This is a genomic window from Mucilaginibacter sp. (assembly GCF_039921305.1).
Lineage (GTDB): Bacteria > Bacteroidota > Bacteroidia > Sphingobacteriales > Sphingobacteriaceae > Mucilaginibacter.
Genome location: NZ_JBDSCA010000025.1, coordinates 57,672 through 115,342, shown reverse-complemented (window position 1 = coordinate 115,342; position 57,671 = coordinate 57,672). Strand labels below are relative to the sequence as shown.

The 57,671-nt window shown below is 41.9% G+C and carries 48 protein-coding genes (2 of these 48 cut by a window edge); 22 read left to right on the top strand and 26 right to left on the bottom strand.

What is annotated here, in order from left to right; all coding sequences use genetic code 11:
• The 8 genes from ABIN91_RS07450 to ABIN91_RS07415 form a co-directional block, all read left to right on the top strand.
• Positions 1–1,222: the 3' portion of an ABC transporter ATP-binding protein gene (locus ABIN91_RS07450; protein WP_348050071.1), read on the top strand. It extends 503 nt beyond the left edge of the window; the window shows 1,222 of its 1,725 coding nt (coding positions 504–1,725); its start codon lies beyond the left edge, outside the window; the stop codon is at positions 1,220–1,222.
• Positions 1,203–2,963, top strand: a complete 1,761-nt coding sequence (locus tag ABIN91_RS07445) for an ABC transporter ATP-binding protein (protein ID WP_348050069.1) — start codon at positions 1,203–1,205, stop codon at positions 2,961–2,963. The genes ABIN91_RS07450 and ABIN91_RS07445 overlap by 20 nt, the downstream gene beginning before the upstream one ends.
• A 112-nt stretch (positions 2,964–3,075) precedes the next feature.
• Positions 3,076–3,753, top strand: a complete 678-nt coding sequence (locus tag ABIN91_RS07440; RefSeq protein ID WP_348050067.1) for a response regulator transcription factor — start codon at positions 3,076–3,078, stop codon at positions 3,751–3,753.
• Positions 3,750–5,006: a HAMP domain-containing sensor histidine kinase gene (locus ABIN91_RS07435; protein WP_348050065.1), complete on the top strand. Its 1,257-nt coding sequence runs from the start codon at positions 3,750–3,752 to the stop codon at positions 5,004–5,006. Before ABIN91_RS07440 ends, ABIN91_RS07435 begins: the two co-directional genes overlap by 4 nt.
• A gap of 9 nt (positions 5,007–5,015) precedes the next feature.
• Positions 5,016–6,017 (top strand): hypothetical protein, encoded by a 1,002-nt coding sequence (locus tag ABIN91_RS07430; protein ID WP_348050063.1) that lies wholly within the window; start codon positions 5,016–5,018, stop codon positions 6,015–6,017.
• A 174-nt stretch (positions 6,018–6,191) separates the two neighbouring features.
• Complete coding sequence (pyrR, locus tag ABIN91_RS07425; RefSeq protein ID WP_348050061.1) at positions 6,192–6,737, top strand: bifunctional pyr operon transcriptional regulator/uracil phosphoribosyltransferase PyrR; 546 nt, start codon at positions 6,192–6,194, stop codon at positions 6,735–6,737.
• A 73-nt stretch (positions 6,738–6,810) separates the two neighbouring features.
• Positions 6,811–7,737, top strand: coding sequence for an aspartate carbamoyltransferase catalytic subunit (locus tag ABIN91_RS07420; RefSeq protein ID WP_348050059.1), 927 nt, complete (start codon positions 6,811–6,813; stop codon positions 7,735–7,737).
• 365 nt (positions 7,738–8,102) lie between these two features.
• Complete coding sequence (locus tag ABIN91_RS07415; RefSeq protein ID WP_348050057.1) at positions 8,103–8,933, top strand: hypothetical protein; 831 nt, start codon at positions 8,103–8,105, stop codon at positions 8,931–8,933.
• Here ABIN91_RS07415 and ABIN91_RS07410 read toward each other — a convergent pair.
• The 7 genes from ABIN91_RS07410 to ABIN91_RS07380 form a co-directional block, all read right to left on the bottom strand.
• Positions 8,875–10,194: a folylpolyglutamate synthase/dihydrofolate synthase family protein gene (locus tag ABIN91_RS07410; protein WP_348050055.1), complete on the bottom strand. Its 1,320-nt coding sequence runs from the start codon at positions 10,192–10,194 to the stop codon at positions 8,875–8,877. The two genes, ABIN91_RS07415 and ABIN91_RS07410, sit on opposite strands and share 59 nt — an antisense overlap.
• 82 nt (positions 10,195–10,276) lie before the next feature.
• Positions 10,277–11,080, bottom strand: coding sequence for an energy transducer TonB (locus ABIN91_RS07405; protein ID WP_348050053.1), 804 nt, complete (start codon positions 11,078–11,080; stop codon positions 10,277–10,279).
• 1 nt (position 11,081) lies between these two features.
• Positions 11,082–11,480, bottom strand: coding sequence for a biopolymer transporter ExbD (locus tag ABIN91_RS07400; protein WP_348050051.1), 399 nt, complete (start codon positions 11,478–11,480; stop codon positions 11,082–11,084).
• On the bottom strand, positions 11,477–12,184 hold the full coding sequence (locus tag ABIN91_RS07395; protein WP_348050049.1) for a MotA/TolQ/ExbB proton channel family protein: 708 nt from the start codon (positions 12,182–12,184) through the stop codon (positions 11,477–11,479). Before ABIN91_RS07395 ends, ABIN91_RS07400 begins: the two co-directional genes overlap by 4 nt.
• Positions 12,185–13,291, bottom strand: coding sequence for a hypothetical protein (locus ABIN91_RS07390; protein ID WP_348050047.1), 1,107 nt, complete (start codon positions 13,289–13,291; stop codon positions 12,185–12,187).
• A gap of 42 nt (positions 13,292–13,333) precedes the next feature.
• On the bottom strand, positions 13,334–15,133 hold the full coding sequence (locus ABIN91_RS07385) for a hypothetical protein (protein WP_348050045.1): 1,800 nt from the start codon (positions 15,131–15,133) through the stop codon (positions 13,334–13,336).
• A complete protein-coding gene (locus ABIN91_RS07380) occupies positions 15,130–18,186 on the bottom strand; it encodes a tetratricopeptide repeat protein (RefSeq protein ID WP_348050043.1) in 3,057 nt (1,018 codons plus the stop codon). The genes ABIN91_RS07385 and ABIN91_RS07380 overlap by 4 nt, the downstream gene beginning before the upstream one ends.
• 178 nt (positions 18,187–18,364) lie before the next feature.
• Between ABIN91_RS07380 and ABIN91_RS07375 the strand changes: the two genes are divergently transcribed.
• Positions 18,365–18,574, top strand: coding sequence for a DUF2683 family protein (locus tag ABIN91_RS07375; RefSeq protein ID WP_348050041.1), 210 nt, complete (start codon positions 18,365–18,367; stop codon positions 18,572–18,574).
• A 454-nt stretch (positions 18,575–19,028) separates the two neighbouring features.
• Here the strand turns inward: ABIN91_RS07375 and dacB are convergent, their stop codons facing one another.
• The gene (gene dacB, locus ABIN91_RS07370; RefSeq protein WP_348050039.1) at positions 19,029–20,459 is read right to left on the bottom strand and encodes a D-alanyl-D-alanine carboxypeptidase/D-alanyl-D-alanine-endopeptidase; all 1,431 of its coding nucleotides are present in this window, start codon (positions 20,457–20,459) and stop codon (positions 19,029–19,031) included.
• Complete coding sequence (locus tag ABIN91_RS07365) at positions 20,416–21,879, bottom strand: amino acid permease (protein WP_348050037.1); 1,464 nt, start codon at positions 21,877–21,879, stop codon at positions 20,416–20,418. Before ABIN91_RS07365 ends, dacB begins: the two co-directional genes overlap by 44 nt.
• A 249-nt stretch (positions 21,880–22,128) precedes the next feature.
• Here ABIN91_RS07365 and ABIN91_RS07360 point away from each other — a divergent pair, with 249 nt between their 5' ends.
• Both ABIN91_RS07360 and ABIN91_RS07355 read left to right on the top strand, forming a co-directional pair.
• Positions 22,129–24,381: a sodium-translocating pyrophosphatase gene (locus tag ABIN91_RS07360; protein ID WP_348050035.1), complete on the top strand. Its 2,253-nt coding sequence runs from the start codon at positions 22,129–22,131 to the stop codon at positions 24,379–24,381.
• A gap of 109 nt (positions 24,382–24,490) precedes the next feature.
• Positions 24,491–26,047 (top strand): amino acid permease, encoded by a 1,557-nt coding sequence (locus tag ABIN91_RS07355; protein WP_348050033.1) that lies wholly within the window; start codon positions 24,491–24,493, stop codon positions 26,045–26,047.
• Positions 26,048–26,089: 42 nt separating this feature from the next.
• On the opposite strand, the gene ABIN91_RS07350 is transcribed toward ABIN91_RS07355, so the two are convergent.
• Positions 26,090–26,560, bottom strand: coding sequence for a DUF6265 family protein (locus tag ABIN91_RS07350; protein WP_348050031.1), 471 nt, complete (start codon positions 26,558–26,560; stop codon positions 26,090–26,092).
• A gap of 132 nt (positions 26,561–26,692) precedes the next feature.
• Between ABIN91_RS07350 and ABIN91_RS07345 the strand changes: the two genes are divergently transcribed.
• Together ABIN91_RS07345 and ABIN91_RS07340 are read left to right on the top strand one after the other, a co-directional pair.
• Positions 26,693–27,280: a MarC family protein gene (locus ABIN91_RS07345; protein WP_348050029.1), complete on the top strand. Its 588-nt coding sequence runs from the start codon at positions 26,693–26,695 to the stop codon at positions 27,278–27,280.
• Between the two features lie 2 nt (positions 27,281–27,282).
• Positions 27,283–27,576: a hypothetical protein gene (locus ABIN91_RS07340; protein WP_348050027.1), complete on the top strand. Its 294-nt coding sequence runs from the start codon at positions 27,283–27,285 to the stop codon at positions 27,574–27,576.
• A gap of 4 nt (positions 27,577–27,580) precedes the next feature.
• On the opposite strand, the gene ABIN91_RS07335 is transcribed toward ABIN91_RS07340, so the two are convergent.
• The 4 genes from ABIN91_RS07335 to ABIN91_RS07320 form a co-directional block, all read right to left on the bottom strand.
• Positions 27,581–28,777 (bottom strand): RsmB/NOP family class I SAM-dependent RNA methyltransferase, encoded by a 1,197-nt coding sequence (locus ABIN91_RS07335; RefSeq protein ID WP_348050025.1) that lies wholly within the window; start codon positions 28,775–28,777, stop codon positions 27,581–27,583.
• Positions 28,774–30,030, bottom strand: coding sequence for an ABC transporter substrate-binding protein (locus tag ABIN91_RS07330; protein WP_348050023.1), 1,257 nt, complete (start codon positions 30,028–30,030; stop codon positions 28,774–28,776). Before ABIN91_RS07330 ends, ABIN91_RS07335 begins: the two co-directional genes overlap by 4 nt.
• Complete coding sequence (gene guaA, locus ABIN91_RS07325) at positions 29,987–31,516, bottom strand: glutamine-hydrolyzing GMP synthase (protein WP_348050021.1); 1,530 nt, start codon at positions 31,514–31,516, stop codon at positions 29,987–29,989. The genes ABIN91_RS07330 and guaA overlap by 44 nt, the downstream gene beginning before the upstream one ends.
• 76 nt (positions 31,517–31,592) lie before the next feature.
• On the bottom strand, positions 31,593–33,155 hold the full coding sequence (locus ABIN91_RS07320; protein ID WP_348050019.1) for a glycoside hydrolase 43 family protein: 1,563 nt from the start codon (positions 33,153–33,155) through the stop codon (positions 31,593–31,595).
• A gap of 148 nt (positions 33,156–33,303) precedes the next feature.
• On the opposite strand from ABIN91_RS07320, the gene ABIN91_RS07315 reads away from it, so the two are divergent.
• From ABIN91_RS07315 to ABIN91_RS07305, 3 genes are all read left to right on the top strand, one after another.
• Positions 33,304–33,924: a hypothetical protein gene (locus tag ABIN91_RS07315; protein ID WP_348050017.1), complete on the top strand. Its 621-nt coding sequence runs from the start codon at positions 33,304–33,306 to the stop codon at positions 33,922–33,924.
• An 88-nt stretch (positions 33,925–34,012) separates the two neighbouring features.
• A complete protein-coding gene (locus tag ABIN91_RS07310) occupies positions 34,013–35,254 on the top strand; it encodes a multidrug effflux MFS transporter (protein WP_348050015.1) in 1,242 nt (413 codons plus the stop codon).
• 1 nt (position 35,255) lies between these two features.
• Positions 35,256–35,567 (top strand): hypothetical protein, encoded by a 312-nt coding sequence (locus ABIN91_RS07305; protein WP_348050013.1) that lies wholly within the window; start codon positions 35,256–35,258, stop codon positions 35,565–35,567.
• Positions 35,568–35,569: 2 nt separating this feature from the next.
• Here ABIN91_RS07305 and ABIN91_RS07300 read toward each other — a convergent pair whose 3' ends face one another.
• From ABIN91_RS07300 to mgrA, 6 genes are all read right to left on the bottom strand, one after another.
• The gene (locus tag ABIN91_RS07300) at positions 35,570–37,129 is read right to left on the bottom strand and encodes a glycoside hydrolase family 28 protein (protein ID WP_348050011.1); all 1,560 of its coding nucleotides are present in this window, start codon (positions 37,127–37,129) and stop codon (positions 35,570–35,572) included.
• A 228-nt stretch (positions 37,130–37,357) separates the two neighbouring features.
• Positions 37,358–39,316, bottom strand: a complete 1,959-nt coding sequence (locus tag ABIN91_RS07295) for an SPFH domain-containing protein (RefSeq protein ID WP_348050009.1) — start codon at positions 39,314–39,316, stop codon at positions 37,358–37,360.
• A gap of 393 nt (positions 39,317–39,709) precedes the next feature.
• Complete coding sequence (locus ABIN91_RS07290; protein ID WP_348050007.1) at positions 39,710–40,294, bottom strand: hypothetical protein; 585 nt, start codon at positions 40,292–40,294, stop codon at positions 39,710–39,712.
• A gap of 453 nt (positions 40,295–40,747) precedes the next feature.
• Positions 40,748–41,278: a DUF2911 domain-containing protein gene (locus tag ABIN91_RS07285; RefSeq protein WP_348050005.1), complete on the bottom strand. Its 531-nt coding sequence runs from the start codon at positions 41,276–41,278 to the stop codon at positions 40,748–40,750.
• A gap of 132 nt (positions 41,279–41,410) precedes the next feature.
• Positions 41,411–42,433, bottom strand: a complete 1,023-nt coding sequence (locus tag ABIN91_RS07280; protein WP_348050003.1) for a Gfo/Idh/MocA family oxidoreductase — start codon at positions 42,431–42,433, stop codon at positions 41,411–41,413.
• Between the two features lie 4 nt (positions 42,434–42,437).
• Positions 42,438–43,430 (bottom strand): L-glyceraldehyde 3-phosphate reductase, encoded by a 993-nt coding sequence (gene mgrA, locus ABIN91_RS07275; RefSeq protein WP_348050001.1) that lies wholly within the window; start codon positions 43,428–43,430, stop codon positions 42,438–42,440.
• A gap of 248 nt (positions 43,431–43,678) precedes the next feature.
• Here mgrA and ABIN91_RS07270 point away from each other — a divergent pair, with 248 nt between their 5' ends.
• The 5 genes from ABIN91_RS07270 to ABIN91_RS07250 all read left to right on the top strand — a co-directional run bounded on the left by ABIN91_RS07270 (position 43,679) and on the right by ABIN91_RS07250 (position 47,319).
• A complete protein-coding gene (locus tag ABIN91_RS07270) occupies positions 43,679–44,539 on the top strand; it encodes an RNA polymerase sigma factor RpoD/SigA (RefSeq protein WP_348050000.1) in 861 nt (286 codons plus the stop codon).
• Between the two features lie 114 nt (positions 44,540–44,653).
• Positions 44,654–44,974 (top strand): hypothetical protein, encoded by a 321-nt coding sequence (locus ABIN91_RS07265; protein ID WP_348049998.1) that lies wholly within the window; start codon positions 44,654–44,656, stop codon positions 44,972–44,974.
• Positions 44,974–45,633, top strand: a complete 660-nt coding sequence (locus ABIN91_RS07260) for an ATP-binding cassette domain-containing protein (protein ID WP_348049996.1) — start codon at positions 44,974–44,976, stop codon at positions 45,631–45,633. The genes ABIN91_RS07265 and ABIN91_RS07260 overlap by 1 nt, the downstream gene beginning before the upstream one ends.
• A gap of 14 nt (positions 45,634–45,647) precedes the next feature.
• On the top strand, positions 45,648–46,439 hold the full coding sequence (locus ABIN91_RS07255; protein ID WP_348049994.1) for a PhzF family phenazine biosynthesis protein: 792 nt from the start codon (positions 45,648–45,650) through the stop codon (positions 46,437–46,439).
• Between the two features lie 157 nt (positions 46,440–46,596).
• Positions 46,597–47,319, top strand: coding sequence for an SDR family NAD(P)-dependent oxidoreductase (locus ABIN91_RS07250; RefSeq protein WP_348049992.1), 723 nt, complete (start codon positions 46,597–46,599; stop codon positions 47,317–47,319).
• Here ABIN91_RS07250 and ABIN91_RS07245 read toward each other — a convergent pair.
• Positions 47,316–47,954, bottom strand: coding sequence for an NAD(P)-dependent oxidoreductase (locus ABIN91_RS07245; protein ID WP_348049990.1), 639 nt, complete (start codon positions 47,952–47,954; stop codon positions 47,316–47,318). The two genes, ABIN91_RS07250 and ABIN91_RS07245, sit on opposite strands and share 4 nt — an antisense overlap.
• 209 nt (positions 47,955–48,163) lie before the next feature.
• Here ABIN91_RS07245 and smc point away from each other — a divergent pair, with 209 nt between their 5' ends.
• On the top strand, positions 48,164–51,706 hold the full coding sequence (gene smc, locus ABIN91_RS07240; RefSeq protein ID WP_348049988.1) for a chromosome segregation protein SMC: 3,543 nt from the start codon (positions 48,164–48,166) through the stop codon (positions 51,704–51,706).
• Between the two features lie 175 nt (positions 51,707–51,881).
• On the opposite strand, the gene ABIN91_RS07235 is transcribed toward smc, so the two are convergent.
• The 5 genes from ABIN91_RS07235 to ABIN91_RS07215 all read right to left on the bottom strand — a co-directional run.
• A complete protein-coding gene (locus ABIN91_RS07235) occupies positions 51,882–53,381 on the bottom strand; it encodes a S41 family peptidase (RefSeq protein ID WP_348049986.1) in 1,500 nt (499 codons plus the stop codon).
• Positions 53,382–53,508: 127 nt separating this feature from the next.
• Positions 53,509–54,114, bottom strand: a complete 606-nt coding sequence (locus tag ABIN91_RS07230) for an HAD hydrolase-like protein (RefSeq protein WP_348049984.1) — start codon at positions 54,112–54,114, stop codon at positions 53,509–53,511.
• Complete coding sequence (locus ABIN91_RS07225) at positions 54,115–54,591, bottom strand: hypothetical protein (protein ID WP_348049982.1); 477 nt, start codon at positions 54,589–54,591, stop codon at positions 54,115–54,117.
• A 9-nt stretch (positions 54,592–54,600) separates the two neighbouring features.
• Positions 54,601–55,260, bottom strand: coding sequence for an ABC transporter ATP-binding protein (locus tag ABIN91_RS07220; protein ID WP_348049980.1), 660 nt, complete (start codon positions 55,258–55,260; stop codon positions 54,601–54,603).
• A gap of 192 nt (positions 55,261–55,452) precedes the next feature.
• On the bottom strand, positions 55,453–57,671 hold the 3' portion of the coding sequence (locus ABIN91_RS07215) for a M1 family aminopeptidase (protein WP_348049978.1). Its footprint extends 346 nt past the window's final position; only the last 2,219 of its 2,565 coding nucleotides appear in the window; its start codon lies beyond the right edge, outside the window; its stop codon occupies positions 55,453–55,455.

Below are 57,671 nucleotides of genomic sequence, written 5' to 3'. Positions count from 1 at the left end.
TTTCACATTCTACACCGTATTAAAAAAGGTAAGGGCCATTTTTATCCAAAGCCGCGCCGTTATTGATTGGCTGAACAAGGTAATTAACGAAAGCATTTTAGGTTCGGCCATTATCCGGGTGGTTAACTCGCAACAACTGGAATACAATAAATTTTTGGCGGCCAATACCAAAGCCCGCGATTTCGGCTTGCAGATCCTCACACTTTTCGCCGGGCTAATTCCGGTGATTACCTTCTCGGCCAATATGGCGGTGTTGAGTATTTTAGCATTAGGTGGTCATTTTGTGATCACAGGCAGCATGAGTCTGGGCGATTTCGCGGCTTTCAATAGTTATTTATCTATGCTCATCTTCCCCATATTGATTATTGGTTTTATGAGCAATGTGATAGCACAAGCCACGGCATCATACGAGCGTATCCGCATAGTGATTGAAAGCCCGGAACTGGAAGAACCCGGTACCATTACCGATATCGTTCGTGGTGATATTGAATTGAAAGACGTAAACGTTTTGTACGGACAAAAACCCGTATTGAGAGATATCTCCTTTGCCATTAAAGCCGGGACACGTACCGCGGTTATTGGCCCAACCGCGGCAGGTAAAACACAACTACTTTATCTCTTGACGGGATTGATCAAAGCCAATAGCGGTATAGTTGAACTGGACGGCCATAATGTTGATGAGTACAATACCCAGGCTTTCCATAGCCAGGTGGGTTTTGTATTTCAGGATAGCATTATTTTTAATATGAGCATCCGCGAGAACATTGCTTTTAGTGATACTGTTACCGATGAATCACTGCAAAAAGCGATAGATACTGCCGAACTGCGCGAGTTTATTGATGCCCTACCGGAGAAGTTGAGCACCATCGTTTCTGAACGTGGTTCAAGCCTTTCGGGCGGACAAAAACAGCGCATTATGTTAGCGCGTGCCTTAGCCATAAATCCGAAGGTTTTATTACTGGATGATTTTACTGCCCGGGTTGATAACAATACCGAAAAGAAAATATTAGAAAACATTGAGAAAAATTACCCCGGCTTAACGCTGCTATCGGTAACGCAAAAAATTGCAGCCGTTGAGCATTACGATCAGATCATTTTACTGATGCAGGGCGAGATTATCGCCAGCGGTAAGCACGAGCAACTGGTACAAACCAGTCCGGAATATATCCAACTGTTTAATTCACAACAAAGCACCAGCAACTATGAATTACGACCTGAATAAGCTATCAGAACAGCAGAAGAAAAACTCTACCTATGCCGCGCTGAAAAGCTTGTTAAAGCTCATAGCGCACGAGCGGAAGAACCTGCTTATCGCCATGGTGTTTATCCTGGTTAACTCAACAATTAACCTGCTTGGCCCATTTTTAGTGGGGCATACTATTGATAAATACATTCAGCACAAGCAATACCACGGTGTATTGGTATTTTCGGGCATACTGTTAGGCATGTATTTGATAGGCTTATGCACCAGCTACTTCCAAACCAAATTGATGGGAAGCGTGGGCCAGCGCCTGCTATTTACCTTACGTAACTCCATATTTAACAAACTACAACAGTTACCGGTAGCTTTCTTTAACGCCAACAAAGCCGGCGATCTGATATCGCGCGTTAATAACGATACCGATAAGCTTAACACTTTCTTTTCGCAATCGCTGATGCAATTTGTGGGTAGCATTGCTATCATGATTGGCGCAGGTATTTTCTTGCTTTGTATTAACGTGAAACTTGGTGCTGCTGCATTGGTGCCTGGTGTATTGATACTGCTGTTTACACAGATCGTATCCCCATGGGTGAAACGCAAAAACGCCATCAACTTAAAAAGCACAGGCGGCATGAGCGCCGAAATTCAGGAAAGCCTGAATAACTTCCGTGTCATCATCGCATTTAACCGCCGCGATTATTTCCGTAAACGTTTTGACGAGGCCAATCAGCAAAATTATAGCACTGCTATTGGCGCGGGATTAGCCAACAACTTACTGCTGCCGGTTTACAGCATGCTCTCCAGTTTCGGTACGCTCATCGTTTTAACCTATGGTATTTACCTCATCTCAATCGGCGAATTTAGCGTGGGGTTATTAGTGAGTTATTTAGCCTATGTTACCAACTTTTACAACCCTTTAAGGCAGTTAGCTTCGCTATGGACCAGTTTCCAGGTGGCAATGGCTGGCTGGGACCGGATCGCCCAGATATTATCATTAGAAGCTGATCTGCCGATCATCGAACCAAAATATCCCGAAACATCAACCGCGTTGGTAGAATTTAGAAACGTAAAATTCGGCTATCAGGATGGTACCGAAATACTGCATAATGTATCACTTACTTTAGAACGTGGTAAAACCTACGCCTTTGTTGGCCCTACTGGTGGCGGTAAAACTACCACAGCTTCGCTTATTGCGAGGTTATACGACCCAACATCGGGCACAGTATTATTGGATGGAAAAGATATCCGCAGCTACCAGCCCGAAGAACGCTCTAAAAAAGTAGGCTTTATTTTGCAGGAACCTTTTTTGTTCACTGGAACGGTTAAAGAAAACATTTTGTACGGTAACGAGCAATATGCAGACTATAGCAATGAGCAACTCGAAGTTGTAATTAAGGAGGCCAATTTGGAAAGCCTGCTTACTATTTTTGAAACAGGATTAGAAACCAAAGTAACATCCGGAGGCGATGGCATTAGTCTTGGTCAAAAGCAATTGATAGCCTTTATGCGTGCTGTTTTGCGCAATCCGGAAGTATTGATATTAGACGAAGCAACCGCCAACATTGATACGGTAACTGAGCAGCTTTTGGGCGATATTTTAAACAAGCTATCGGCTAATACAACCCGTATTATTATAGCTCACCGTTTAAATACTATTGAGAATGCCGACGAAATATTCTTTGTAAATGCCGGCGAGGTGATACCGGCAGGTTCGTTTAACGACGCGCTGGATAAATTATTGAGTGGTAAACGGGTAAGCTGATCTTAACAAAAATTTCTTTTTATTTTGCTGTTGTGAAATCCTAATTTACTACAAAATTGTTGTCGAACTTTGATGAAGATTTAATTGTAGATCCATTTAAGTTTCAACGGCATTGAAAATATTAATTATTGAAGATGAACCCGGTTTGCTGGAAAGTATTGAAGATTACTTTACCGAAGCAGGGAACGTTTGCGAAACCGCTACAGATTATCATTCGGCTATAGCCAAGGTTAGCTTGTACAGCTATGATTGCATTTTGCTGGATATTACCCTGCCTGATGGTAATGGCTTAAACATTCTGAAATATTTAAAGGAGCATAACAAAACCGATGGCGTATTGATCATATCGGCTAAAAACTCGTTGGATGATAAACTTCAGGGTTTAGATCTGGGTGCCGATGATTACCTGGTTAAACCCTTTCACTTATCCGAATTAAAGGCGCGTGTAACAGCTATTATCCGCCGCAAGGCATTTAGCGGCAGCAATGTTTTGATATTTAACGAAATCAATATTGATTTGCAGGCTAAAGAGGTTAAGGTTAATAACCAGCCCATCAAATTTACACGGAAAGAGTATGCGCTGCTGCTTTACTTTTTTGCCAACAAGGGCAAGGTAGTATCTAAAAACGCCATTGCCGAACACCTTTGGGGCGATGCCGCCGATATGGCTGATAATTTTGATTTTATCTATTCGCACGTAAAAAATGTGCGTAAAAAACTGGAAGAAGCCGGCAGTAAAGATTATATAAAAGCCGCCTATGGCATGGGTTATAAATTAGCAGATATATGAAACTGTTTACCCATTACAACCGTGTAAACCTGCTTACAACCATTATTGTACTGTTTATTACGGGTGCTATTTATTATGGGGCCATCAGTTATATTTTGAACCATCAGGTTGATAAAGATATTAGAACCGAAGAAGCCGAAACCTTAGATTATATTAAGGAACATAATACTTTGCCCGAAGCTATAGATTCCAAGTATTTAACTGTTACCTATTTGCAGGTTAACCAACCGGTAGAGCGTCGTTTTTCGAATGCTGATTTTTACAACAAAAAAGAGGGCGAAAAGGAATCTGGCAGGGCGCTAATAACTTCGGCTGTGGTTAACGGCCGTATATACCAGGTTACCATTTCCGAATCAAAAGTTGAAACTGAAGATCTGATCCGGATAGTTTTTGGTATTACCATAGGGGTTATTTTGTTTTTGCTGCTTGTATTATTTATTACTAACCGCTTTATTTTAAACAGGATATGGAAACCATTTTATGGCACACTACATCAACTACGTGCATTTAGTTTGAACGATGGCAACGATGTATCGGCCCAACCTTCAAAAATTGATGAATTTAACGAGTTGAACCAGGCAGTAGAGCATATGAGTGCCAGGGTAAAACGGGATTATAAAGATCTGAAAGCTTTTACCGAGAATGCATCGCACGAGTTGCTCACGCCGATAGCTGTTATTAATTCTAAAATGGACTCGTTGATTCAAACTGGCGAATATAATGAGCAGCAAAGTAAATTGCTTGATGATGTTTATGATGCCGTATCGCGGTTAACGCGCTTAAACCAATCGCTTTTGTTATTGGTTAAAATAGAGAATAAACTGGTTACCGATAACGAGATTATTCATTTAAAGCCTTTGATTGAGGAAAAGATAAGTGAGTTTAAAGAGCTTTTCCATGATAAACAACTCGTTTTTACATGCGAGATGACCGATAAACAGGTTACCACCAGCAGGTATTTGATCGAAATTTTATTGAACAACCTATTAAGCAATGCCATGCGCCATAATTACCAGAATGGTGAGATCAATGTGTTATTAACCAACACAAAATTAATGATACAAAATACCGGTACCGAAAACGCTTTGCCCCAAAACGAAATATATAAACGGTTTAATAAATCGGCATCATCCGAAGGAACGGGACTGGGTTTAACCATTTGTAAGCAGATATGTGATAACTATGGCTATCAGCTAAATTATAGTTACGATACATTATATCATTCATTCACAATTTTATTTAATCAGCAATAAACAAAAACCATGAAAAAAGTATTTTCGGTCCTTTTAGGATTATTATTGATCACTGCTGCAACAGTTAATGCACAGGATAAGCAGTATGTATTGGATAAAAAGATAAGTTTGCCGGGTGATGGTGGGTATGATTATCTTTCCATAGATAAAGTAAACAACCGCCTGTATGTTTCGCACGGAACGGCGGTTAATGTGGTTGATCTGGCTACCGAAAAAGTTATCGGCACTATTGATGGCATGGTAGGTGTTCATGGTATAGCTATTGATAACAAGGTGAACAAGGGATTTATTAGCGATGGCCGTGGAAACGCCGCTGTAGCTTTTGATTTAAAAACCTTAGCAAAGGTTGCAACTATCCCATTGAGCAACAAAGGTGCCGATGCACTTATGTATGATGCTTTTAGCGATAAAGTATATGTTTTTAATGGCGATAGCAACAACTCGTCGGTAGTTGATCCGAATACTTTAAAGCAGGTGGGCACCATCGCATTAAGCGGCGCGCCTGAGTTTGCGGTAAGTAACGGTAAAGGATTAATTTATAATAATCTTGAAGATAAAAACAGCCTGGATGTGATCGATACCAAAACTCAAAAGGTAATTAAAAACTACCCATTAGCACCTTGTGGCGGCCCAACCGGTTTGGCTTTGGACGAGAAGAACCAGCGCCTGTTCACTGTTTGCCGTGAGAACAAAGGCATGACCGTTATTGATGCTACAAATGGTAAAGTTATCACTACAATAGCGATTGGCGCTGGTGTTGATGCTGTTGCTTATGATGCGGAAACTAAACTGATACTGATATCAAACGGTGATGCCACTACTACCATTATCAAACAAGTATCGGCAAACGAATATAAAGTGGTGCAGACTTTAACTACCCAAATTAGGGCTAAAACCTTAGCTCTGGATACCAAAACGCATAAAATTTATTTGAGCGTTGCCGAATTTGAGAAAGGCACGCGCAAAGCTTTATCCGGTACTTTTACGGTGCTGGTTTATAAGTTGCAGTAAAATATTCTCTTTTGATGTCATTTCGACGAGGTACGAGGAGAAATCTTTTACGTATGATAAGTCTACAGCAGATCAAGCACACGCAAAAGATTTCTCACTATCGTTCGAAATGACATTTTTTATTGGTCGGTTTTCCCAAAAAATTACCTATTTTTGCCCAAATCCACCCAGGTAATGCTAAATCCAATATTACTCGACGGCCAGAAATTCCAGATCACCATTCAACGCCTTTGCAGGCAATTGATAGAAAACCATAACGATTTTTCAAATTCTGTTATCATTGGGATACAGCCGCGCGGCCGGTATCTGGCCAAACGTATTGCCGAAGAGTTACGTAAAATACTTCCGGAAAAAACCATTCAACAGGGCGATCTGGATATTACTTTTTTCCGCGATGATTTTCGCAGGCGCGAATCGCCGTTAGTACCTAACCAAACCAAGATAGATTTTATTGTTGAAGGCAAAAAAGTAATCATGATAGATGATGTACTTTGGACAGGCCGTACCATACGCGCCGCAATGGATGCCATGCTGGCCTTTGGGCGCCCGCAAAAAGTAGAATTATTGGTACTGGTTGACAGACGTTATTCGCGCGACCTGCCTGTAGCGGCTGATTATATTGGTATTGAAGTTGACTCCATCGCATCGCAAAAAGTAGTGGTGAGTTGGAAAGAAACAGACGGAGAAGATAAGATAGTGTTATTATCAGATGTAAAATAAAAGATTCGTCATTGCTTATGTAGAGATTGCTTCGTTCCTCGCAATGACGATTTGGTAAGATATAAAGAAAACAATGCATACATTAAGCACCCGCCATTTATTAGGAATCAAGGATCTGAATAAAAAAGATATTGAACTGATATTTGAAACAGCCGATACTTTTAAAGATGTTTTAAACCGTCCGATAAAAAAAGTACCGTCGTTGCGGGATGTTACTATCGCCAATATATTTTTTGAGAATTCTACCCGTACACGTTTATCGTTTGAGCTAGCTCAAAAACGCCTTTCGGCAGATGTGGTGAATTTCGCGGCATCATCGTCATCGGTAAGCAAGGGCGAAACGCTGATCGACACCGTAAACAACATACTGGCCATGAAGGTTGATATGGTGGTAATGCGCCACCCTTATGCAGGGGCAGGAATATTTTTATCCAAACATGTAAAGGCCCAAATAGTAAACGCTGGTGACGGCGCGCACGAACATCCTACCCAAGCCTTGCTCGATGCTTTCTCCATCCGCGAAAAATATGGTGAGGTTGCGGGCAAAAAAGTGGTTATTGTGGGTGATATTTTACACTCGCGGGTTGCCTTATCCAACATACTTTGCTTAAAACAATTAGGCGCCGAAGTTATGGTTTGCGGCCCCACAACGCTGATCCCTAAATTTATTGGATCGTTAGGTGTTAAGGTTGAACATGACCTGAGAAAAGCTCTGAATTGGTGCGATGTAGCCAATATGCTCCGCATCCAGTTAGAGCGTCAGGACATTAAGTATTTCCCATCGTTACGGGAATACACCATGCTTTATGGTTTGAATAAAACCATATTAGATTCGCTAGATAAAGAGATCACGGTAATGCACCCCGGGCCTATTAACCGTGGGGTTGAGATCACCAGCGATGTTGCAGATAGCAAGCAATCTATTATTCTTGACCAAGTTGAGAATGGGGTTGCTGTGCGAATGGCTGTGTTGTATTTACTGGCCGGGCAAACGCAGTAAATAAGCTTATGAGAATAAAGTATTGTTTGCTATTCTCTGTCTTACTTACAATTTTTTCGTGTAAACAAAAAAACTACGACCAAAAAATTTTAGGCGAATGGAACCTTGCGTCAACCTCTTTTACTGAAAAAGGAAAAGAAACAGTAGACACCTTTAGAATGCAGCATTCCCTTAATGTGAGTGGATATCTGTTTGTCAAAAACAATGTTTGCATTAACAAAGCCGGGTATTTCGACTACAAAACCAAAAATGAAATTTGGAAGCCTAAAACCAAATATGAGTTAATCGGCAACAATCTAAATATATTTGACCCATCGGACCGCAAGTGGGTAAACTGGAAGATAGTTTCGTTAACGGATGACACATTGGTAATTAAAAAGAATGATAACGATACTGACAACCCTGTAAAATATCAATATATAAAACAGCATATTGCTCCCCTTAAAGCTGATTTTGCCGATGAAATAGTTTTATCGGCATACAGTACCTGGGGCATTAATCATGATATCATTATTAAACAAAACGGTGCTGTTTTATACCGTGGTTTTAACAGCAATAACAAGCTCGAATACTTAACTGCCAATATTAGTTTAGACAAGTTTATAAGCATTGAACAAGGTTTTGCCAAGGCGGATTTCCTCCGCTTAAAACATGATTATTCAACCAACGGTGCGGATGGATCAGAAGTAAGTATCAGTTTTGTCAAAGATGGAAAGATCATTAAATCAATTCATGATTATGAACGAAGCGGGCCATTCGAATTAGTTTGGGCTTATTTGCCCTTAGAGTATTTGCATGAACATCTCAAATTTAAACCTGTAGATGGCAAATTTTTAAGCCCAGACGTGCAACTTCCATTTTTTGAAAAAGGTAGCGATAGGGGTTTTATTAACTCGTCTGCAGGCTTTTATCTTTTGAGTTTAATCAGGAGTGGAAAGCTTACAAACAAAAAATTTCACCCAGAATACAGATTGAAATTTTATAAATCTGACAACTTATTAAAAATGGAAACTGATGGACAAATTTATCAAGCCAATTGGGAAGATGGAGGCCAAACCAGTTACGACATCGGATTCAACTTCATCAATAACAATCAGGATAAAATTGGCTTTATAAAAAATCTTGCAACAGGTCAGATTAAATTCCCTCCGCCACTACGAAAGTACTCCCACCCAAAAAAACCAAATCATCAATAGCAGCCGTATTTTTAGCTGATTGAAAAGCTGATTGAACATCCGGGTAAACATCACCATTCAAACCAAAACTTTGCGCTTGCAACTGCAAATTTTCGGCATCCAGCCCACGAGGGATGTTGGGTTTACAGAAATAGTAGGTGGCATCTTGCGGAAGCATACTCAACACTTTGCTGATATCTTTGTCGTTTACCATACCCATTACAAAATGCAGGTGCTTATATGGTGTTGCGGCTATATTTTTGAGTACTTCGGCAATACCTTCGGGGTTGTGCCCGGTATCGGCTATTACTAATGGGGAGTGGCTCAATATATCCCATCGGCCACGTAAGCCTGTGAGCGTTTTAACTTGCCTTAACGCTGTTTGAATATCCGCATCGGCTATGGTATAACCTTGCGATCTTAGCTCCTTTATAGCGCACAAAACCGCTTTTGCATTTTTGGCCTGGTAAGTACCGGACAGGTCGAGACGTATGTCGATATCGGCAGTGGGGAAATTCAGATCGGAGATATCTGAGAAATCAGTTTTGTGTAAGATTAAGTCGAGATAGTTATTTGAAGTTCCCCCATGTGTAATCTCGGCTTCAAACGCTTGTGAGGCGAAAGTGAGTTGGGCATTTTGTTGCTTTGCCTTCGCAATAAAAACTTCGGCGACTTCGGATTGGTATTCGCCTATGATAACCGGGATGTTGGGTTTAATGATACCGGCCTTCTCACCTGCTATTAATGGTAAAGTATCGCCCAATAAATTCATATGATCCCAGCCGATATTGGTGATGATGGAGAACAGCGGGGTAATAATATTGGTGGAATCTAATCTCCCGCCAAGGCCAACTTCGATGATGGCGATATCAACTTTTTCTTTAGCGAATACATCAAAGGCCAGGCCTACCGTCATTTCGAAAAACGAGGGTTGGATATCGTTAAAATCGGGCTGGTACTTTGCTACAAAATCAATAACGGTTTGCTCGGAGATCATCTCGCCGTTAACACGGATCCGCTCCCTGAAATCACATAAGTGAGGCGATGTATACAAACCGGTTTTATAACCCGCTGTTTGCAGCACTGCCGCCAGCATGTGCGATGTGGAACCCTTGCCGTTGGTACCGCCAACATGTATGGTTTTGAACTTGTTTTGAGGGTTATCTAACCGTTTACATAGCTCGATGGTGTTATCCAGATCTGCCTTGTATGCCGATGCCCCTACCCTGGTGAACATAGGGAGTTGTGTGTAAAGGTAGTTGAGGGTTTCGGGGTAGGTCATTTAAGCAGTTCATGGTTCATAGATGATAGTTCATGGTAGAAGAATTTTTCCTTGCTATGAACTATTATCTATGAACTGTTTATCAATTTACTTTAAACACAAAAGTAACAACGCCGGTTTGTGTATCGGGTGCCAGTTCTGATGCATTTAGTTTTGAACCTAATACTGCCTGTACACATTTATTTAACAGGGCGTTATCACCAGCTACGGTGGTACCGCGGCCTACGCTGGCATCAATTACGTTGCCATTTTTATCGGCTTTGATATCTATTTTTACGATGCCGGGGGTACGTTTAGGGTTATCAACCGATGGTTTGGTAATAAAGCTACGTTGCGACATGCTCAAACCGCCGTTACCAGAACCTGTACCATTGTAATTATCGCTCAATGTTGAGCCGTTTGCCTTGCCCTGGTTGCCGGGAGTATTTGTTGTTCCGTCGCCGGCTCCGGTTCCTGTTGTTTTAGGGCCTTTGTATAGCGCGTTTTGATTTAAGGTTGGTTTGCTATCGGCCTTTTTAGCATCTGTAGCAGAGGTATTGTTTGATTTTTTGCTATTATCGGCTATAACCGGGGCATCTTCGCTATTTTGGGTTACCACCTTTTCGCTGGCATCGTTAGTCGCTTTTTCGCTGCTTTGGTTTGGTGTGATTTTATTTGGCGCAGTTTTGTTCGACTTTTCGGCGCGCGATATTTCTTCGGCACTCATATAATCGTTACCCATGCCCTGGTCTGTGGTGCCGTAATTTACCAATATACCACCGGTACCCTCTTCCTGCTTAAGCGGCATCTTAAATGTAAAAAGAAAGCACAAAGCAAGCAAAAAGCTCATCACTATTGCGGTAGCTATAAATGCCTTGGGGTAATTATTTTCTTCCCGGTATTCCATTTTATTTAGGCACTGTAGCCAGTACTAACTTGATGTTTAATTTTTGGGCAATATCCAATATCGAAACCACGTTTTGAATAGCAACCGTTTTTTCGACGTATAAAACGATGGTTAACTGGCTGGCTTCGTTACTGTATTTGCTTAGTGTTGCCTGCAGATCGCTTTCTTTGATCTCTTTCTTCTCAACATAATATTTCAGATCCTGTGTTACAGATACTGTAATTGTTTTTTTGGCAATTGACTTACCCGAAGCCGCCTTGGGTAACGACAGCTTGATAACATTAGGATTTGTAACCGTTGATGCGATGAGGAAGAACAGCAGCAAAAAGAACATAATGTCGTTCATTGCCGAAGTTTGCAATTCCGCTCTGGCGCGTTTTTGTCTTCTGCTTAAATTCATTTTCCTGGTTCTTCTAAAAGGTCGATAAATTCGATGGCATCGGTTTCCAGCTTCAAAATTACTTTATCAACCATAATATTCAAAATATTGTAAAGTACATAGGCTATTAAACCAACAACCAAACCTGCTGCGGAAGTTATCATTTTAACATATAAACCACCTGATATGGTAGAAAGGCTGTAATTATCGGTTGTTGAGATATCAAAGAAGATCTTGATCACACCGATAATGGTTCCGAGGAAACCAAACATGGGTGCTATACCGGCAACGATACCCAATATGGCAATATTTTTTTCGAGTTTAGATACTTCGAGCTTGCCGATGTTTTCGATAGCGCCCTCGATATCTTTTATCGGGCGGCCAATGCGAAGCAAGCCTTTAGCCAACATACGACCCAATGGCGAATTACTGTTCTTACAGATGGCTATGGCAGAATCCAACTTCCCGGTAAGGATACTTGAACGTACCTGCGACATGAGGTTTGATTCGTCTTTAGCGGCCTTGCGGATAGTAAAATAGCGTTCGAAGAAAATAACTAATCCTAAAACGGCCAATATCCCGATAGGGATCATTACCCAACCACCTTTTACCAAAAGATCGCCGATACGGAGTTCTTGTTGCGGTGCAGCTATTGTTTGACCGGTTTTGCTTAATGTATCAACAACCTGGTGCGCGGTGTCTATTGCTTGCAGTAATAACATCATTTATTGTGTTTTGTATGGATATTTTTGAATGAAAACGTCTTGTAGCCTTAACTGCTTTTTAAACTCATCAAGGTGATTTTTTGCAGAATCGGCATTAAAATAGTGCGCCACGGTGAGCTGATAGGGATTAGCCCCACCATCAGGATTGCGGCGTATCTCTACTACTAATCCTTTGGCATATCTATACCTGTCGTATTCTTTTTGAGCACCTTCTATCGCGGCAAATTTAAATATAACTATGCCAAAGGTATCGCGCGGTGCTTCGGGGCCTAATATTTTACTTTTGGTGCTTGAATCGATCACCGGTGTTGCACCTATATCTTTTTGCGCCTGTATGGCCCGTTGGATAGAATCGGATATTTGCCTTTTGCGGGCTTTTTCTGTAGTGATAGTTACCGGAGGGGGGCCACTTTGCCCTATAAATCTATCAAACAATGCCGGCTTCATTTTATAGGCAGCTATGAGGCTTATGCCGCTTATCAAAATGATAAGGGCAATTACTAAAACGCCGGTACTAATACGCGCTGGCTTTTTACCTTCGGCATCCAGTTCTTCTTCTATTATCTCCTTATTATTAACAGTGCTTAAAGGTTTACCGGGCATAGGCTCGCCGCGTAATAAGGCAGCAGTAAAGGCCGATGGCTTTTCGGTATGGGGCATTTGAATTAAGGGTTTGCTCATGTCGCCTTCCTTCATCCGGTTGCGGCGTAACCTTACGGGGGCAAGGCCATAAAACAGCTCGTTATTGTTGTTTAGCTTTTTGGGCATAAAAACCAACTGGCTACGGCGTATGCTAAATGTACCCAGATCGCCCAGAGGGATATTTTCGGTAGCGGCCAATTGTATAATGCCGCTTACAAATTTATCCAGATGGTAACGCGCTGTTGAAACACTTGTAGAGCCTTCGGTAGCCAATACTTGTACTAATTCGTTATCATCTTCCTGTAGTTCCGGATTAAACTGGAGTTGGAGCGATGGCGGATAAAATTGCTGCTGCTCTTTACTGTAATAGCCCTCAAGCCGGCTCCTGTAAAAAGTGCCCAGACCCGGAACAACCAGTTTTTCCTGATGCTCCAGTAACTCACTTATAATACCGGCTATATCCATTTGGCTAAAAATACTCCTAAATTCACTAACATCAAAACCCGGTTAAAATTTATAACCTGCCCCACCAAATATATTAAACCCGTAATTAGGGTAGTACAACCATGTTTGATAGCTGTTACTCAATATGTTATTTACCTGCCCGAAGATGGATATACGTGTGGTTACCTTATACTCAACACCTCCACTCAAATCGGCAAAAGAATTTAAGGTTACTATTTGCGTTGGCGATAACCTGTCTTGCCGGGTTCCACGGAAAACTACTGATCCGGTAACGTTAACTTTATCGTTGATGTGGATGGCTGTACCGGCAGTTAAGGTAAACTTAGGCAGGTTCCAGGGTTGGGCTTCGGTTGCCAGTTGGTAATCTTTTAGTTCTATTCTACCGAAGATATCCAGATCGTCTGACGGTTTGTAATCCAGTTCGCCATTCAAGCCGCTTACGCGGGCAACGCCACCATCGTAAATCACTTTGAAGCGGTTGCTGCCAACGGCGAAGTTAAAGTCGTTAACAAACAATGGCATATTTTTTACGGTATTGCGGAAGAAGGTTGCCTTGAAGCCAAAGCCGGGAGCCAGCATACCTTTTAAACCCGCGCTAATGTCTAATTGATCAACCGAATTCTGGATCTGGATATTCTGACCTAAGAATGGATTGGTTTCTGAGAAATCGCGGATGGAGGCGCGGTTCACATCGCCACGGGCCTCGGCAAACAGGCGCACATATTTAGGTATCACCTGGTACTCCAACCTTGCAGCCGGGAACAATTTAAAACGTGTTGAGGCACCAAACTCGCTGGTTAAAGTTACACCCGCATCAATTTTATAGTTTGTACCCTGGAACTTTAAATAAGGGTTTAAACGGATAATATTGTTATTGAACGAGTATAGGCTATCCTTAACGGTATTAAAATCAACAGTACCACTTAAACCTGCATAAAACTCGTTTACGGTTTGGTTGATGAAACCGGAGATCATCAGGTTATTTTCGTTAGCGTGGAAGGCGTTGCTAAAAGTATAACCACTGAGTTTGGCCGCGTAGATGAATTGCTTGTCTTCATCTTTATAATTCTTGGCTATTTCGGCTTCGCCGGAAAGGGTACTGAAATGCTGTTTATCTACATGCAAAACTGGTGGCGGAGCTAATTCATCATAGCCATAAAAATAGTTGCTGCGATAACCGTAATTGATACGGCCACTCAGGGTTGACTCGACACCTATGCTTTTACCGAAGATACCGGCTTCTTCGCGGGCCATGTTTTGCTTGTTGAAACTGCCGCTCTGCATCAGGTGTTTTAAGTAACCACCGGCTTGCAGGGCTTGGTCTTTACCATTATCAATATACAGTTCGCCAAAGGTAGTTTTGAAGCTACCTACACCCAGCTTGGCGTAACTATTGTATACCTCGGCATCCTTTTCTTTGGGGATAGCCATAGCCGGCAGTTCGTGGATATCCGTATTCTGCTGCAAGGTTTTATCCAAAGCATTGTAATGTAATGGTGCTTTGAATGGTTCTTTATCATCCAGATCGGGGTTACGGCGAATTTTAACGGCATCGGCCAATACGGGTTTGTAAGCTGTAGTTACGATGATCTCTTCGGTAACGCTGTTGGTTTCTACCGGGGGTTTGGGGGCTGTTGTGCCGCCTTTTTTAAGGGTATCGGTTAAACCTTTGGCCAGGCTGGCTACCTTTTTAGCCTGCACTGTAGGTTTGGCTGCTGGTTTGGCAACTGGCTTTACAGTTTTAGCCACCGGCTTTTTGGCGGCGGGTTTCTTTTGTGCACCGGCATTAATAGTGCAAAATAATGCGGCAACAGTAATAAAGGTGATATATGTTAATCTCATTGTTTGTTTCCTCCCTTACTGTCTTTTACTTCCGGACTTAACATATCCAATTTTTGTTTGGCCGATGGCAGAATATCGTCATCAGCTTTGTAGTTTTCAATTATACTTTGCAGTGTTGCCTTGGCCTGGAAGGTATCTTTTTGGGCCGTGTAATTATCGGCTAAAAGCAAATAGGTTTTAGCAACCCAGTAATCATAAGCGGCCATTTTATTGATCAGATCAAAACATGTTTTTTGCGATGTTTTGTAGGCATGTTTGTGATACTGCACGTTGGCAATGTTGTACATGGCTTCGGCGGCGGCTATGGTTTTAGTGTGTTCAACCACATCGTTCAGTTCTTTTAAAGCCACTGTGGTATCGCCTTTTTGCAGGTAGGCTTTACCGGCGTACAGGCTGGTTTTAAACTTGTCCTCCTCGCTCGTGGCGGTATTCTCGCGCACCAGCGTAACATATTTTAAAGCATCCTCGGGCATTTCCATTTCGGAGTAGCAGAGCAACAGGCTGTTTACCGCGAAGTTATAATCAGCTTTATATTCTGAATTGGTTTCTAACCTTTTCAGGAATACTACGGCTTCGTTATACTTTTTCTGGCCGATGTATAGGCGGGCCATGCTGATCAATGATTTTTCGGTGTAGGCGCTTGTCCAGTCGTTCAGGATGTAGTTGTAATCGGCTATGGCCTCATTGCCCCTATTCAAACTCACTAAGCTTTGCGCACGGATAAATTTGGATTGCTTATCATATATCGCTTTCGGGAATTTATCGAAGTAGGCATTAACCGCGTTTACGGTTGCCTGCCAATCGCCTTTTAAGTATTGGTTATTGGCGGCCGTGTACATAATGCTTTCTTGTTGGGCAGTGGTATAATTACCAATTGGTGTAGTGCCTGCATAACTAATAAAAGTAGCTGCATCGCCTTTATCGGTGTAGATCTTTTCGATCTGCTTTAAAGCTTGTTTGGCTTCGTCGGTAGATGGGTAATCATGTACTACCTGTTTGAAAGATGTGATGGCTAATGTATCGCGGCCAGCATTATAATCTATCAAACCAACAGTAACCAGCGCGCGCGGGATGTAACTACTGCGCGGATATTTCTGGATCATGGCCTGCAGATCGGTTTTGGCTTTGTCGCCATTGGTTTTGAGGAAATAGGTGTAAGCTATCTCGAACGATGCATCATCAGCGTAGTTTGAATTAGGGAACTGATTTAGTACAGCAGTCAGGGTGCTGATCTTACTATCCAATGATCCTTGTAAACCCTGGATCATGCCACGTTGGAACAAGGCATAATCTTCACCTTTAATGTGGTTATTGATTATCTTGTCATAATACTCCATTGCCTTGCCGTATTGTTTCAATACAAAGTAGCTATCGGCGGCACGTACGGTGGCATCATTAATGGCATTTTTATCGTTCTCTTCTCCGGCTAAAAAGCGTTCGAAGTAAGTGGCTGCCTTTTTGTACTGCTCGCCGCCAAAGGCCGCATAAGCTAAAGCGTAATTGGCATAGTTGTATACAGGGGTGGCTTTAGCCTCGGGCAGATCCAAAAACTTCTCGAAGTTCTCAACCGATTCACTGTATTTGCGAACCTCGAACATGGCTTCGGCCATCCAATAGGTGGTTAATACCGTTATTTTAGGATCGATAGGGTGATTTAACGATCGCAGGAAAACACCTATGGCATTTTCAAAGGCGCGTTCGTTGTAAAACTCTAAGCCACGATAGTAGGTTACTTTTTGGTAAGCCTCTTTAGCGCTTTGGCTTTTATTAGGAAGCGGCTCCAGTATATCAATCGCTTCTTTGTAATTATGCGAGTTGAGCAACTCTTCGGCCAGCAAGGTTTTAACCTCGTTTAGTTTTGGTGAGTTGGGATACGATTTCAGGTATAAACGAGTAGCATCTAAGGCTTGTCCGTTAAAATCCAATTCGTACGATAGTTTGGAGTATTGGAACAGCGCGTCTTCTTTCAGTTGCGGATCAAAATCCAGTTTGGATGCTACAAAGTAAGCGTTGCGGGCGCTTTGCTTGTTATCCAGCTTTAAAAACACATCTCCTAAAGTATAGCTACCATTCTGGCTGTAAACATCCTTTTTATCAACCAGCTTTTGCAGTTCGGTACTGGCTTTGGTGTAGTTTGCTGTTTTGTAGTTGGCATAACCTATTTGGTAGGTATCCTGTGTGTTCTGTGTTTTGCCTAAATCCTGATCTGCAAAACGGGTGTAGTATTTTACCGAGTTCACATAATCCGCTTTAGCGAAGTATGATGCGGCAACCAGGCGCAGCATTTCGGTTTCGTAAAGTTGTTTGGTGCTATTCAATATCGGGATGGCATAATTGAGCACATCATCATACCGCTTATCCAAAAAGTAAACCGAAGTAATATAATATGGGTAGCTGGCTTCGTATTTTTTAGAGTTTTTCAGCTTTTCGAAGTTAACGAGGGCTATGCTGTAATCTTTATTTAAATAGCTGATGTAGGCGAAGTAATATGTAGCATCTTCGGTAAACTGTGACTTCCTGTTTTTCACTTCGCTGAAAAGCGCCAGGGCATCTTTGTAATTACCTACGGCAAAATAGGCGTAACCTTTACGGAACTTGTATTCGGTATTGGTACCGCCACTAAGTTCGCCGGCGTTCACTTTATCAAACCAAACTATGGCCAGTTGATAATTACCTTGTTTGTAGTATGATTTACCGATCTGGAAATTAGCCAGTTTGGTTAGCGGGTTTTCGGGGTGTTCTTTGATGAATTGCAAGAGCATGCTTTCGGCATCATCATTACCCAGTTCCAACGCGCAAACGGCTTCGTAATACTGGCAGTTTTCTTTGATGAGTGATAGCTTCGATTCAAATTCAGGTTGTTTACTGGTTTTATCTTTCGATTTCTCGACCAGGCGGAACTGCTCGGCGGCGGCTACGAAAGCGCCTTTGTCAAACAGATCAACCGCGGCATGATAGGTACGATAGATTTCGAAGGAATGATTTTCTTGCGCCTGAACACGCGATAGAAACAATATAAACAGAAATGGAACTATATATTTTGCTTTGACCATACTTACACTGATAAACAATTTGGCTAAATTACACTTTCTGCAAAAGTGTAATTAACATTAGTAATTCACAAGTGTGGATAACTGGTTTTTTAACGTTGGGGATAAATAGTTTGGTATAAGTGTGGGGAAGTTTTAGGTGATGTTGTAATTTTAAATGTTGAATTTTGTATATTTGTATATGGAATCTATTTTGATACATCCTGAAAGTGCAGAGCAGTTAAAAACGGTTAAAGCTGTTTTAAAGGCATTAAAAGTTCAGTTTGAGCCACAATCAAATACGTTGCCATTGCATGTGTTAGAAAGTGCTGAAAGAGGTATTAAACAACATAAAGCCGGAGAAGGAATTTCTGCTCAAGAATTTATGGATAAGCATTTTGCTAAAAAATGAACTTTGAAATATCTTACTTTATCCCCCCTTCGGATACTTTAAGTGCTGATATATTTTTTACTATTCCCCTTCGCTTAGACTTGCATAACGGCTCTGTAGGTTGGGTATTGCTTCGTTCCTTATAGCAATGACGTGGTGGAGAAAGGTTGATTTAAATCTTACTATTTCCCCCCCTTGATCAGATTACATAACGGCTCTGTAAGTTGGGGATTGCTTCGTTCCTCGCAATGACGTGATGGAGAAAAGTTGATTTAAATCTTACTGTTTCCCCTTGATCGTGTGGTTAAGATTTGACAACTTTTAAAAAGTTGTCAAATCTGGGTGAGAAGAAAGAATTGAACGATTGATATGAATCTTACTATTTCCCCCTACCATTCAAATCAAGTTTAGTAGCGCGCAGAAGATTTCTCTCTCGTACCTCGTTCGAATGACATTTTTGTTTGTTTGGGTTATCCTATTTCAACTCGTCCAGTACGGCGAACATTTTTTGTTTGATGCCGGATGTGCTGCCGCTGTAGTTGTTTACCATGATGGAGAAACAGACTTCGCGGCCTGATTTTGTGGTTTGATAGCCAGCGTAGCAGAGTACGTTATTGATACTACCGCTTTTCATTTTCATGTTGTTGTAGGTGGGCAGACTTTCGAAGAAATCGGGATACCAAACCTGACTCTTTGCTGATTGGAGGATGGTAGCCAGAGTTAGCGTGGTTACACGATCGCCGGGTGAAAGGCCACTACCATCTACTATGTTGAGTGAGTGTGGGTCGATACCTTTAGTTTGCCAAAATTCGTGCTCGGCTTTTACACCTTCGGACGTTGTTACCTTTTTGCCTGATACCAGGGCTATGGTTTTGAGGAGTTGCTCGGCGTAAAGGTTGATGCTTTTTTGATCGAGCCAGTAAATGACCTGGCTGAGTTTGGGCGACAGGTGATTAACCAACAATGTGCCGCCTGTTGGGATAGTCAAGTTTTTTGACGCGATGGTTTTAACGGATTCCGGACCTTGTACTACTTCAATGCCTATTCGTTTTAAGGTATCGGCTAAACGGAAGGCTACATCGTAAGCGGGATCGGGTACGGTTACGGATATGCTTTTTTTGCTTTGATCGGCAGCGTAGGTACCGCGCATGTACATCACGTTGTTTTGGATAGGGAGATAGGCGTATGAGCGGTCGCCGGTTCCGGCTTCTGCGTTCAGGAGTTCGCTTTTGAGATCAAGATAAGGCATTTCGGGTACGGTAGCAGATACGCCAACTGGTGTACCTACCCTTCCGGTTTTGAGTTTGATATCAAACTGATTTTCGCGCCAGCAGAGGCCTGATGTTCCGGCACCATAGTAATTACCTATGTCTTGCCAGATCCAGCCGTCGGGGATGGATTGTGTACCGAATGCGGAATCATCGCCGATGATGCGGCCGTTGATCTTTTTGATACCCGCCTTGCGGATAGCTTCAACCCATTGGATTAGTATCACATGCTCTTTAGTTTCGGGGTAACGCCAGCTGCCTAAGGTTGGATCGCCACTGCCGTGGATCACTACATCCCCGTTAAGGGTACCTGTAGCATCAATGGTTCCGTTATAGTTTAAGGATGTGGTGTACTGGTAATTTTTACCTAAAATATTGAAGGCTGTAATAGCTGTAATAGTTTTGAGTGTTGATGCTGTTGCCAAACCCATATTAGGATTAGCGGCAAATACCTGTTCGCCGGTATGGGCATCCAGTACGGTTAAGGACATGGAAGCATAGCGGCTTTGGCTATCCTGCTGTAAACGGTTAAAAGCGGATTGCAGGTTTTGCTGCAATCCTTGCGCGTATGTAAGGCCTGTTATGAGGCAAAAGCTAAGCGGTAGTAATCTCTTCTTCATCCTCTTCTCCTTCTTCATCCTTGATGTAACGCTTAGCTATGTAATAAATTGGGATACCGGATAAAACAATAACCAAGCCACCGGTTGAGTATTCGGGTTTGTAAATTAATAATACGATACAAAAAGCCAATCCCATTAAAATGTAAATGGCAGGTAAAATGGGATATCCGAAGGCTTTATATGGGCGTTCGGCATCGGGGCGTTTGCTGCGTAAGATGAATATACCTCCAATAGTAAGCATGTAAAATATTACGGCTACTAAAGATATCATATCTAAAAGGTTACCATAGTTGCCGCTTAACGATAGCCCGCAAGCTACAATACATTGTATCCATAAGCCAAACTCAGGAACGGCAAATTTGTTTAATGTACCTGTACGTTTGAAAAACAGGCCATCTTTTGCCATAGTGTAATAAACCCTCGCACCCGACATGATCAAGCCATTATTACAACCAAAGGTTGATATCATGATCATCACAGCGATAATTTTGGTACCTGCATCGCCAAATATTTGTTGCGAAGCAGTTACGGCAACACGATCTTTAGCGGCAGTGGCAATCTCGTGCATAGGTAACACACCAAGGTATATTACGTTGGCCATTACATAAATTACGGTAACTATAAGGGTTCCTAAAAAAAGACTCAAGCCAATGTTACGTTTTGGATTGGTCATTTCGCCGGCTATAAAGGTTACGTTGTTCCAGGCATCGCTGCTGAATATGGAACCTACCATTGAACCCGCTATAGCCCCCAGGGCGATAGGCAATGTATACTCCATTAAGCCATTGCTGCCATCCTTATTGATCTGGTGCATGTGCCAGGCATCAGTCCAGTTGGCATGCCATACATCGCCTTTTAGGGCAATTAATCCAAAAATGATCAGGCCGAATAAGCTTAATAATTTGGTTAGGGTAAACGTTCTTTGAATCCATTTACCGCTTTTAATGCCACGGGTATTGATAAAGGTTAATAGTATGATTATGATTAGCGATACACCCTGGGCATGTGATATTTTGAATGTGCCGATGCTAAATAACACCAGATCTTCGCTTAACGAAGGAAACAGATAAGCCGCGAATTTGGAAAATGCTACACCTACCGCTGCTATTGTTCCTGTTTGTATTACAGCGAAAAAGCTCCAACCGTATAAAAAGGCGATGAGCTTGTTGTATGATTCTTTAAGGTAGACGTATTGACCACCTGCTTTGGGGAACATGGCGCTTAGCTCGCCATAGCTTACGGCAGCGGTTAAGGTCATGAAACCGGTGATCAGCCAAATGGCTATCAGCCAACCAGCAGAACCTACGCTACGGGTAATATCGGCACTTACAATGAATATACCAGAGCCTATCATTGAGCCTGCAACCAGCATGGTGCCATCAAGCAGGCCGAGTTCGCGTTTTAGTTCTTGTGGTGGGGTTTGGGTTTCCGTTTCCATCGCTTGTGTTAAGGGTTTAAGCTACTAATCTATTTAAAAAAGTTTAGTAAATAATGTGGTTACATTAAAAAAGGGTGATAATACCCTGATATTGGTTATACCCACACAATAAAATGGTTAAAGCAGGTGGCACAAATGGAACATTTTTGCCTTGCAATTCGTTCACAAATTAAATTTGGTAATTTGCTTGTTCTGTTTAATTTTACCACCCTCAATATTATAAACCAATTATACATTTTAATACACTATATGGATTTTTTGAACAATTACTTAATTTATTTAATACCCGTATTCGGCTTGGTGGGCATTGCCGTAATGCTGGTAAAATCGGCCTGGGTAACTAAACAGGATGCCGGCGATGGTAATATGGCAGAGCTGGCAGGCTATATTGCCGATGGCGCCATGGCCTTTTTACGTGCCGAATGGAAAGTACTAAGCTACTTTGTGGTTATCGCAGGTATACTACTGGCCTGGTCGGGTACAACGGTTCATACTTCGAGCCCTGTTATCGCGGTTTCGTTTTTGGTGGGTGCCTTTTTATCCGCTTTCGCGGGATATGTAGGGATGCGCATTGCTACCAAAGCTAACGTACGTACTACGCAGGCAGCACGTACCAGTTTGGCCCATGCTTTAAAAGTATCCTTTACTGGCGGTACAGTTATGGGTTTGGGTGTTGCAGGTTTGGCCATTATCGGTTTAGGCTCGCTATTCATCGTATTCTATACTATATATGTTAAAAACGTTGGCGGCGATGTTAACGGCGAGGCCATGGCAAAAGCATTGGATGTTTTAGCCGGGTTTTCGTTAGGTGCAGAATCTATCGCATTGTTCGCCCGTGTGGGTGGTGGTATTTATACCAAGGCTGCCGATGTTGGCGCCGATTTAGTAGGTAAGGTTGAAGCTGGTATCCCAGAGGATGACGTACGTAACCCTGCAACTATAGCGGATAACGTAGGTGATAACGTGGGCGACGTAGCGGGCATGGGTGCCGATTTGTTCGGATCATACGTGGCAACGATGCTGGCCACGATGGTATTAGGTCGCGAAATTGTATCGCATGATGCATTTGGCGGTATTGCACCCATATTATTACCGATGGTTATTGCCGGTTTAGGTTTGATATTTTCGATTGTTGGCGCAGCTATGGTTCGCATTAAAAACGAAACCGACAGCGTACAAAATGCATTGAACATAGGTAACTGGACTTCAATTGTTCTAACCGCTATTGCTACTTATTTTGTGGTACAATGGATGTTACCTGAGGGCGAATTCCACATGAGTCGCGATTTAGCTAACGGCGTGTTAAAAGTTGGCTCATCGCACTTCACCAAAAATGGTGTTTATATGGCCATTATAGTAGGTTTAGTTGTGGGTACTTTAATGTCTATCATTACAGAATACTATACCGCTATGGGCAAACGCCCGGTGTTGAGTATCATACGCCAATCATCAACCGGCCATGCTACCAATATTATTGGTGGGTTGGCTGTAGGTATGGAATCAACCGTGTTGCCGATTTTGGTATTGGCTGCAGGTATTTATGGCTCATACCACTTTGCAGGTTTATATGGCGTAGCTATCGCGGCTGCGGGTATGATGGCTACTACAGCTATGCAACTGGCTATTGACGCTTTTGGCCCCATCGCGGATAACGCGGGTGGTATTGCCGAAATGAGCCGTTTACCGGAAGAAGTAAGACACCGTACCGATAACCTGGATGCTGTAGGTAATACTACCGCCGCAACAGGTAAAGGTTTCGCTATCGCTTCGGCAGCATTAACTTCGCTGGCTTTATTTGCCGCCTTTGTGGGTGTTGCAGGTATTGAGCATATTGATATTTACAAGGCCGATGTTTTGGCTGGTTTGTTTGTGGGGGGGATGATACCATTCATCTTCTCGGCATTGTGTATCTCGGCAGTGGGCCGCGCGGCAATGGCGATGGTTGAAGAGGTTAGGCGTCAGTTTCGCGAGATACCGGGCATTATGGAATACAAGGCTAAACCAGAGTACGAAAAATGTGTGGCCATATCAACAGCGGCATCTATCCGCGAAATGGTTGCGCCTGGTTTAATCGCCTTGATCACGCCTATCATTATTGGTTTCGCTTTCGGACCAGAAGTATTAGGTGGTTTACTGGCCGGTGTCACCGTATCAGGTGTGTTGATGGGAATTTTCCAGAGCAACGCAGGTGGTGCATGGGATAACGCTAAAAAATCGTTTGAAAAAGGTGTTGAAATTAATGGTGAGATCTATTACAAAAAGTCAGAACCACATAAAGCATCGGTAACAGGTGATACCGTTGGTGATCCGTTTAAGGATACTTCGGGCCCGTCAATGAATATTTTGATCAAGTTAATGTCCATTGTATCATTGGTTATAGCACCACACTTAAACGCTGGTAAAATACCTCCGGCTGCTGTTTCCACTAAATCAAAAACTATTACCGTTACTAAAACAGCCGCTGTAATTACAACAAAATTAAATACGGTTAACTACCAGTAAACTATTCAAATTGTTACTATAAAGGGATTTCTGCAACGAAATCCCTTTTCTTTTTTACACAAAATTGATTATGTTTGGAAGTATTAATAATTACACCCAAAACTGACTGATGAAATTATTTATTAAAAAACCTATTGCCCAATTAATGGCCGCCGCCCAAGAGGGCGAAAAAACATTAAAACGCACGCTGGGCCTAAACTCATTGATCGCCTTAGGTATTGGAGCCATTATTGGTGCCGGTATTTTTGTGCGTACCGCAGCGGCAGCCGGTGAACACGCCGGACCAGCCGTTACCATTTCTTTTATCATTGCCGCGGCGGGTTGTGCACTTGCAGGCTTATGCTATGCCGAGTTTGCCAGTATGATACCTATTGCAGGATCGGCCTATACTTACTCTTATGCCACCATGGGCGAATTAGTTGCCTGGATAATCGGTTGGGATTTAGTATTGGAATATGCGTTGGGTGCCGCAACAGTAGCCATTGGGTGGGCACAGTATTTTAACGACTTTTTACAAACCTTCTTCGGTTTCCATATACCCTTCGCGCTTACGCATTCTCCGTTCGAAACATCAACTACCACAACCGGAATGTACGCCGCAGAATTAGGCTCACATGGTATTGTTAACTTACCCGCTATCTTCATTTTATTATTACTTACCTTATTGTTGATACGTGGTACAGCAGAATCGGCAGCGGTAAACAACGTTATCGTAATTATTAAGGTTGCCATTGTGTTAATGATCATCGCTTTAGGCTGGGGCTTTATTAACCCTGCCAACCATACGCCATACCTTATTCCGGCTAACGCGCCTGATGTAAAAACCAATACGGGCATAGTGCATTACAGCGATACCTTTAACCATGGCTGGCTCGGGGTTTTACGTGGTGCCAGTGTAGTATTCTTCGCCTTTATCGGTTTTGATGCTGTATCAACCGCCGCTCAGGAAGCTAAAAACCCACAAAAAGATATGCCAAAAGGTATCCTGATCTCCTTGGTTATCTGTACTGCATTATACATCTTGTTCTCGCACGTGTTAACGGGTTTAGCACCTTATCAAGACTTTTTGGTTCAAGGTAAAGAAGCATCAGTTAGCTTTGCTATCAAAACCTTTATGCCTGGTTATGGCTGGTTAGCTAAATTGGTTACCGTAGCTATTTTGGCTGGTTTCTCATCAGTTATCCTGGTGATGTTGTTAGGCCAGACCCGTGTATTTTATACCATGAGTACTGATGGTTTGATACCTCCTGTATTTTCAAAGCTACACCCTAAACACCGTACCCCATACAAATCACAATGGTTATTCTTTGTATTCGTATCGTTATTTGCAGGTTTTATACCGGATAGCATTGTTGGTGAAATGGTAAGTATCGGTACTCTCTTCGCATTCGTATTGGTTTGCTTGGGGATCATGATACTACGCAAAACAGATCCTAACATTGTACGTCCGTTTAAAACACCATTCTATTACATAGTTTGTCCATTAGGAGCAGTAATTTGTTTATGTATGATGGCAAGCGAAGGGCTTGAAAACTGGTTGCGTTTATTTGTATGGCTAATTATAGGTTTTGTAATTTACTTTGGCTATAGCATTAAAAAATCGCATGTTAGGCACGGTAAAACCGAAGCGGCTAATGATCCTCCAAACCCAAAATTTGTTGAGTAATATTGAGATCCCGGAATTAACCTTCCGGGATTTTTTTTGAGCTTACTTTACCCGCTTATAGTAAATATCCTGTTTAACAAATTTGCCTTTGTATTGCCCGTCGACCCAGGCATGCAGAGAATCTTGCGATATCATATGATACACTACCCTTTGCGGAAAATCGTGAGCGGGGTTTGAAAAAACGAACTCCTTGTTTGCACTGCTGATCAGTTTGAAAGAAACAGCCTTGCCCCCATTTTGATTTGTGACTGTTGGGATATAACAGATGCTATCACCTTTTTGAATAAGGTGTACATTCTCTTCTACCATAGTATCCTTGCCGGTAACTTTAAAACCCTGGCTTTGTAATTCGCTTTTGCTGACCACCTTCCAACGTTCACATATCAAACCTTTTTTGGTTTTCATTTGCCAGGTTCCGCCCGCCAAAAAATGCAGCGATTTAAAGGTTTCTGTTGTACCCGAATAAACAAAGCTACAGGTAATGGCAGCGGCAAAAAGTACTGATCTTTTCATGGTTTAAAGTTTAAGGTTGTATAAAGCTACTTATTCTGTTTCAAATTAAAACACACTTAAACAAAAGGTGATTTTCGTACATTATCATTTTACGTTTATTTCTGTTAGATTTACTTAACAAATTCCAAACCCATGAGTGAATTCTTTGTCTTCAACCCTAAGGATATACTATCGGTAACACTAATCCTCTTCGCCATTATAGATATTGTGGGCACTATACCTGTTATTATAGAATTGCAGCGTAAGGCAGGTTCTATTGCAGCGGAGAAGGCATCTTTGGCGGTCGTATTCCTGATGATCACATTCTTGTTTATAGGTAAAGAATTGTTGGGCATTATTGGGATAGATATTCAATCATTCGCTATCGCGGGTTCGCTGGTAATATTTTTTATCGCTTTGGAAATGATATTAGGACACAAGTTTTTTAAAGAGGATGAAACATCTGAAATGACCTCCATGTCTATCGTGCCACTGGCCTTCCCGCTTATCGCCGGTGCCGGTACCATGACAACCTTATTATCACTCAAATCACAATACGCGAACCAGGATATATTGGTAGGCATTATGCTCAACACCCTATTTGTTTACCTGGTGCTCAAAAATACCCACCGCATCGAAAAACTATTAGGCAAAACCGGACTCGAAGTTTTACGTAAAGCGTTCGGGATAATTTTGCTGGCTATTGCGATAAAGCTATTTAGAAGTAATACGCATTTGTAGAAATGAGCTCTTTAAGAAATGTTCCCGTTAGAATTATAGTTCACAAGCCAAATCATTTGAGTGTTATTAATCTTTTTACCACGATCGTTAACGATCGTGGTAAAAAGATTATGGTAAAGCTTAACCATTCAATTAAGGGAATTAAAATAGAAAGTGATCTTTTGGAACTCAAACCTACTGATCCGAAAGAAACGTTCAAACCCTTAACACAATATTATTCTGTGATGATAAATGGAACGCTAATCAATGGAGATGAATCAGAATATGTATTGTCAGGGAGTGTGACTATTGATTAATTCATCATTCTTCCTTCGCCGGCTTGGTCAAATTGGTATCTTTCACACTCATCCTTGCCACAAACATCGTATCCGCTTTATGTCCATATCCTTTTAACACTTGTGTTTCTTCAAGTTTAAAGCCAAACTCACTGGTTAAAAACTCCACCATATCCTCGTTCTCTGCTTTGAAAGCAGAACAGGTAATGTAGATCAACGGTTTACCGGATTTAATGTATTTAATCACATTACGTACGATACTTTGCTGCAGGTTTTTGAAAGATTGGATCTTAAAATCCTGAAACTGGCTTATCATTTCGGGTGTACGGCTCCAAGTGCCCGAGCCGCTGCATGGGGCATCTAATATAATGCCGTCGAACTCGTAATCGTGCAGTTCGGGGTCAACATTTTTGGTGAGATCAACCACCTTGCGTTGGTATTTGCGCAGGCCTGCTTGTTGGAAACGTTCATCCAGATTAGCCAGTATTGATTCGCGGATATCTGAAACTACCAGTTTCAAATCAGGTTCTAACTCATGTAGTAAAAGCGATTTCCCGCCCGATGCGGCGCAGGCATCCCACCAATGGTCCCATTTATGAGGTTTGAAAAACTGTGCGGTTTGCTGTGATGAGTAATCTTGTATTTCAAACCAATGCAAGCTTTGAAACAGTGTATCTAAACGTGTACCATTAGGTAACGAGATGCATTGATTTCCTTCTTCTTTAAAAGTAATTCCGGCTTGTGTAAGGACTGATTTTACCTGTGTTTCATACCCTTTTAATACACGGATATATAGATCGGGCTGTATAAAGAAGGACTTTAAAAATGCCGTTTTATCAATATCAGGTGAAAGCTGATCTGTCCAGGGAAAAACATCTTCCAGTCTGAATTCGGGGTAAGCTACTTTTATTATTTCCAGTTTCTCATCTAATGTAACCCCTACTTTCAAGGCCCAATCCGGCTTAAAATGATCAAGGAAAGAATTAGATTGTGTATTGCATAAAAACTCGGCCACATACAGCCGCTCTTCGGTAGCTATATTATCCAAAGCTTTTCCTAAACGGAAATAATTATAGATCAACCTGCTGGCTACACGCCTGTCGCTTGAGCCCATTTGTTTGTTTTGCCGATAAAAGCCCGGTAGAAACTTGCTTAAAGGTGTATCCACAGGGTACTCGCCCAAAATACGCTGAAAAGTTTTTAACTGGTTAAAGGCTTTCATTCTACAGGTTTAAGCTCAAAATTTTGGTACTGGTATATATCAACATGGGTATTTACCCAACCTGAGTTTGTGGTTTTAATAAAGTTGAACTGGTTATGCAATCCCTGATAAGTAAGCTTATCCAGTTTTTTAAACGCGTCGGCATCGGTGCTTAGTAAAGTGCCTAAGTAATAGCCTTCGTCAAAACCTTTAATAGCATAATCGGTAGGTTCTAAATGATAGGCTGCTCTATACGCTTTAATAAACTGGTTGGTATCATCAGCCTTGTAATCAATTTTATCCGACGCGGTGATATGCGTTTTTAAACGTTGCAGCATACTGGCTTGCAGGAATGAATATTTGGCCCAGTTAGGGTGCCCAAATAGGGTTATAGGATAAGCCTGACTCAATTTATCCAAAGCTCCTAAAACTACGGTCAGAAAAACCTGATCGGATGCGGGAACGATAAATACATTCTGAACTTTATTATTTAATTGCGGTATGATGGGCGCCAGATTACCTTTAACCACGGTTAAGTAAACAACCTGGATCCTCTTTTTGCTAAGACTATCAATTGCCTTTTTAAAAGGAATGAAGTATTTATTCTCTTCGCTAAAGCCAGATCGTAACACAAATACTTTTACGGGTTTAATGCGCTCTTTAATATATTGCGCAACCCGCCATGCATGGTATTCCAATGGGGGTTCAACGGTGATCAGGTTATTATTCCTAAATTCTGACGGTGCCGCTGGCGATAATGGTGATACCAAAGGTTTGTTAAAGCCGTACATTGACCCCGAAAAGGCTTTAATACTTTCTGGAAACACCGGGCCAACAATCAGGTCACTGCTTCTCACCTTAGGGTTCAATGCCAAACTATGCGCTTGTGAAGCATCACTTCTTGAATCGTAAACCTGGAGCTTAAAGTTGTAACCTTTGCCGGTTAGCGAATCTAAGGCTAGTTTAAAACCCTGGTAATAATCTACAGCCAAATCGGCCTGACTTAAATTACCGCGCGTTGCCGCCGAACTGAGATCCAATTTATCTAATTCGAAAGGAAGAATCAAAGATATGGTTGACGCTTTCGCCTCACCCACCTTAGGAATAACTTTTACCGGAGGAGCCTTTACCTCGGCTGGTTTCTCAACAGGCTTAGGGTAAGTAGTAACAGGTTTGATTTTAGGCGAACATGCACCCAAAATCAAACCCATCAATATAAATGCGGTCCATTTATTCCCACTCGATGGTAGCCGGTGGCTTTGAGCTGATGTCATAAACTACGCGGTTAATTCCTTTAACATTGTTAATGATCTCGTTTGATATTTTGGCCAGTACATCATACGGTAAATGGCACCAATCGGCCGTCATCCCGTCTAACGATTCTACTGCACGCAAACATACCACATTTTCGTAAGTACGTTCATCGCCCATTACCCCTACCGATTGTACCGGTAAAAAGATGGTGCCCGCTTGCCAAACCTTATCATATAACCCCGAAGACTTTAAATTGTTGATATAAATCGCATCGGCTTCCTGTAATGTTCTAACCTTTTCGGGAGTAACCTCACCTAAAATGCGGATAGCCAGACCCGGACCCGGGAAAGGGTGACGGCCTAAAATATTCTCGTCTATTTTTAATGAGCGGCCTACCCTGCGCACTTCATCCTTAAACAAAGTATTTAATGGTTCAACCACTTTCAATTTCATATAATCGGGCAAACCACCCACGTTATGATGCGATTTAATAGTTGCCGACGGGCCTTTTACCGATACCGATTCGATGATATCGGGGTAAATAGTACCCTGACCTAACCATTTAACATCTTCAATGCGATGCGCTTCATCATCAAAAACCTCTATAAATACGCGACCAATAGCTTTACGTTTCTTTTCAGGATCAGACAATCCGCTCAGGGCATCGTAAAAACGTTGCTTGGCATCAACACCTTTCACATTCAAACCCATGTGCTGGTACGAATCTAATACGGATTGGTATTCATCCTTACGCAACAAGCCATTATCAACAAAAATACAATGCAGGTTTTTACCTATGGCATGGTGAAGCAATACAGCCGCAACCGATGAATCAACCCCGCCGGATAAACCTAATACTACCTTATCATCACCAAGTTTTGCTTTCAAATTGGCTATTGTTGTTTCAACAAAAGAATCAGACGTCCAATCCTGATCGCATCCGCAAATGTCAACCAAAAAGTTTTGCAGCAATTGCTTGCCATCTAAACTATGTGTAACCTCGGGGTGGAACTGGATACCGTAAGTTTTCGACCCTTTAATTTGATAAGCGGCAACACGCACGCTATCGGTACTTGCTATTACTTCAAAATCATCGGCAAGGGTAACAATAGTGTCCGCGTGCGACATCCATGTTTGTGAGCCTACCGGGATAGCTTTGAACAGCGGGTTACCAGCTTGTATATATTGTAGATTAGCCCTGCCGTATTCACGGGTACTTGATGCCTGTACTTCGCCACCGTAAAAATGGGCCAAGTATTGCGCACCGTAGCATACGGCTAAAATTGGGTATTTATCTTTATAAAAGTTGTAATCAAAATGAGGCGGCTCGTTTTGACGAACCGAATGCGGACTTCCCGAAAGGATGATACCTTTAACGGTTGAATCAAATTCAGGGATGTGATTGTAGGGATAAATTTCGCAGTAGATATTGAGTTCTCTTACTCTTCGGGCTATCAGTTGGGTGAATTGAGAACCAAAGTCGAGAATGATAATTTTTTCGGGCATAGGCAAAGATAGCGATTAAGCCCCAAACGTTAAAAAGTAAGTTATCAAGGTGTGGAATGTTGATAAGATACACTGCTTAATTAACCCCATAATGAAACCAATCCACATCAACAAAGCCGCCGTCTTCAACATCGTTTGAGGTGAAGATACCGATTTTGGCACCCAGAATATTACCGAAGTTTGTGATCTGATAGGGATCGCCGAAAGGATCGTAATTAACACCATCGGTACTGAAATAGAATTTGGCCAGGCCATTGGCATCCCAAATGGCACGCAGCCAAACATTGGCTATATCAATCTCCTGGCCTTGTTTGGTTTTACCGGCAACGTTAAAATAAATCTTCCTTGAATTACCCGATTGTACAACGCCTAATATCCCGGCTGTTTTGCCGAACAGGGTAAACCCGGTTGTTTGTCCGTCTATCATGTGGGCGATATCAAATTTTACCGTAGCTATATTTTGTTCCTGACGCAAGGTGCGCTGTGTTAAAACATTACGGGTTTTAGTAATGATACCGGGCTGCAACGCTTTAAGGGAATACAAACGTAAATATCCCGGCCGCTCCGTTAACGACCATTTATCGTCATTTGATTGAAAATACCATTCCCATTGTGGCGATAGTATTTTGCCGCCGTTAAAATCGTCGCTGGTTTGTATAGCTACGGCATATGGATCTGATGAGGGTTTGCGGCTTGTCCAAACCATTTCGCCAATGCCATCTTTACCAACTATGCCCAAAACGGGCCAGTCATTAACCCAGGTAACGGGTAGCAGACTTGCCTCACGGCCATCCCAACGTGCTTGCCCGTGGTGGGTTACAAAATACCACGCTCCTTTGTCGGTTTGTATCAGGCCTCCCTGATTGGGCTCATGATCAGCCTTATGCATTAATTGCTTCCGTTCCGTATAAGGCCCGGCTATATTGGTAGCACGTGCAATAAAGGGCATACGGCCTTCGGGGGTAACCTCGCTGTAAAAGTGATAGTAGTAGTTTTTTATTTTATATAGCTTATTTGCTTCGCTGCCTTTGCCCTGGTATATCACTACATCGCTTTCGGTATTTAAATGCTCACCATCGGCGCTCATTTTAAACAGATGTATCTTATAATTATCGGCAAAATTGCTGGTTACTAAATAAGCCTGTCCGTTATCATCCCATAATGGGCATGGATCATCCCAGCCAGCGGCTTTCATTAACTGGGTGAGCGGTTTCCAGGGGCCGGCTATTTTATCGGCGCTCGTCATGAATATCCCTTCGTCAGGATCAGTAAAGTAGATAAAGAATTTATTATCGTGATAACGGATAGCACCCGCCCAAATACCCCGGCTGGCCCCCTGCATCTTATCGTAATTGTATTTCGGACTAATCTGTGTTAGATCGCTAACCGCATGACCCACAATTTTCCAGTTCACCAGATCCTTAGAACTCATGATGAGCATTCCGGGCGAAAGTTCGTTAGTGGCCGATATATAATAATAATCGGGGCCAACACGTATCACATCCGTGTCGTGAAAATCCCCGGGAAGTATCGGGTTTGCATAGCTTCCGTTATGCTGATCGCCCCATTTAGTGGCTTGCGCCAAAACTATATTGACAGATAATAATAGAATAAGGATAGTATAAAATGCTTTTAACATAACTGGTATATTGATACGGTGCCGCCTGCAGTATAAACTGGAACGTTCAAAAAGCGTAAAACAAAAATACCGATTAATTAAGTAAAAAATTAATATATTACTTATGTAGTTTTTTAACTTAAATATTACTTTTGTTCAAATATTTTTCATGAAAAAAACCTTTTTACTTTTTGGCTTACTTGTGGCCATAACTCAAAGTTTATTTGCCCAAACCAGAATTATAGGCCCTGCTGAAAAGAAACTTGCTGATACGATCTGCGATTGCTTGGTACATAAAGACCTGTTAAAAGTGACCAATAAAGAAGAGGCTGTAGCTTTTTATACAGACTGTATCAATCAACATTCAGATTTGCTTATTGCGTTATCGGAAGAACAAAATGCAGATATGACAGATTTGGAGGCAATGAAAAAGTTGGGGATAAATTTAGCATTAACCCTTATGAAAAATCAATGTCCTGGATTTGTACAACTGTCTAAATTCATGGCTGAAAAAGAAATTTCTAACAACAATAATGTAAACAGCTCGACAACAGGCATATTAAAGCGCATTGATAATAAAGGATTTAATTATCTAGTAATTAATAACAATGGTGCTGAGAAATCTTTTTTATGGTTAAGGCAATTTGCAGGCTCAGAAAAACTAATTAATGGTATAACCACAAGCATTGGTAAAAAAGTAACTATTAAATGGCAGGAAATCGAAGTGTATTTACCTGTAGCAAAAGGCTATTACAAAGTGAAAGAAATAACCGATGTAACCTTTTTATAATAACCAGTTGCATAAACTCTATTTTTAAATAAAGTAGGCGAGTCAAAGCGGTGTGGCTATCTTTGCGGCAAATATTAAAACTTGCGCTTTGGATAGACGACGATACATTATTCTGATACTGGTTTTAGGAACACTTACCGCGCTAAGTCCATTTTCTATCGACATGTATCTGCCCGCATTCCCGGCTATCGCTAAAGATCTGGGTACATCTGTAGAACGCATCCAATTATCATTAACCAGTTATTTCATAGGCATATCTGTAGGGCAATTATTATACGGACCTTTACTTGACCGCTTTGGGCGGAAAAAGCCTTTGTATATTGGCTTAGTTGTATATATCGTAGCATCCTTAGGTTGCGCGGTTACCAAATCTGCCGAAACGTTGATCGTGATGCGCTTGTTACAAGCATTGGGCAGTTGCGCGGGCATGGTTGCGGCAAGGGCCTTGGTAAGAGATCTTTTCCCCGTTGGGGATATTGCCAAAGTATTTTCGTTATTGCTTTTAGTTGTCGCGCTTTCGCCGATGATAGCGCCTACTGTTGGTGGATACATTAGCTCATGGTTTGGCTGGCATTGGGTGTTTATTGTGCTTACCGCTATCGCAATAATAATATTAGCAGGTTGTCTTTACTGGCTCCCGCAAGGCAGGGAGCCCGATGTAAAACTTTCATTAAAACCATTACCCATTATAGTTAACTTTTACAGCGTATTTAAACAACCCCAATTTTATATTTATGCCATTACCGGTGGTATAGCATCTGCAAGCCAGTATGCTTACCTTTCCGGATCGTCTAATGTGTTTATCGGGTTTTACCATACCAGTCAAAAACACTTTGGCTGGATATTCGCCTTTATCGCCGCCGGATTGATTGGCTCAAGCCAGATTAACAGCCTGTTACTGCGCAAGTTTAAAAGCGAACAGATAATCAAAATAGCACTGTTTGTCCAAAGTTTTATAGGCGTGGTTTTATTTGCACTTACATTTAAAGGCTGGATCAATGAGATGGAAATGATTTTACTCATTTTCTTGTTTTTATGTTGCCAGGGCTTTATATCGCCAAATGCTTCGGCCTTATCCTTGGCGCCATTTGCTAAACAGGCGGGCAGCGCATCGGCATTGATGGGTTTTTTGCAGATGGGTATCGGATCGATAGCATCGGCGTTGGTGAGTATTTTAAGCACTGCCTATCATAGTACAGCCTTACCCATGACGGGCATTATGGCTTTTTGTGCAATATTGGGCTCAATTCTTATTTTTACCGGTGGCCGGATACTCAGCAAAAAACAATTAGTACAAGCCGATCCGGAACATTTATTAGGCGTAGAATAATATGAAGGCAAGTCAGATAGCAGCCAAAGTAGTTGTCAGGTTATTTTTATTCCTCATTTTATTGGCATTGGTCCCCGTATTTACGGGCAGCTCAATTGACAAACAATTGCAGGGCATTTACCTCACCACCAACAATAAATGGGTATTAGTCTACCCTATCTTACTGATATTGGGATTTATTACCTTGTTAATTATTTGCACCATTAAAAAATATAGCAAACCCGATTTAAACTGGCTTTTGGTTGTAAATACAGTGGTGCTGATAGTTTATGGCATCACTGTATTTATCCGAATATCACACTTGATCAAATAGCACTATTTAATTACAACAGCGCTTTTAGGTACTCCGCTGCCTAATTTAACAGCATTGGATAGTTTGCTAATGTTTGTTCCACTTACTACAACACCGCTTGTAGCACCTTCGGCGGATATAAAACTGCTGGCATCGGCATTAAAACTTATATTGCTAAGGCTAATATTACGCGAATTATTCAGCGTAAAAACTGTTTTATCCGGCGAAATGATCTTTACATTTTTAAGAGTGAGATCCGCTCCCTCTATAATACAAACCGCTTTATTTGCCGATATGGTTACATCGGTAAAATCAATTTTACTTACCGGCATTTGTGGTAAGCCAATAATAGAAATAGCTATTTTAGCGCTATTACAATACACATTGCTGATGTGAAAATCCTGAAAGTTAGGTGTTTTATCAGACGCGGTTACCGGAGCCTGCGGGGCTGATCCGGGCCTTTTATCCTCATAATAACTACTGATCAAAATGGCCTCGTTCAAAATATCGCGCATATAAATATGATCGATGTAAACATTGTGCACCAAGCCGCCACGGCCCTCGTTACTTTTCACACGGATGCCGATATCGGTATTTACAAAGTTGTTATTGGTTACCCAGATGTTATTCATGCCGCCATCGGTGTTACTGCCTATAACAAAACCACCATGTGCATGGTAAACAATGTTTTCGGCTATAATAATATTCTCTAAAGCTGCAGTACTTTTGTCCTTCGCCCCGCTCGATTTCATGCAGATCCCATCATCGCCCGCATGTACGGTACAATGATAAACTATAGCGTTTTTGCAAGTCGAGAGGTCAATAGCATCTCCATTTTGGGCATAGTATTCATTCTCGATCTTTACGTTGCGGATAATGAGGTTAGTAATACTTTTAGGGTTAAAAGCAAAATTAGGAGAGTTTTTAAAGGTTGGCCCATCAATCAAAACATTCTTGCTGCTACTTATCACTACCATAATAGGGCGCAGGCGGTCATCAGCCATTCCTTCTTTGGTAGGGTACCACATGTCGCCCTCTTTAGTTAATGCTCCACCCGATTTTGTCAAATCGTTCCATAGCGTTGGTGCGGCCTTACTTTTTTTCAGTGGCCGCCAGGTATCACCCGCGCCATCAAAAACACCTCCACCGGTTATAGCCACATTTTCCAGCTTTTCGCCATACAACTGTGGCTTACCACGGCCGCCGCTAACAGTAAATAAAGAATGATCTGAACTAAATATCACCAATGCGCCCGTAGCGGCATGTAAATTAACATTGCTTTTTAATTCTATCGGGCCGGTTAACCACAAGCCCGGCGGGATGAGTACTACTCCCCCACCTGCTGTTGAGCAGGCGTTAATAGCCTTCGAAATGGCTTCGGTATTCAAGGTTTGTCCATCGCCAACTGCGCCATAGCTTTTAATGTTAAATGTTTTATCGGCAAATTTTGGCTCGGCTATAGTACCCATTTTAAAAGGGGCATTATTAACGTACCACATCATATCGTGCTCGGTTTGCTCTTGCGCAAACGCTGTTGTACAACATAGCAAAATGGCCAATAAAGTGAGCTTGTTCTTTTTCATAACTGATGGTTTGTTTTTATAATGGGCGGTTAATCCATCTTACTTATGGCAATGCTACATAGTTTTCAATGAAGAATACCTGATATTGAGCTATTTATTTATGCAATCGTTCCCGGCAACGATGACGTAAAATAGCTGATACAAAAACGCGCCACTGCGAGCCTGTTGACAAACTCGCAATGACGCGTTTAAAAATAAGTCGCCCTTATTCGGGGCGACTTAGCAGTATTATTTCTTATCAGATTTATCTGCTGGTTTATCGGTATCAGCGACAGGTAATTTCCTGCTTTCCTTAACCGGGAACTTTTCAGTATCCATCATCTCCATCAATTTCAAACCTAATAAACCACTGATGGGTCCATCGGCACCACCATTCCCGCCTATCAGTACATCAGGGATAACCTTGATATGGCCCTTACCTATTTCTTCGGTGATCTTAAACTTGGTAAAGTTATCATTACCCATAGCCTTAACCTGCAATTCGTAGGCTTCGGCGGTTGATTTACCTATCGCCATGATCTTTTCGGCTTCGGCCAAACCTGTTTTCGAAATGCGTTCAGCATCCGCGGAAGCATTCAACTTGGTTGATTCGGCTTGTGCACCGGCACGTAAACGGGTGGCTTCAGCTTCTGCCTCGGCACGCATTTTTGTTGCGGCGGCTTCGGCGTTAACCTGCAATTTCAAGCTGGTAGCCTCACCTTCCGATTTTTTAACGGCTGCGTCGGCAGTGCGTTGAGCTATCTCAACACTTTGTTGGGCCTTTACCACTTCTTTTTGGATCTCGGCAATAGCGGTTTCCTTTTCTACACCCTGGCGTTGTACCTGGGCCATTTTTTGTGTTTCGTAAGTCTTTTCCTGTTCATAAGCAATCTTTCGGTCGGTTAAGGTTTTCATCAAAGCTTCCGGTGGCACAATGTCACCAATCAGGGTATCCACGGCGTTCACGTTATATTCGTCGAGAACGATTTTGATATGATCTTTAGCCGATTCCTGCCTTTCCTTACGGGAAGTTAAGAACGAGATCACATCACTATCCTGAGCCGAGTTACGGAAGTAGTTACCAATAGTTGGCTCCAACACTTGCGATACCAGGTTCAGCATGCTACCGAAACGGGCAATAACCTTTGGCGCTTCATTAGCCGGGATGTGGATGATCTGGGCCACGTCCAAATTGAATGGGAAACCATCTTTTGAACGTACAGTGATAGTACTCAAATTCCTGTCCAGGTTGTGCGATTCGCTCCTTGCATTGGCCCAGTTTAATACCAGGTTGGTGGTTGGCACCAGTTCCATTTTCATGGTGAAGGTATTGATAGGGTATTTACCCGGACCAAGCGGTTCCATCCATACACCACGGAAACCCCTACCCACGATGTTACCGTGCTTAAATGAGTCGCCGGTCATATCTTTCCCGTCCTCGCCGATGTACGATATCACCACACCCACGTAACCGATGGGTACATCCGTCATCGGGATCTCTTCAAGTTGTACCGCCCATTTGTTCACGTTGTACGAACCTGCCAGAATAATTTGTGGTTGCAAACCCTTGTTACCACCGTTGATCAAAAAGGCATCAATATCCTGAAAGTTATTGTGCCCTTCCACATGCTTACCAGCTATCTGGCCTTGTGTAATAGGCATACCATCCATCATGGTGATAATACCCACCATGTTTTCACGGATCACCGTCATGTCAGACACCGTAACCGAAAAGGCCTGGGTGTTAATACGGTAGGTACCGGCAGTAATAATGGCAGTTTGCCTACCCTTCTGGCCGCCATTCAGTAAAAATTTCTCACTATCCTGAAAGTTATCGCAATCAACCTTGCGGCCCAGTATATTCCCTGTAGGTATTTCGGCGCCATCCTTTGAAAGCACCAAACCTATTTTACCTTCCGGGATAACCGTAAAAGCTTCCAACTGGATACTATATTGCCATGGAAACATAAACCAGTACAAACCCGGCGCAAGTGCTTTGGCCTGGTAACCGGCCTCGCCCTTGGTGGCAATGATACGGCCGTCGGGCAGTTCCTTATCGGGACCAAACAGGACGAATTTTTTGATAACTAAACCGATCCTGTCTTCAGGGACGATCACCATACCAAAGATGATGCGCAGGATAGTTTTGTAAAATAAGACACATAAAATGGGTATGATAACCCACCAATAAACAGCTACAATATTCATATTTTTATTAGATTTAAGTTGGTACCAAGTACTATATAAGTACACTATTCTGCAAGTAAATTGCACTCAAACCGTCTGCATCACACTTTATTTTAATAAGTGCAAAAAATATTATTGTAGCAAAAAACAAATGAAACTTAAGGCAAAAAAAAGTCTATAATTATAAATTATGCAATAAATGGGCAGAGGTGACTTCCAGCATGAATCTATCCTAAGAGGATTGAGAGGTGGATTATCCCAATTTTCTGCCCAAAAATGGGTAAAGAGCATCAAAATTTTAAACAAGCATCACCAAAGGGCAGAAAGCCGATTACCATAACTATAATTATCGTAAAAACTGAATAACCACAATAACCTTTAAGGGGGAAATTGTAAGATAATTTTTGCTACTTCTTAAAAACCCTTATTAAAATTGTAATTTAAATTACGTGTTCGTAAGGGGTGTTCCGAAAATGGTTCATTGAAAGGAGCAGGACCATCATCCAGCTGTGCAGACAACCAGTCCTGTAAAGCTTTCTGATCCAGGTTCATCAGTTCCTCTACTTTTTTATCGGACTTAAAAGCTTTATCCTTCTCGTATTTGGCAAATAAAGCTTTCATCCCCGCCATGCGGGCATCATTTTTAAACGAGAGTTCCGAATTAAGCAATAGGTATTTGGTGTAGCCGCCAAGGTAAGCTACCAGCAGATCGTTATTATTATCACCCAGTTCGTTAATATCGTCGGATGTTTCAACAGTCACGTAGGGGCATCCTTCTATCCAGGCCATTAAAAACTCACTTACCTGTGTACGCTCAAGGCGTTTTTCGTTCCAGGGTGTTTGCTGAAACCAATCAATGGCTTTTAAAACATCGGGTTGATATTTCAGGTAATCCTGCTCATCATGTAGTTGATAATTTAAGGGCACTACAAACTTTTGCGCCATTGCCTCCGGGGCAGCAAACAAAAGCAAGATAATTATGATGATACGATTTACCATAGCAGTAGTTATGATATATTGGGTTTTTAAATAACTTACAATTAATAGGCTGAATAGTTTTCTTATCTGATTTATTATATGCTACATTACAAAAACTAAGCTCAAATAGTTCTACTATACTTAATCAACTTCACAATCAGCCATGTTAACAAAAAACATAAAACTAAATCAATTATAAAATATAGCTTATCAAACCAATTTGCCAAATTACATTCGCCACATTTACCAGATGTGGTTTGATAAAATGTAAATGGAAAACCATATATATTAAAACCATCACTCACACTATGATACTGGCCAGTAAACAATGTTATTAAAACAAAAAGTAATATCGACAAGCCTACAACTGTTTTAATCCCAACCTTACTCAGCAATTTACTGTTCATTATTTTTCATTACACCGCAGTCACTATACAAAAAAGGCCTGTATCAAATACAGGCCTTAAAAAAATCTTATTTCACCTTAAAGCTCACCATCACATCGCCCCACATAAAACTTACTTTTCCGCTTTTATCGGCAGTAAATTTTAAACGCTCAGTAAAGGTTGGCGCTTTATCTGTGTCAACGGTTACGCGCAGGGCATCATCGGCTTCGGTGTATTTGGTACCCCACTGGTTCCAGGTTTTGTTGAAAACGATGATCCACTTTTTTTCGCCAGGAACAGAGTACAAACCGTATTTACCGGCAGGCAACGTTTTACCTTCTATCATTACATCTTTGCTTACCTCAAAAACGGTAGCTTCGTTAGCGCCGGTGCGCCATATTTTACCATAGGTTGCAATCTCGTTACCGCCAACGGCACGGCCTTTTACGGATGGAGAACCATAATTAATTTTAATAGTAACACCGCTCTTGGTAGTTACCATTGCGCTATCCGGCGGACTTGGTCTTTTACTTTTGTCCTCGGCCTTTTTTTGCGCCGAAGCATTGAACGCGCTTATTGAACTTGCTGTAAGCAGGAATAAGAAAAGTAACTTTTTCATGGAATTGAGTTTTTAATTGGTAATATAAAATTAGTGATTTGTATCAAGTAGCGAGTATCAAGTCGCAAGTATTTTGAATGATAATCGAAATCTAATATCAAATCAAACAATGATCTTGATACTTGATACTAACTACTTGATACTACCTGTAAAGGCATCAATCATTTTCATTACAATAATGGCATCGTTAATAGAGCACAGGTTTTCGCCTTTGCCTTCAAAATATTTCACCACACGCTCTATCATAGGCTGCTGAATATGCTCCGGGTGAACAAAATCAATAACCTGGATATCGTCTTCCTCATCGTTATGCCAGATCACCGTTTTACCAAAGAATGGGAAACTAATGCTGCCTGCACTGCCCACTATCATACACTCATCTATTTGATCTTCGTCATCCACATTAAAACTCCACGAACCATTTAGGGTGATGTTGTTTTCAAACAAGGCTAATCCGGCAACATGATCATCAGCCGCGCTTAAACCAGCTTGGTTTAATGACAGGCCATACATTTGTTTAGGCTCGCCAAAAAAGTAGAGCATCAGATCCAATTGGTGCGGGGCCAGATCATGAAAATAACCACCACCTGATTGCGCCGGGTCTACCCTCCAGTTGTTTTCATTCTCGGCAACCAATTGCGGTTTACGCGCCTGCCACATTTTGATCTGCACGGTGCGGATATCGCCAATGGCTCCCTTATCCAGCAGATCTTTCACATACAAAAACATGGGCACTGCCCTGCGATAGTGCGCCACGCTTAGTTTAGCTGTAGAATTTTTCAATGCTTCCGCGATCTCTTCGGCTTCGGCAGCGTTTAGGGTTACTGGCTTTTCTACGTAAACATTCAGGCCGCGTTTTAACGCTTCAATAGCATAATCTTTATGCGATGATGGCGGCGTGGCTATGTAAACGGAATTAATTTCCGGGTCGCTCATTAACTCGTTGGCATCGGTGTACCATTTGCCTACGTTATGGCGTTCGGCATAGTCAATAACCTTGCTGGCATCGCGGCGCATTACGGCTATCAGTTCACTATCCTCTACCTTGTTAAATGCGGGGCCGCTTTTCACTTCGGTCACATCGCCGCAACCTATAATACCCCATGTTATGGTTGATTGGTCGATTGGTTGATTTGTTGATTCGTTGTCTTGCATTTCTCTACTTTAATATCGCTTTTATTCTTGCTAATTCTTCAGCGCTGAACTTGATATTATCCAGGCATTTCAACGAGTCTTTCAGTTGGTCAGGTTTGCTTGCGCCGATGAGTACAGTGGTTACGCGCTCATCTTTCAATATCCAGGCTAAGGCCATTTGCGCTAATGATTGACCGCGTTCTAAAGCAATATCATTCAATTGTTTAATTTGAGATAGCCTTTCTTCGGTAATATTATTCTCGGTTAAAAAGCCTACACCTTTTGCTACGCGCGAATCTGACGGGATACCTTTTAAATATTTATTGGTCAACAACCCTTGCGCTAAGGGTGAAAATGGGATACAGCCCACACCGTTGGCCTCCAAAACATCCAGTAACCCTTCAGTTTCAACCCAACGCTCAAACATGGAATATTTAGGCTGGTGGATTAAACATGGCGTACCTAACTCTTTTAATATCCGGATCGCTTCGGCAGCTTCTTTTGGTTTGTAGTTAGATATCCCAACATACAAAGCCTTACCCTGCCGAACGATAAGATCAAGCGCGGCCATGGTTTCTTCGAGTGGGGTATCCGGATCGGGGCGATGATGGTAGAAGATATCTACATATTCCAGACCCATACGTTTCAAGCTTTGATTCAGGCTGGCAACCAGGTTCTTTTTTGAACCCCATTCGCCGTAAGGGCCTTCCCACATATAATAACCGGCTTTGGTTGATATGATCAGTTCATCGCGGTGGGTGGCAAAATCTTCTTTCAATATCCTGCCAAAGTTAATTTCGGCCGAACCCGGCGGCGGTCCATAATTATTAGCCAGATCGAAGTGGGTAATGCCGTTATCAAAGGCTGTATACAGCGTTTTGCGGTAGTTATCCATTACGTCCACATCGCCAAAGTTGTGCCACAGGCCAAGTGATATGGCCGAAAGTTTGATGCCGCTTTTACCACAGCGACGGTATAACATGTTTGAATATCTATCAGAAGCTGGAGTATAAGACATAGATTTAATGCGTTGTTGCAGACCGTAAAATTAGAATTTAATTAGAATAAAACTATCCTGATTTATTGTAAACTGCCGTTATAAACATGCTAAAATATTCACTTACTGTTATTTAAACATATTTGCTTATAATGTTAAAATCTTGAAGAAAAAATATTACAACAAACTTGCAAATGTTATTTTTTAGCGGGATTTTCATAGTATTATTTGTAGTATAACTAAATTCAGGATAGACGTATATTCCATAAATGAGACAACTTAAAATAACCCAATCCATTACTAACCGTGAGTCGCAATCATTAGATAAGTATTTGCACGAGATAGGAAAGGTTGACCTGATCACTGCCGAGGAAGAAGTAATTCTGGCGCAAAAGATCAGAGAGGGCGACCAGGTAGCCTTAGAGCGCTTAACTAAAACCAACCTCCGTTTTGTTGTTTCGGTAGCTAAGCAATATCAAAATCAGGGTTTAACCTTAGGCGATCTGATCAACGAAGGTAACTTAGGTTTAATTAAAGCCGCCAAACGTTTTGACGAAACCAAGGGCTTCAAATTTATATCGTACGCCGTATGGTGGATTCGCCAGTCTATATTACAGGCCATTGCCGAGCAATCGCGCATTGTGCGTTTGCCTTTGAACCAGGTAGGTTCGTTAAGTAAAATAAGCAAAGCCTTTAGCAAACTGGAGCAGGAATTTGAGCGCGAGCCATCGCCCGAAGAATTGGCCGATACATTAGAAACCACGGTTGAAAAAATATCAGATACCTTAAGTAATTCGGGCCGCCATGTATCTATGGATGCACCATTTGTAACCGGGGAAGAAAATACCTTACTGGATGTATTAGATAATCACGAGCCTAATACGGATTCCAATTTAATAAATGAATCGCTGGCCGAAGAGATCAGGCGTTCGCTATCCTCATTAACCGAGCGTGAGCGCGAAATTGTAACGTTATTTTTTGGTTTAGGAGCAAACAGCCCATTCTCGTTAGAAGAGATAGGCGAGAAATTCAACCTCACCCGCGAGCGTGTAAGACAAATTAAAGATAAAGCCCTGCAACGTTTAAGGCACACATCGCGAAGCAAGATTTTAAAATCATATTTAGGATAATATCGAAAGCCTTACCAAACATCGGGAAGGCTTTTTTGCTTATGAGCCACGTTAACAAATGTTAAATTTTTAATAGGCTGATAAACTTATCTGATATTGATTTACATTAGTTGCATGTGGACCAACCGCCGTCTTATTCTGATATTTTACAAGCCACTGTTTATTTTGAATATAGCGTTAAGCTTATTCTCGGTTTATTTTATTAGCACTAATGGTTGGCACGCTAATATGGGGTTCAACAATGTGGTAGTTACCTCCCTGCTAAAACTTGCAGGCTATGCAGTAAGCGCAGGTTATCAATATACCATGCTACAAAATGTATATTTTTATTATCGCAATGCGGGTGTTTCTGTGCTTAAATTATACTTACAGGTTTTAGTTATCGATTTTGGTATTTATACCCTACTGTTGCTTTTTTATAATCTGTTAAGCTGATGGATAATTCGATACTTAGAGCCGACAGCATTGAGATAGATTTTGATGGTCATAAAATACTGCAAGGTGTTTATTTACAATGCAAACAAGGCGAAGTATTAGGTTTGTTGGGCCGGAACGGTTGTGGTAAATCAACTTTATTAAAAATAATATTTGGCTCGGTTACGCCAACGCATAAGTATGTTGCCATTGATGATGTATTTGTGAACAAAGGTTATATGAATAACCAGATCGCTTATCTGCCGCAGCACCATTACTTACCAAATGGCATTAAGATAATTAACCTGGCTAAACAAATAATTGACCCATTGGTATGGGATGAGTTTGCCAATTACCCGGTATATCAAACACATTATAATAAAACCGTAAGCGATCTATCCGGTGGGGAATGGCGGCAGTTGGAAATGCTGATGGTACTTTACAGCAAGGCTAAATTCATTTTGCTGGATGAACCGTTTACGCATATCTCGCCTATTCAGGTTGAAGAGTTTAAGGGGATCATTTCATCCCGGTCAAAAACGCGTGGCATTATTATTACCGATCATTATTATAAAAACGTATTGGAAGTGAGCGACAGGTTACTTTTATTAAATAATGGTTACACTCAAATAATCACTAATCGCGATGATTTGGTAACTTACGGTTATCTTAGCGCTTAATAATCCATACCATCATGACGATACCTATTTACCAGGCCGATGCTTTTACCGACCAGCTTTTTGGTGGTAACCCGGCAGCAATTTGTCCGCTAACCGAATGGCTGCCTGCCGAAATGATGCAGAAGATAGCCGCTGAAAACAACCTTGCCGAAACAGCCTACTTTGTTAAAACTGCCGATGGCTACAGTCTTCGCTGGTTTACTCCTGAATTAGAAATTGACCTTTGCGGCCATGCTACTTTAGCCAGTGCCCATATTTTATTTACCGAGCTAGGTTACGAAGATGATGTGATCCGTTTTGAAACGCAGAAGGCGGGTGTGCTTACCGTGACTAAAGAAGGCGACAGATACACTTTAGATTTCCCCTCAAGGCCACCTGAGCCGGTTGCTTTGCCAATGGACCTGATCAAAGCATTAGGTGGTAAAATACCTGTTGAAGTTTTAAAGGGCCGCGACTATTTTGTGGTTTACGAAACCGAAGAAGATGTGCGTGAGTTGCAACCCGATTTCAACGCTTTAGCTAAAATAGACACCATCGGTGTGATTATTACTGCCGAAGGTGATAGCGATGATGTTGATTTTGTATCGCGATTTTTTGCCCCTGCGGCGGGTATTAATGAGGACCCTGTTACAGGTTCGGCACATTGTAATTTGATACCTTACTGGGCCGAAATGCTGGAGAAGGACGAGTTACACGCCTTTCAGATCTCATCCCGCAAAGGTGAGTTATGGTGTACAAACAAGGGTGACCGGGTTTTGATGAGTGGTAAGGCGGTTACTTATTTGAAGGGCGAGATCTACATTTAGCGAAAAACTGAAAGCACAAAGCCCGCAAAGCTTTAATCTTTTGCTTTGAGCTTTCAGCTTATATAATGATTTGAATTTTGCAAACTGTGGATTGATTTTCGCAAACAGGTTAACTTGTTTTGGTGCCACCTTTGTTATCAAATAACAAAGCAACAAAATGAAATTAGCCAATAATAAAATTTTAATAACAGGTGGTGCAAGTGGCATTGGCCTGGGCTTTACCGAAAGATTTATTCATGAAGGTAATACCGTAATTATCTGTGGACGACGGGAATCTGTATTGAAAGAGGTTGCCGATAAATACCCATTGGTAATTACTAAGGTTTGTGATTTATCGAACGAAACAGAACGTGTTGAGCTTTACAACTGGATAGCTGCCGAACATCCGGATTTAAACGTATTGGTCAATAACGCAGGCATTCAGCAATGGATGGGAGTTGATAGTGAAGACTTTTTTGAACGCGCTAAAGCAGAGATCGTCACAAATATTGAAGCTCCGCTGCACCTGATATCGCTGTTCGTTAAGCTTGATGCCCTAACAACAATTATTAATGTTACATCGGGTTTAGCTTTTGCGCCATTTGCAAAAATACCAGTGTACTCGGCAACTAAAGCATTTCTCCGTTCGTTTACGCAGTCGCTGCGTTATTTATTGAGAGAAAATATTGAAGTGATAGAAGCCATACCACCGGCTTTAAACACAGACTTAGGCGGTGTTGGCTTACATACCCAGGCACCGCCTGTAAGTGAGTTTATCGAATCTATCTTCCAACAGTTAAAAGATGAAAAAACAGAACTCACCTTTGGAACAACAGAAACCCGGGCCAACGCCAGCGCCGAAGAACTAAAAGCTTATTTTAATATGATGAACCCGGCTTAATACCCAACAGTAAACTGTTGTTTAATAAATTGAGGGTTCTCAATTTCATCCAATATGGCAATGGCAAAGTCTTCCATCGAGATTTTGCTGTTGCCTTGTTCATCTGTTAATAGTTGCGTTGTACCCGTGCGGAATTTCCCGGTACGTGCACCGGGCTCAATAAAGGCGGATGGGCTGGCGTAGGTCCAGTCAATTTCATCTACTTTTTGCCAGGCTTTAAGCGCATCACGATGCGCTAAGGCTACCGCTTTAAATTCCGCCGGAAAATTTGGGGTGTCTACAACCTGTATCCCCGGTGCAACTTCTAAACTACCTGCCCCTCCTACCACAAGCAAACGTTTTACGCCAGCTTGTTTCAATCCGGCGGTTAAAGGTAATACCAGTTCAAATAATGTTGATGGTGCAGCACCTCCTGTTGGGCTGTAAGCGCTAACTACGGCATCGTGATCAAACACGGCGCCCTCTATACTTTGCGATTCAAAGATATCCCCTTTGGCAACCTTCAAATGCTCATGTATCACGATATAGGTTTCGGGCTTGCGTACTACGGCGGTAACATCATGGCCCCGGTTAAGTGCTTCGGTTATTATGCGGCTTCCTATTCGTCCGGCAGCTCCAAATACGGCTATTTTCATGGTGTTCTGGTTTGAAAAGTATTCAGAGAGTAAATAAATTTGCGGCGCAAAAGTTTTATTTAATTAAATAAAAGCAAATCGTTAATTTCAAAATCTGATATGATAATTGTCATTGCGAGGTACGAAGTAATCGCGAACTGAGCAGGTTTGCCTTTCTACGTTCGATTGCTTCGTTCCTCGCAATGACACAGTTGAGAGTTTAATACAGGATGCAGCTTACACGGTTAGAGGTTAAAGGGTTTAAAAGTTTTGGTGATAAGATCACCATTAATTTCAACGAAGGCATTACTGCCATTGTTGGCCCTAATGGCTGTGGAAAATCAAATGTTGTTGATGCTATCCGGTGGGTATTGGGCGAGCAGAGTACCCGTGCCCTGCGCTCCGAAAAAATGGAGAACGTGATCTTCAACGGAAGTAAGAGCCGCAAGCCCGGTAATCTTGCCGAAGTATCCTTAACTTTTGATAACACCAAGAATATACTGCCTACCGAGTTTTCGCAGGTCACTTTAACTCGTAAGCTTTACCGTACCGGGGAGAGCGAATATCGCCTGAACGATGTGCAATGCCGCTTAAAAGATATTACCGATCTGTTTCTGGATACGGGCGTTGGCTCCGACTCATACTCTATCATCGAGTTGAAGATGATAGAAGAGATCATCTCCAACAAAGAAAACTCCCGCCGTACTTTATTTGAGGAGGCATCGGGCATATCCAAATACAAACTTCGCAAAAAGCAAACTTTTAATAAGCTTAAAGAAACCGAGGCCGATCTGGAACGGGTTGAGGACTTGCTTTTTGAGATAGAAAAGAACCTGAAAACTTTAGAGAACCAAGCCAAGAAAGCTGAACGTTATAACAAGTTAAAGGAGCAGTATAAAATGATTAGCATTATACTGGCTTCGATGCGGATTGCTTCGTTCAGTGAATCGCTGAAGCAGATAGAAGATCTGGAGCAAAAGCAATCGGTAGAAAAATCGGCGATAGTAACACATATTGATAAACTGGAAGCCAGTTTGCAACAGCAAAAACTGGATAGTTTGACTAAGGAAAAAAACCTGTCAGTTCAGCAAAAGGCTACTAATGAATACGTAGCTAAGATAAGGGCTTATGAGAGCGAGAAGAAGGTAAAAAACGAGCAGCTTAAGTTTCAAAAAGATAAAGAAGCGCGGTTGAGCGAAGAGTTGGATAAAGATACCAATCAGCTTAATCACGTATTGTATAACATCAAGCGTTTATCGGAAGAAAAACTACAGGAAGAAGAAAAGCTTGAAACACTGCGATTAAACCTCGCCGAATTAAAAACTGTGGTTGATGATTCGCGGCAAGATCAGGCGAGTGCCAAAGCAGAATTGGACGAGATCATCAACATTAATAACCGGCTACAAAACCAGATCTACAAAACAGAGAAAGACCTCGATATTCTACAAATTCAGCAACAGGCTTTGGAGCAGGAAAGTTTGCGTAATATGGAGGATGCTGACAATAAAGAAGCCGAACTGAGCAGCTTTAACGAAGCTATTGGTGATTTGGAAACACGTGCCGGAACGCTGGCTATTGAATACCAAACACTTGTAGATTTTGAGCAGGCATTAAAAGAGCAATTGCTTACTACCGAAGCTGAACTGAATACGACTAAAGATACTTTAACGCAAGAAAGCCGGAAGGTTGATGCCAAGCAAAACGAATACAACCTGACCAAAAGTATGGTTGATAATTTGGAGGGTTTCCCGGAATCGATCCGTTTTTTGAAAAAGAATAGCGATTGGGGTAGGAATGCGCCCTTGTTTAGCGATGTATTATTTTGCCGCGAAGATTACCGGATAGCGATAGAGAATTATTTAGAGCCCTTGATGAACCACTATGTGGTGGAGAATTATGATGAGGCCATAAGCGCGATCAATCTACTTAGTAAATCGGCAAGGGGGCGGGCACAGTTTTTTATTTTAAGTAATTACCCGGCCGAGAACATTTCACAAGAGTTTACGCACCCGGCTAATTGGACTTCGGCTTTGGATGTGATCGAGGTGGACAGGCGTTATTATCCGCTGTGCGCCTACCTGCTCAAAAACGTTTATCTGGTTAACGACCAAAGTGAAACGGATATGAATAACCAGCAGATCCCGGAAAATATTATTGTGCTGGGCATGAGCGGAAAATTCAGCAAATCTAAATTTACCATGGCCGGTGGTTCGGTTGGTTTGTTTGAGGGGAAGCGTATTGGCCGGGCTAAAAATTTAGAGAATTTAGCTAAGGAAATTAAATTGCACGAAACCCGGATCATTAAATTCAAAAGCCAGATAGAAGAATTGCAGCTACGTTTGGCAACCTTTAAGGCATCGGGCAAAACAGCAGAGATAACTCAGAAACAACACGAATTAAACCAACTAAATACCGAGTTGGTTACCGTACAAACACGCCGCGAGCAATACCAAACTTTTATTGAGAGCAGCCGTAACCGCAAGGATGATATTGCGCAAAAGATAAACAGTATACAGCAAGAAACTCAAAAGTTATTACCATCAGTTGTTGAGTTGAAGGCGCAGAAGTTAGAACAAGGCGAATTACTGATTGAGAAGCAAGAGGCCTTTGCCGAACTATCCGAAGCTTTATCAGTTCGGTCAAATCGGTATAATCAGGAGAATATTGGTTTCCATCAGCAACAAAATAAGGTAGCAGGTTTGTTGAAAGACTTGGATTATCGCGAGATACAGCAAGACAATTTAGACCAGCGTATCCAGCTCAATAAAGCTGAATTAGATAAGGTAAAGGTTGCCATTTTGGAAAACATGAAAACGAGCGACCACTCGGATGATGACCTGCTGGCAATGTATGGTAACCGTGAAGAGCTGGAAAAAGCCGCGCAGCTGGCCGAACAGGAATATTATGCTTTCCGCGAAAAGATCACCTTGGCCGAGAACGAGATTAGCAATTTGAGACGCAACAAAGATAGCGCTGAGGCTATTGAGAACGAATTGAAAGACCAGAAGAACAACCTTAAACTGGAACTGAACGCTTTAAAAGAAAGACTATCAGTTGAGTTTAATGTGGACATACAAGACTTACTGGAAGAAGAAATATCACCGGATGAAAACGAAGTTGAGCTACGCGATAAAACCGAAAAGCTCAAAAAACAACTGGAAGAATTTGGCGCTATAAACCCGATGGCAGTTGAGGCTTACCAGGAAATGAGTCAGCGGTACGAGTTTATCCAAGCACAAAAGAAAGACCTGAGCGAAGCGAAAGCATCATTACTGGCTACGATTCAGGAGATTGACGATACCGCTAAAGAAAAATTTATGCTGGCCTTTACCCAGGTTAGGGAGAATTTTATTAAGGTATTCCGCTCGTTGTTTAATGAGGAAGATTCTTGTGATCTGATATTGAGCGATCCGAATAATCCTTTAGAATCGGATATTGATATTATTGCCAAGCCTAAAGGTAAACGGCCATTATCTATCAATCAACTATCGGGTGGCGAAAAAACACTGACGGCTACGGCTATCCTGTTTTCGCTTTACCTGCTGAAGCCTGCCCCCTTCTGTATTTTTGATGAGGTTGATGCGCCGTTGGATGATACGAATATTGATAAGTTCAATAACATCATCCGGAAGTTCTCTACCGATTCGCAATTCATCATTGTATCGCATAACAAAAGAACCATCGCCAGTACCGATATTATTTACGGGGTAACGATGGTTGAACAAGGTATATCACGGGTTGTACCTGTTGATATGCGGGAACTGGCGGATTAGTTAATGTGCAAATGGAGGATGTGCAGATTCAATTTTCCCGAAATAAAGATGTCATTTCGAACCGAAGGGAGAAATTTTTTGCGTGTGCTTGGTCTGCTGTAGACTTACTGCGCGAAAAAGATTTCTCTCTCGTACCTCGTTCGAAATGACACTTTTTTTTATTAAAACATTTTAATTAATAATGTCCTCTTTTTAATCTCATTTTATTTCTATCGAATATCATCCCGTTAAAGGTTTTATCTTTAAACTTACTGTTTAAAGCAGCTTGTTGCTGGGCCGATAACAGGTTGATACCTGCCAAGTTTTGTACTTGTTGCTGAGGCGTTGAGTAAGTACCAATGTTGATATATGATAATGAACGGGCTAATAGGTTTTCAGCTGGGTCGCCAAAATCATGGGTCACATCATCAGATGAGTAATAGCCGGGATAGTCGGCAGATGCCGGTTGCATACCCGCGTAATAACCACCTTTAGCTGCCGCGTTTTTAGTTTCAAACTCGGCTATGTACAGGGTGTATCCCCCAACAGGGATACCAAAAAAGCCTACTGGCTTACCGTAGCTTGTAGTACCTACCAGCTTAACATTCATATGCGGAATCAGGTTATTAATAGCTAATTCGCTTGCTGATGCGGTACGGTTCGTCACAATAAATATCACATTATTTATGCCGCTCAGGGTTTTCTTTTTGGAGAAATTAACAGTGTTTTTGGGTATTGAAAAATCGCCTTTGCTAATAGCGAATATATTGGATAGCAAAGGATAATTATCGGCTTGTAAACCAGCATTAAAATACGAAGTATACATGGTAGTACCGCTTTTTGCGGCTGGTATGATCAGGTTATCCAGGTATTCGGCAGTTTCAACATAACCACCGCCATTGTAGCGTAAATCAACTACCAAATCTGTAATATTATTTGATATAAAGTGATCAAAAGCGGCATCAAGCTTACTTTGCGCGTTGGTTAAAGCGGTAAATGTTGATAGCACAAGGTAGCCTACTTTTTTACTGGCTGTTACATTATATATGGTATCCTTCATTACCGGGTTTGCGGTATAACTTGCCGCTGTAACAGTGGTGGTATAAGTTGTATTATTGGCACGTTTCAAAGTCATGGTAATGCTTGCGGCAGACAAAGCAGCATTGATATAAGAAATATTTGATGAAACTGAACCATCCAAGCTTGGAACACCGGTGATAGCGGTAATTAATTCGCCACGGTGAATACCTGCTTTGGCGGCAGGTGAACCCGGGTTTACATAGCGGATACGCAAATCGGTACTGTTTAGTGGACCGTAAACTGGGAAAAAGCCAAAATCGGCATTGTTACCTAACAGCGTTTGGCCGGTTTGGCCCTGATCAATAAACGAATATTTTGATTCGCCGGGATATGATGAATTATATTCGTATGGCTTCTGAGTAGCAGGGTTTATTTTCAATTGCGATATGGCATCAATTTCGCTTTGTAAAGAATTGATATCGCTTGTTGATGAATATTGGCGCGGATTAAAAGCATCGTATGATGGGATGGCATCGTTCCACAGGTAATCTTCTTTAGCATAATAAAATACCGAATCTTTAACCAGATCAATACTTGGCGTATCTGTACGGTGTTTACAGGATTGGGTAGTAATGGCAGCAAATGCTAATAAAATCAAGTAAAAGTATTTCTTCATAGTTTTAATTTACACTTATAAATATACAGTTTATTATAACACCACAGGTTAAATGCTGTTAATTACAAGTTTAACGTAAAACACTAACAGTTAGTTTATTGGTGCGTTATTTTTTTTACAGGGATAATCATAAAACCATCTCCAAAAAATCGACACCGCTTGCTTCTGCGCATAGCTTGTCAAATTTGGTATTACCTACCATAATGATATCACGGCGCTCAAGGTTGTATTGTTTCAAAATGTGGTGTATAGCGTCGGGTTCGGGCTTGGCGTTTATCTCTTCGGCAAAGTAACAGGTGAGGTATTGTTCCAAACCGTGCCACTCGGTTTGTTTTATTTTGTTGAGTTGCTGTTGCGGATCGCCATTGGTGAGGATAAAGATCTGTTTACGATCAACCACAATATCCTGCAAAAGGGTTAAAGCATCCTTATATAACAGCAACTTTAACGGCAGGCGGGCAGTTTGGTGTAACATATCAAAATTATACCGGTAGTCTTCGCTAATGTTGAAGCGTTGGCGCACGCGGGTAAAAACTTCGGCGGGGCCCTCTTCCTCAAAAGTTGTGGTCATTAGTTTGGTAAGGGCTTTGGCATCCAGCATTTCTTTATATTCTAAAAAACTGGCGAAGAGATAATAAACCTGCAACAGGTAATCCTTTTCGGGATAGAGTACATTATCTAATTCAAAAACGAACGCTTTTTTTCGCGTATCAATATCGGTGTAAGTGAACATTTAGTCGGCGGTAAAAATGATATAGTCTTCGGTATTTACTTTAAAAACTCCGTTAAGGGTTTTATCCTGCAAAAGGGCAACAGCATTTAAAAAATCACCTTCAACTACGCGGCCCTTTTCAACAATTACTACGCGGCCGCCTATTACTTTGTGAGGAATATTATTAGCTATGGTATTTACTGAAGGTACAACCAAAGTAATATCAAATTCTTCAAATAACTGACGGGCCTCGGCTAATGGTAAAAGTTCTGCACGGCGCAAGGGGTATAATTTATCTATTTGCTTATCCAGGCATAGGGCCAGCATTTGGTGTACAAACGCCGATGATTTTGGGTTAGGCGTTACCACCATTTTGCCCGACTTAACTAACAATTCGGGCATATCATAATGGTCACCCAAAATCACATCATCAATTGCGAGTATATTTTTTAGTTGTTGCGCCTGTGCCGAATTTGCCGCTGTTATTAGTACGTTCATAATGTTTACCTATAAATTATCAACTATCATTCCGTCTTTCATCAGTATTTTACGGTCAGAGAGGTCAGAAAGTTCTTCATTATGGGTAACAATTATAAAAGTTTGGTTGAATTCGCGGCGCAAGTCTATAAATAACTGGTGTAATTCGCGGGCGTTGGTGGAGTCGAGGTTGCCTGATGGTTCATCGGCTAAAATTAACGCGGGGTTATTGATCAAGGCCCTGGCTACAGCTACACGTTGTTGCTCGCCTCCGGATAGCTGATTGGGTTTATGATCGGCACGGCCGGATAAGCCCAGCATGCCTAATAATTGTTTGGCGCGTTTTTCGGTTTCGGCTTTGGACTGGCCGCCGATGAAGGCCGGAATGCAAACGTTTTCGAGTGCTGTAAATTCAACCAGTAAATGGTGGAATTGAAAAATGAAGCCAATTTGTTTATTACGGAAATTGCTGAGTTGCGATTTGCTCAATTTGCTTACATCCTGCCCTTTAATGGATACGGTGCCCGAATCTGCATTATCCAATGTGCCGATGATGTTGAGCAATGAGCTTTTACCAGCGCCGGATGCACCTACAATGGTGACTATCTCGCCATGGTTTACTGCAAGGTCTACCCCTTTTAATATTTGCAGCTTACCGTATGATTTATGGATAGATGTGGCTTTGAGCATAAGGGCAAATTTAATTAAATGTGCGGATGTGCAAATGTGTATATGTGCAAATGTTTTAAATTAACCATGCTGGTCATTTCGAATGATAATGAGAAATCTTTTGCGCGTACTTAGTATACTGTAGACTTGTCGCTTGCAGAAGATTTCCAGTCGTACCTGCCTGCCGGCAGGCTCCTTCGATTACAGAACTTTTTACTCTATTACTATCGTTTTTGGGAGCAGTTTATTGCTCGCCCGCATGAGGTTATCTGTGCTTTGCTGGATTTTTGCTTTGAGTTTTTCGTTGTAGTTGGGATGGTTGGCTAAAAAGGTGTTCACTATCTGGGCGGCCTCGGCACTTTGGTAGCTCCCGAAAGTGCTTGACAGCCATGATTGAGGGAAGAAGATATCGCCGGTTACCTGGATTGTTTGGAGCATATCTAAACTTTTAGCCAGATATTTTACCGATGTACCTTGTCTTAACGGGTGGTGCAGATAGCTTAACGCGGTTAGTACGTTTGATTCTTTAGCGCGATTTTTTAAATCCTGAAGACTGTGAAAAAATTGATCGCGAACCTTTACATCAGATGATAGTGCCGGGCGGATAAACTCGAAGCGTTTTTTTCGATCAGGATTGGTGATGCGGGCGTATTGTTGGGTTAGGATGGTTGTGTCGGCATCGTTTCTTAATGCCAGGGAGAATGACAGGCCAGTGTAATCATCTTCGGATAGTTTTACGCCTGCGGGTGGTTGCTGCTGTTTCCATACAGTGTAAATATTATTGCGTGCCGTTGCACTTTGGTAAATGCTTTGATAGGTGCTGAATAATATTTTTTTGTTGTTTGGCGCTGTTTGTTGTTGCAGGGCTTGCCATAATGCGCCTTCTAATTGGTCACTTGTTTTTTGGCGGTTCGCAGGGGTGATGAATTGCCAGTAAATACTACTGATGTAGCCAGTTATCAGCCGCAGACTCATTTCTTCTTTTTCGGCATTTAAAGCTTTGGTGTACAGATCAAGCAGCGCGGCGGGTTTGATGTAGCGGCCGGCCAGCATGTTTTCGTACAAGGAAATATAGGCAGAAGTGCGTTGCAGCGGGCTTTGAATTTCGGTTATAGAATTGTATAAATCTTTATCGGTTGGAAACAATCCGTAACCTTCGCCGCCAGAATTAAATAATACGTACATGGGGCGTTTGAGGCCCTGAGTTTCTTTCAGGTCTGCAACGCCTTTGGTCATGTTTACGGCGATGGTTTTGGTTGAACCGGGATAGTATAGGGTGATCTCAAAATTTTGCGTCCATGTGCGTGCGATGCCGCGTTCGGCGTGTTGCAGCAGGATGAAACGGGTTATCTTACCGTTTTTGGATACAAGGCTATAATTGAACACCGGTCGGCCTGGTTGGTTTACCCAGGTATTGTTCCATGTATTCAAATCCTCGGTGGTGTATTTGCCGAGGATCTTGATCAGATCGGGCCAGGTGGCGTTGTGGTAAGCGTAGGTTTTGAGGTACTCACGTACGCCGTTTTGGAAGTTTTCTTTTCCCATCAGTAGCTCTAACTGTCGCATCATGATGGGAGCTTTGTGGTAAATGATGTTACCGTAAAGGGAGCCTGCATCCTTCAAATTATCCAGATTTTGACGGATGGGATTTGCACCAAGGGTACGGTCGATACCGTAAGCGGCAGGGAAATGATCTGTCAAGAATTTAAGATTGAAAGTTTCATCGCCCATCAGAGAGCCAGTTACCTTATCGGCCATAAAGTTGGCGAATACCTCTTTCATCCACACATCGTTAAACCAATCCATGGTTACCATATCGCCAAACCACATGTGGGCGGTTTCGTGCGAGATGAGGTTGAGGCGGGCGATGATCTGATCTTGCGTAGCGCTGGCATCTAAAAATAAGCTTGACGCTTTGTACTGTACTTCGCCGGGGTGTTCCATGCCGCCGAACTGGAAATCGGGGATACCAACGAATCCCATTTTTTGAAATGGGAACGGGGTGCTTGTCCAGTTTTCCAAGAAATTGACCGCATCGCCATGTGCTTTGAAAATGGCATCGGTGCTTAATTGTATTTTGGTTTTATCGGTTTCACGGTACAAAAACTCGGGATTTAGTTTGCCGATATTTTGCTTTACCGATGTGAACTTACCTGCGGCGAAAGAGAATAAGTAAGTGCTTAATGTATCGGAAGTTTTAAAGCGATAGGTTTTATTTATTGCTGTTAAGGTTGAATCCTGAATGGCACCATTGCTCAAGGCTTTCCAGGTTAATGGGAGTTGCAGCGTTAGGGCGAATGTGGCTTTTAGATTGGGTTGATCGAAGCAGGGGAATACCGTTCTGGCCCTATCGGGAACGAATAGGGCGTAGAGGTAATCATCGTTACGATTGAGGGCGCCATTGCCTGCAGTAAAGTGCAGGTTGATGGTGT

Excerpts from the sequence above, each read along its gene's own strand:
- ABIN91_RS07445 (WP_348050069.1), top strand. The coding sequence starts at position 1,203 with ATGAATTACGACCTGAATAAGCTATCAGAACAGCAGAAGAAAAACTCT.
- ABIN91_RS07435 (WP_348050065.1), top strand. The coding sequence starts at position 3,750 with ATGAAACTGTTTACCCATTACAACCGTGTAAACCTGCTTACAACCATT.
- ABIN91_RS07430 (WP_348050063.1), top strand. The coding sequence starts at position 5,016 with ATGAAAAAAGTATTTTCGGTCCTTTTAGGATTATTATTGATCACTGCT.
- pyrR (WP_348050061.1), top strand. The coding sequence starts at position 6,192 with ATGCTAAATCCAATATTACTCGACGGCCAGAAATTCCAGATCACCATT.
- ABIN91_RS07420 (WP_348050059.1), top strand. The coding sequence starts at position 6,811 with ATGCATACATTAAGCACCCGCCATTTATTAGGAATCAAGGATCTGAAT.
- ABIN91_RS07410 (WP_348050055.1), bottom strand. The coding sequence starts at position 10,194 with ATGACCTACCCCGAAACCCTCAACTACCTTTACACACAACTCCCTATG.
- ABIN91_RS07405 (WP_348050053.1), bottom strand. The coding sequence starts at position 11,080 with ATGGAATACCGGGAAGAAAATAATTACCCCAAGGCATTTATAGCTACC.
- ABIN91_RS07400 (WP_348050051.1), bottom strand. The coding sequence starts at position 11,480 with ATGAATTTAAGCAGAAGACAAAAACGCGCCAGAGCGGAATTGCAAACT.
- ABIN91_RS07395 (WP_348050049.1), bottom strand. The coding sequence starts at position 12,184 with ATGATGTTATTACTGCAAGCAATAGACACCGCGCACCAGGTTGTTGAT.
- ABIN91_RS07390 (WP_348050047.1), bottom strand. The coding sequence starts at position 13,291 with ATGGATATAGCCGGTATTATAAGTGAGTTACTGGAGCATCAGGAAAAA.
- ABIN91_RS07385 (WP_348050045.1), bottom strand. The coding sequence starts at position 15,133 with ATGAGATTAACATATATCACCTTTATTACTGTTGCCGCATTATTTTGC.
- ABIN91_RS07380 (WP_348050043.1), bottom strand. The coding sequence starts at position 18,186 with ATGGTCAAAGCAAAATATATAGTTCCATTTCTGTTTATATTGTTTCTA.
- ABIN91_RS07375 (WP_348050041.1), top strand. The coding sequence starts at position 18,365 with ATGGAATCTATTTTGATACATCCTGAAAGTGCAGAGCAGTTAAAAACG.
- dacB (WP_348050039.1), bottom strand. The coding sequence starts at position 20,459 with ATGAAGAAGGAGAAGAGGATGAAGAAGAGATTACTACCGCTTAGCTTT.
- ABIN91_RS07365 (WP_348050037.1), bottom strand. The coding sequence starts at position 21,879 with ATGGAAACGGAAACCCAAACCCCACCACAAGAACTAAAACGCGAACTC.
- ABIN91_RS07360 (WP_348050035.1), top strand. The coding sequence starts at position 22,129 with ATGGATTTTTTGAACAATTACTTAATTTATTTAATACCCGTATTCGGC.
- ABIN91_RS07355 (WP_348050033.1), top strand. The coding sequence starts at position 24,491 with ATGAAATTATTTATTAAAAAACCTATTGCCCAATTAATGGCCGCCGCC.
- ABIN91_RS07350 (WP_348050031.1), bottom strand. The coding sequence starts at position 26,560 with ATGAAAAGATCAGTACTTTTTGCCGCTGCCATTACCTGTAGCTTTGTT.
- ABIN91_RS07345 (WP_348050029.1), top strand. The coding sequence starts at position 26,693 with ATGAGTGAATTCTTTGTCTTCAACCCTAAGGATATACTATCGGTAACA.
- ABIN91_RS07340 (WP_348050027.1), top strand. The coding sequence starts at position 27,283 with ATGAGCTCTTTAAGAAATGTTCCCGTTAGAATTATAGTTCACAAGCCA.
- ABIN91_RS07335 (WP_348050025.1), bottom strand. The coding sequence starts at position 28,777 with ATGAAAGCCTTTAACCAGTTAAAAACTTTTCAGCGTATTTTGGGCGAG.
- ABIN91_RS07330 (WP_348050023.1), bottom strand. The coding sequence starts at position 30,030 with ATGACATCAGCTCAAAGCCACCGGCTACCATCGAGTGGGAATAAATGG.
- guaA (WP_348050021.1), bottom strand. The coding sequence starts at position 31,516 with ATGCCCGAAAAAATTATCATTCTCGACTTTGGTTCTCAATTCACCCAA.
- ABIN91_RS07320 (WP_348050019.1), bottom strand. The coding sequence starts at position 33,155 with ATGTTAAAAGCATTTTATACTATCCTTATTCTATTATTATCTGTCAAT.
- ABIN91_RS07315 (WP_348050017.1), top strand. The coding sequence starts at position 33,304 with ATGAAAAAAACCTTTTTACTTTTTGGCTTACTTGTGGCCATAACTCAA.
- ABIN91_RS07305 (WP_348050013.1), top strand. The coding sequence starts at position 35,256 with ATGAAGGCAAGTCAGATAGCAGCCAAAGTAGTTGTCAGGTTATTTTTA.
- ABIN91_RS07300 (WP_348050011.1), bottom strand. The coding sequence starts at position 37,129 with ATGAAAAAGAACAAGCTCACTTTATTGGCCATTTTGCTATGTTGTACA.
- ABIN91_RS07295 (WP_348050009.1), bottom strand. The coding sequence starts at position 39,316 with ATGAATATTGTAGCTGTTTATTGGTGGGTTATCATACCCATTTTATGT.
- ABIN91_RS07290 (WP_348050007.1), bottom strand. The coding sequence starts at position 40,294 with ATGGTAAATCGTATCATCATAATTATCTTGCTTTTGTTTGCTGCCCCG.
- ABIN91_RS07285 (WP_348050005.1), bottom strand. The coding sequence starts at position 41,278 with ATGAAAAAGTTACTTTTCTTATTCCTGCTTACAGCAAGTTCAATAAGC.
- ABIN91_RS07280 (WP_348050003.1), bottom strand. The coding sequence starts at position 42,433 with ATGCAAGACAACGAATCAACAAATCAACCAATCGACCAATCAACCATA.
- mgrA (WP_348050001.1), bottom strand. The coding sequence starts at position 43,430 with ATGTCTTATACTCCAGCTTCTGATAGATATTCAAACATGTTATACCGT.
- ABIN91_RS07270 (WP_348050000.1), top strand. The coding sequence starts at position 43,679 with ATGAGACAACTTAAAATAACCCAATCCATTACTAACCGTGAGTCGCAA.
- ABIN91_RS07265 (WP_348049998.1), top strand. The coding sequence starts at position 44,654 with ATGTGGACCAACCGCCGTCTTATTCTGATATTTTACAAGCCACTGTTT.
- ABIN91_RS07260 (WP_348049996.1), top strand. The coding sequence starts at position 44,974 with ATGGATAATTCGATACTTAGAGCCGACAGCATTGAGATAGATTTTGAT.
- ABIN91_RS07255 (WP_348049994.1), top strand. The coding sequence starts at position 45,648 with ATGACGATACCTATTTACCAGGCCGATGCTTTTACCGACCAGCTTTTT.
- ABIN91_RS07250 (WP_348049992.1), top strand. The coding sequence starts at position 46,597 with ATGAAATTAGCCAATAATAAAATTTTAATAACAGGTGGTGCAAGTGGC.
- ABIN91_RS07245 (WP_348049990.1), bottom strand. The coding sequence starts at position 47,954 with ATGAAAATAGCCGTATTTGGAGCTGCCGGACGAATAGGAAGCCGCATA.
- smc (WP_348049988.1), top strand. The coding sequence starts at position 48,164 with ATGCAGCTTACACGGTTAGAGGTTAAAGGGTTTAAAAGTTTTGGTGAT.
- ABIN91_RS07235 (WP_348049986.1), bottom strand. The coding sequence starts at position 53,381 with ATGAAGAAATACTTTTACTTGATTTTATTAGCATTTGCTGCCATTACT.
- ABIN91_RS07230 (WP_348049984.1), bottom strand. The coding sequence starts at position 54,114 with ATGTTCACTTACACCGATATTGATACGCGAAAAAAAGCGTTCGTTTTT.
- ABIN91_RS07225 (WP_348049982.1), bottom strand. The coding sequence starts at position 54,591 with ATGAACGTACTAATAACAGCGGCAAATTCGGCACAGGCGCAACAACTA.
- ABIN91_RS07220 (WP_348049980.1), bottom strand. The coding sequence starts at position 55,260 with ATGCTCAAAGCCACATCTATCCATAAATCATACGGTAAGCTGCAAATA.